Genomic DNA, 55,436 nt, shown 5'->3' with positions numbered 1-55,436 from the left:
GCGGTGAGCGAGCCGACCAGGTTGAACGCCTGGAAGACGAAGCCGAGTCGCTGTCGGCGCAGGACGGTCAGCTGGGTCTCGGTCAGCCCGGCGAGGTCGGTGCCGTCCAGCACGACCCGGCCGCGGTCGGGGCGGTCGAGCCCGGCGCTGCACTGCAGCAGGGTGCTCTTGCCGGAGCCGGAGGGCCCCATGACGGCGGTGAACGTGCCGCGGTCGAAGCCGACGTCCACCCCCCTGAGTGCCCGGACGGCCTCCGGGCCGGTGCCGTAGGTGCGGTGTACGTCTTCGAGGCGCAGTACGGCCCCGTCATCCCCCGTGATCTTCACGGGGGCTACACCTACCATGGCCACGACCGCTCTGACCAGGGGTGATGGGCGAATCGTTACGCCCCGCAGCGGGCCCCGGCCAGTCGCCGGGCCTCGGCGCGGACGTCCTCGTCCAGCTGCTCCCGGGTCAGGCCGTGGTACCCCAGGGTGTCGTAGGAGTCGTCGAGGAGGGCGAGCGCCTCGGCCGGCTCGAAGTCGTGGCCGAAGCGCTCGTGCACCCGGCGTGCGAGGTCCTGCGGCCCGTACTCCCCGGCGAGCATCCGGGCGGCGAGCACCCGCAGCACGGTCTGCTTGCCGAGCATGCCGCCGGGCGGGTGGCAGAGCAGGCCGTACTCGGCGAGGGCGGGCGGTAGCAGGTCCGGCACCAGGGCCGACGCCTCGCCGTTCGGGCAGGCGGCCAAGGCGGTGACGGCCTCGCCGTCGAGTCCGGCGACGAGCGCGTCGCAGGCGGCGTCGACGACCTCCAGGGCAGTCAGCTCGCCGGCGCTCCACAGCACGGCGGCGTCCCGGAGCCGTTCGACGGCCGGGTCGACGGTGACCGCCGGTACGGGGCGGACCAGGAACGCGTCGACCGCGTCCTCGTGCTCCGGCTCGAAGCCGTGCCGCTCGTAGAGGCGGCGGGCGGCGCTGCCCTGGAGGACGTCCAGGCGGACCGGCTCGCCCGCCGAGTCCGCCTCGGCGAGCACGTGCCGCAGGACGGCGCTGCCCAGGCCGCGGCCCTGGTGGCGCGGGCGGAGGTAGAAGTGCTCCAGCCAGCGGCCGCCCTGTTCGGCGGGGCGGACGGCGACGGAGCCGGCGAACTCGCGCCCGACCAGCACGATCGAGGTGTGCTGGGGCGAGAACCCGTCGCGCAGCCGCTGGCGGACCCGGTGGTCGTCGTAGCGGCCGAGGCGTTCCAGGTCGGCACGCATGACCTCGGCCCGAAGCTCGGCGACGGGCTCGACGTCGGCGGTCGTGGCGGGGCGCAGGCTCCAGTCGAGATCCTTGTTCACCCGCCGCAGTGTTGCAGCGGGAAACCGCCCTTGACCAGCGAATATCTCAGGACACGTTCCGGGCGTCCGCCCAGACCCCCTCGAACTCCTCGCGGTAGACCTCCAGCAGCCCCGGCTCGGTGCCGCCCGGCTGCTGGCCGGCGCCGCCGCGCAGGATCAGTGCCGGGGACTCCATGCCTCGCGAGCGGCGCAGGTAGGGCTGGATGACGCCGAGGTCGCGGCCGGCCCGGCGGCCGGCCACCGGGCCGGTGGGGCGGGGGCCCTCGACCAGGTAGGCGGTGAAGCGCGGGGTCTCGTCGAAGACCCTGATCTCGAAGCCGCCCTGGTCCCGCAGCCGGGCCCGGACCCGCCGCACGTGCATGATGTTCATCTCGATGGAGCGGGACAACTCGCCCCGGGAGAGGCCGAGTTCGCGTTCGCGGCGGCGGGTGGCGCTGCTCGCCGGGTTGAGGAACAGCAGCCGCACCCGGCAGCCCTCGCCGGCGAGGCGGACCAGGCGCTTGCCGGTGTAGTTCTGGCAGAGCATGCCGAGGCCGATGCCGAGCGCGTCGAGCCGCCGGGCGCCGTCGAGCAGGTCCTCGACCGGGAGGTCGCGCTGCAGCCGGACCCGGTCGGCGTGCACGGCGACGACGTCGGCGTAGCGTCCGGCGACCAGGGACTCGACCACGTCGGCGGGCACCCCGCCCGCGCCGCCGTCGAGGACGGCGAGCAGCCGGGCGGCGGCGCGCTCGGTCTGGGCCAGCACGGTCTGGGTGAGCACCCGGTTGCGGGAGACCACGTGCCGGGCCACTTCGAGTTCGTCCAGGGCGAGTTCGATCTCGCGCCGGTCGGCGAGGTAGGGCTCGAAGCAGGGCCAGTGCTGGACCATCAGCTCGCGCAGCTGGGGCAGGGTGAGGAAGACCAGCGGGTCGTCGTCGGCCGGGTCGAGGAGGTAGCCCTTGCGGCGGCTGACCTCGCGCACGGCGCCGGCCCGGTGGGCCCACTCCTCGCCGGCCGGGCCGGCCGCGGCGGTGACCCAGTCCTCGCCGTGGGCGGGGGCGTAGATGGGGTGCAGCACCTCGTCGACCAGGGAGCGCAGCCGCTGTTCGACCAGGTTGAGCCAGACGTAGGCGCGGCCGGAGAGCCGGACCCGCTGGTAGGAGTCCTCCCACTCGGCGGCCGACCAGGCGAGCGCGGGGACCTCGACCGGGCCGCCCTGGGCGGGGACGAGGGCGCGGCCGGTCATGGTGGGCCGCATGACCACCGTGGGCGCCTCGCTGCGGACGCCGCCCCGGTCGGGGCCGTCGGGCCCGGAGCCGCGGCCGCCAGCAGGGAACACCATGCGCCACCTCATCTGCGGCTGACCCCCGCGGACGCGGGGGCCGTTGACGGACCGTTGACAAGCACCGGTCGGCCGGAGCGGCCGGACGATCAAGGGTACTGCCCACCGCGAGCCGCCCGCAGCCGGATCGGCCAGGGGCCCTCCGGCGCCTCTCCCGCACCGGTGGCAACAGTTTTCACACGAATGCCCGCCGGACACCCGTTCGGACCAACCCCGGCGGTACCTCCCGGCCGCCGGGGAAGGGCTCGGGGAGTATCTCGGGGAGTGTGCGGGCTGTGCCGTGCGTCACGGACCCCAGGGCCGCACATGCCCGGCCGCCCGGCCGGGAAGAGAGCGTCCGGGCCGGCCGCCCGGCCGGACCGCGTGTCGGACTACACATCAGTTTCCGTATGCCACAAGGAAGTTGAGGACTCATGCAGGTCTGGCCCGGTAAGCCCTACCCCCTCGGCGCCACCTACGACGGGGCCGGCACCAACTTCGCGGTGTTCTCGGAGAGTGCCGACCGGATCGAGCTGTGCCTGATCGACGAGGACGGCTCGGAGACCGCCGTCGAGCTGCGCGAGACGGACGCCTTCGTCCGGCACGCCTACCTCCCGGGCGTCCAGCCCGGCCAGCGCTACGGCTTCCGAGTGCACGGCCCGTACAACCCGGGCCTGGGCCAGCGGCACAACAGCGCCAAACTGCTCCTGGACCCGTACGCCAAGGCGATGAGCGGCCACATCGACTGGGACGAGTCCGTCTACGGCTACCACTTCGGCGCGCCCGAGCGCCGCAACGACCTCGACTCCGCCCCGCACACCATGCACTCGGTGGTCATCAACCCGTACTTCGACTGGGGCACCGACCACCCGCCGCGCACCGACTACCACCGCACCGTCATCTACGAGGCCCACGTCAAGGGCCTCACCCGGCTGCACCCCGGCATCCCCGAGGAGATCCGCGGCAGCTACGCGGGCCTGGCCCACCCGGCGGTGATCGAGCACCTGGCCAAGCTGGGCGTCACCGCGATCGAGCTGATGCCGGTGCACCAGTTCGTCCGCGACCACCGGCTGCGCGACCTCGGGCTGGCCAACTACTGGGGCTACAACACCGTCGGCTTCTTCGCCCCGCACTCCTCCTACTCCTCCACCGGCGACCGCGGCCAGCAGGTGCAGGAGTTCAAGTCGATGGTCAAGGCGCTGCACGCGGCCGGGATCGAGGTGATCCTGGACGTCGTCTACAACCACACCGCCGAGGGCAACCACCTCGGGCCGACGCTGTCGCTGCGCGGCCTGGACAACGTCTCCTACTACCGCCTCGCCCGGGACCAGCGCTTCTACGAGGACACCACCGGCACCGGCAACAGCCTGCTGATGCGCAGCCCGCACGTGCTCCAGCTGATCATGGACTCGCTGCGCTACTGGGTCACCGAGATGCACGTGGACGGCTTCCGCTTCGACCTCGCCGCCACCCTGGCCCGGCAGTTCCACGAGGTCGACCGGCTGTCCTCGTTCTTCGACCTGGTGCAGCAGGACCCGGTGGTCTCCCAGGCCAAGCTGATCGCCGAACCCTGGGACCTCGGCGAGGGCGGCTACCAAGTCGGCAACTTCCCGCCGCTGTGGACGGAGTGGAACGGCATGTACCGGGACACCGTGCGCGACCTGTGGCGCGGCGAGAACGCCGCCCTGGCCGAGTTCGGCTCCCGGCTCACCGGCTCCTCCGACCTCTACCAGGACGACGGCCGCCGCCCGATCGCCTCCATCAACTTCGTCACCTGCCACGACGGCTTCACCCTGCGCGACCTGGTCTCCTACAACGACAAGCACAACGAGGCCAACGGCGAGGACAACCGGGACGGCGAGTCCTTCAACCGCTCCTGGAACTGCGGCACCGAGGGCCCCAGCACCGACCCGGCCGTGGAGGAGCTGCGGGCGCGCCAGCAGCGCAACTTCATCGCCACCCTGATGCTCTCCCAGGGCACCCCGATGCTCTCCCACGGCGACGAGCTCGGCCGCACCCAGGAGGGCAACAACAACGCCTACTGCCAGGACAACGAACTCGCCTGGGTGCACTGGCCCGAGGGCGACGGCCCGGCCGCCCGGCTGCTGGAGTTCACCCAGGGGATGATCTGGCTGCGCCGCGACCACCCGGTGTTCCGGCGGCGACGGTTCTTCCACGGGCGGCCGGTCCCCGGGCGGCACGGCTCGGTCGCCCCCGCCCCGGACGGCTACGACGACCTCACCGACATCGCCTGGTTCACCCCCGCCGGGGAGGAGATGACCAAGCGCAACTGGGGCGCCAGCTACGCCAAGTCGCTGACCGTCTTCCTCAACGGCTACGCCATCTCGGAACCGGACCGGCGCGGCGGGCGGATCGTCGACGACTCCTTCCTGCTGATGTTCAACGCCCACTTCGAGCCGCTGGAGTTCACCGTCCCCGCCGACCACGGGCAGGAGTGGCAGGTCGTGGTCGACACCGCGCAGCCCCGGCTGCCCGCCCCCGGGGCCGGGGCCCGGGTCAAGGCCGGGGACGCCCTGTGGCTCACCGACCGCTCGCTGATGGTGCTGCAACGGCCGGCCTAGCGACCGCGCAGGGGCCCGCCCGGGGATCTCGCCGGGCTCTCATGGGGATCTTGCGCTCACCTGTTCGGGTCAGCAGCGGGTCTTGGCGGCGGGCCCGGCCGGGTACCTATGGAGCTATGACCTCCGCCGCCGAGCCCGCGCAGCCCCGCCCGGCCGCTACCCCTCCCACCCCCGCCCCCACCGCCTCGTACCGCCTCCAGCTCCAGCCCGGCTTCACCCTCCGCGACGCCACCGCCGCCGTCCCCTACCTGGCCGCCCTCGGCGTCTCCCACCTGCACCTCTCCCCGCTGCTGGAGGCCTCCCCCGGCTCCACCCACGGCTACGACACCGTCGACCACACCCGGATCAGCGAACAGCTCGGCGGCGAGAGCGCGCTGCGCGCCCTGGCCGCCGAGGCCCACCGGCACGGCCTGCGGCTGCTCGCCGACGTGGTGCCCAACCACATGGCCGTGCCCGTCCCCGAGCGGCTCAACGAGCCGCTCCGGCAGGTCCTGCGGGACGGACCCGACTCGCCGTACGCCCGCTGGTTCGACATCGACTGGACCGCCCAGCCCGGCCCCGCCGACGCCCCGGAACGCGGCCGGGTGCTGCTGCCGCTGCTCGGCGACCGGCTCGGCGCCGTCCTCGACCAGCTGGTGGTCGACGGCGGGGTGCTGCGCTACCACCGGCACGAGCTGCCGCTGCGCCCCGGCACCGAACGGCTCCCGCTCCCGGAACTGCTGGCCCGGCAGTGGTACCGGCTCGCCTGGTGGCGGCTGGCCCGCACCGAGCTCAACTACCGGCGCTTCTTCACCGTCAACGAGCTGATCGCCGTCCGGGCCGAGGACCCGGAGGTCTTCGCCGCCACCCACGCCGTGCTGCTGCGGCTGCACGCCGACGGCGTCCTGGACGGCTTCCGGATCGACCACCCCGACGGGCTCGCCGACCCGCGCGGCTACCTGCGCCGCCTGGCCGACGCCACCGGCGGCGCCTACGTCGTGGTCGAGAAGATCCTCACCGGCGAGGAGCGGCTGCCCGCGGACTGGCCGGTGGCCGGCACCACCGGCTACGACGCGCTGCGCCGCATCGACGGCGTGCTCACCGACCCCGTCGGCGCCCGCCGGCTCGCCGAGGCGTACGAGACCTTCCTGCGCGGCGGGGCGGCCCCCGACCCCAGCCATGCCCCCCACCCGGCGGTCGCCGCCGCCCGCCGCGGCCGGGCCGAGATGACCGGGCCCGGCGGCGAGCTGACCGCCGAGGTCGAGCGGCTGGTCCGGATCGCGCTGCGGATCGGCGCCGCCGAACCCGCCCACGCCGACCACGCGCCCTGGCAGCTGCGCGCGGCGCTGCGCCGGCTGCTCACCGACTACCCGGTGTACCGGCCGTACGCCCGGCCCGGCGAGCCCGCCGACGACCCCGCACTGCCGGTGGACGGCGCCGCCGACCCGACCGGGCGCCTGGTCGCCGCCCTCGCCCTCGCCCGGCTGGGCCGCAGCGAGGACAAGGACGAGTTCTGCGTGCGCTTCGCCCAGACCGCCGCCGCCGTGGCCGCCAAGGGCGTCGAGGACACCGCCTTCTACCGCTGGAACGCGCTGCCCGCCCTCAACGAGGTCGGCGGCGAGCCCGCCCGGCCCGGGCTGCCCCCGGCCGCCTTCCACGACTGGTGCCGCTACCTGGAGCGCAGCTGGCCGCACAGCATGACGGCGCTCTCCACCCACGACACCAAGCGCAGCGCCGACGCCCGGGCCCGCCTCGCCGTCCTCGCCGAGCAGCCGCGGGCCTGGGCCGCCGAGGCCGCCGCCTGGTCCGCCGCCGCCGAGCTCGCCGCCGGGCCCGCCGCCCCCGGGCTGGACCGGGACGCCGACTGGCTGCTCTGGCACACCCTGGTCGCCGCCTGGCCGATCACCCCGGACCGGCTGGTCGCCGCCCTGCTCAAGGCCGTCCGCGAGGCCAAGCTGCGCACCTCCTGGACCAGCCCCGACGCCGGGTACGAGCAGGCCCTGGAGCAGCGGGCCCGCGCCGTCCTCGGCGACGCCGGGCTGCTCGCCCGGATCGAGGACCGGGTGCGGGATCTCGCCCCGTACGCCCGCGCCAACACCCTGGCCGCCGCCCTGCTGCACCTGACCGTCCCCGGCGTGCCGGACCTCTTCCAGGGCAGCGAGGAGCCGCTGTACACCCTGGTCGACCCGGACAACCGGGGCGTGGTGGACCTCGGCGCGCTCGCCGTACGGCTCACCGACGCGGCCGCCCCGCGCCCCGGCGACCTCGCCCGGGAGAAGCTGCACCTGACCGCCACCGCGCTGCACCTGCGCCGCTCCGGCCCGCTCGGCGCCTACCGGCCGCTGGCCGCCCCCGACCACCTGCTCGCCTTCGCCCGCGGCGAGGACGTGGTCACCGCCGTCACCCGGTTGCCGTACGGGCTGGCGGCGGCGGGCGGCTGGCGCGACGCCGTCCTGGAGCTGCCGCCCGGCGGGCCGTGGACCGACGAGCTGTCGCTGCGCGGCTTCCCCGCCGGTCCGGTGCCGGTGGCGGACCTGCTGGCGACGTACCCGGTGGCGCTGCTGACGAGGAGGGGCCGATGATGTCGCGCTACGAGGTCTGGGCGCCGAACGCGACCCGCCGGGTCGACGTCGAAGTGGACGGCAGTGCATATGAGTTGGCGCGCTGCCCGGAGCGGGACGGCTGGTGGAGCGGCGAGGCCCCGGCGGGCGACTACGCCTTCCGGCTCGACGGCGGCCCACCGCTGCCCGACCCGCGCTCGCCCCGCCAGCCGTACGGCCCCGACGGCCCCAGCCGGGCGGTCGACCACGCCGCCTTCCGCTGGTCGCACACCGGCTGGCGCGGCCGCGCCCTGCCCGGCGCGGTGCTCTACGAGCTGCACGTCGGCACCTTCACCGCCTGCGGCACCTTCGAAGCGGCCGCCGAACAGCTCGACCACCTGGTCGAGTTGGGCGTGGACCTCGTCGAACTGATGCCGGTCTGCCCGTTCCCCGGCAAGCACGGCTGGGGCTACGACGGCGTCGCGCCCTGGGCCGTGCACGAGCCCTACGGCGGCCCGGAGGGGCTCAAGCGCTTCGTGGACGCCGCGCACCGCAAGGGCCTCGGGGTGGTGCTCGACGTGGTGCACAACCACCTCGGCCCGTCCGGCAACCACCTCCCCGCGTACGGCCCGTACTTCACCGACCGGCACCACACCCCGTGGGGCTCGGCGGTCAACCTGGACGCGCCCGGCTCGGACGAGGTGCGCGCCTACCTGATCGGCAGCGCGCTCGCCTGGCTGCGCGACTACCGGATCGACGGCCTGCGGCTGGACGCGGTGCACGCCCTCGTCGACGACCGGGCCGTCCACTTCCTGGAGGAACTCTCCCGGGAGGTCGAGAAGTTGGCGGCCTCGTCCAACCGTCCACTGTTCCTGATCGCCGAATCCGACCTCAACACCCCGCGCACCACCGCCGCCCGCGAGGCCGGCGGCCAGGGCCTCACCGCCCAGTGGAACGACGACTTCCACCACGCCCTGCACTGCGCGCTCACCCGCGAATCCCAGGGCTACTACGCGGACTTCGCGGCCGCGCCGCTCACCGCCCTGGCCAAGACGCTGCGCCACGGCTTCTTCCACGACGGCACCTGGTCCTCCTTCCGGGGGCGCGGCCACGGCCGCCCGTTCGGGGCCGATGCGGCGGGCCACCGGCTGCTCGGCTACCTCCAGACCCACGACCAGGTCGGCAACCGGGCGCTCGGCGACCGGATCTCCACCTCGCTCACCCCCGGCCGACTGGCCTGCGGCGCCGCGCTGGTGCTCACCGCGCCGTTCACCCCGATGCTGTTCATGGGCGAGGAGTGGGGCGCCGCCACCCCCTGGCAGTACTTCACCGACCACACCGACCCGGCCCTGGCCGAGGCCGTCCGGCAGGGCCGGCGGCGGGAGTTCGCCGAGCACGGCTGGGCCGCCGAGGCCGTCCCGGACCCGCAGGAGCCGGCCACCGTACTGCGGTCGGTGCTCGACTGGACCGAGCCCCGGCGCGCCCCGCACACCGAACTCCTCGACTGGCACCGGACGTTGATCCGGCTGCGGCGCGAGCGGCCGGAGCTGGCCGAACCGGACCTCGGCGCGGTGCGGGTCGACTTCGACGAGGCGGCGGGCTGGCTGGTGCTGCACCGGGGGCCGTACCGGATCGCGGTCAACCTGGGTCCGGCCGAGGCCCTGCTGCCGCTGGGCGGCACCGGGCGGGAGGTGGTGGCGGCCTTCGGGGCGGCCCTGCTTGAGGACTCGGGGGTGCGGCTGACGGCGGACGCGGTGGCGGTCGTGCTGACCGGCTGACTCACCACAGGAAGGTGCCGATCCGCTCCCGGAGCGAGGCCACGTCCAGGCCGTAGGCGGCCAGGTGCTCCGGGATCGACCCGTACTGCCGGTGCTCCTCGCGCGGCACGCCCAGGGCCAGCACCCGGTGCGCGCGGTCGGCCAGCGCCGCGTGCACCTCGTTGGCCGAGGTGCCCGCCAGGTACGGCTCCACCAGCACCGCGTCCGCCTTGTCACCCAGTGCGGCGCGCAGTCCGGCGGCGTCGAAGGGGCGCACCGTCGCCGCGTACAGCACGGTGACGTCCAGGCCCTCGGTGGCCGCGAGCACCGCGTCCAGCATCGGGCCGACGGCCAGCACCACGCCGCGGCCGCCGGTGCGGACGGTGGTGAAGCGGCCGGGCTCGACGGCGACCGGCTCGGCGTTCTGGTGCGCGGAGAGCCGGACGTACACGTTGCGGTCACCGTCCGCGTAGGCGTCGCGCAGCAGCTGCTCGGCCTCGTCCGGGTGGCCGGGGACGTGCACCGTCCAGTCCGGCAGGGTGTCCAGCAGGGCGACGTCGCCCGGGGACATGTGGGTACGGCCGCCGGCCGGCCAGTCGTAGGAGCCGGCCGCGCTCACCAGCACCGCGCCGACGCCCTGGTGCACCAGGTCCAACTTGACCTGCTCCCAGGGTCGTTCGATCAGGAAGCTGGCGAAGGTGTGGGCGATCGGGCGCATCCCGGTCAGCGCCAGTCCGCCGGCCGCGCCGATCAGCAGCTGCTCGCGGATGCCGACGTTGACCACCCGGTCGGGGTGGCGCCGTTGGGCCGGCTCGAAGGCGGCGGCGGTGATGTCGGCGAGCACCACGGCCAGTCGGGGGTCCTCGTCCAGCAGTCGGGTGGTGACGTCGACGAAGCGGTCGCGCATGGTGTCCATCGGTGAAGTGCCTTTCGCTGCGCTCTGGTCGGTGCGCTCGGGAGTTCTACGAAGCGGTCGGGAGTTCTACGGAGCGGTCAGGGGGCCTGCGGCGCGGTCAGGAGTCCTTGGGCTCGACCCGGGCGACCACCGCGTGCGGGCGCCCCGGGTGCTCGGCGGTGTACGCCCGGTACAGCGCCTCATGGTCGCGGCCGTCGACGGTCGCGGTGGACCACCCCTCGGCGGCGAAGCGCCGGGCGATGCCGCCCTGCCAACCGTGGGTGGCCGAGGAGTTGTCGATCACCACCACGTGGAGCCGGTCCAGGCCGTACGCGCCGGCGAAGGCCACCGCCTCGTGGTTGGAGCCCTCGTCGAACTCGGCGTCGCCGACCAGCACCCACACCGCCGGGTCCGCCAGTCCCTGGGCCCGCAGCCCGAGCGCGGTGCCCACGCCCAGCGGCAGGCCGTGGCCGAGCGAGCCGGAGGCGATCTCCACGCCGCGCAGCAGGGTGCGGTCCGGGTGGTGGCCGAGCGGCGAGTCGTAGCCGCCGAAGCTCGGCAGCACGGCCGGGTCGAGGAAGCCCTTGGCCGCGAGTACGGCGTAGTAGGCCATCGGGCCGTGGCCCTTGGAGAGCAGGAAACGGTCACGGTCCTGGGCGTCGGCGGTGTCCGGGGAGACCCGCAGCACCCGGTCGTACAGCACCCACAGGGCGTCCAGGGTGGAGGTGGCGGCGGGGCCGTGCTTCTCGTCGCCGGTCATCAGGGCCATCAGGCCCGGCAGGTCCGCGAAGCGGGCCCGGGCCGCGGTTTCCGTGCTGGTCGTCGTCGTCATGCGTCGATCGTGCAACTTAAAGCGAACTTGAGGTCAAGCCGCTACATTGACATCCTCCTCGCCCTAACGGGCGGGGATTCCTCCCGCACCTGCGGCACGGATGCCCGTGGTCCGCTGGTCGCCGAGGTGGGTTCCCCGTTCAACGGGCCGCGCCCGGTGTGGGATCGCCACACCAGGTCTTGCCGGCCCTCCAGGGGCGTTTAGCCTGTCCGCCTGCCCGGCGGCCAGGATGTTACGAGCAGCATTGAGGTCACGGTCATGCAGCGCATCGCACGCCGGGCAGGCCCACTCGCGGACCGCGAGCGGTTTGGGTCCGTCGCGGTGCCCGCACTCCGAGCAGAGCTGGGAGGAGGGGAACGCACGGTGGACAGTGCCGACATGGCGTCCGTACCGGGCTGCTTTCTCTTCGAGGAGGCGCCGGAAGGTGGCCCATCCGGCGTCGTGGACGGACTTGGCCAGGCGGCCTCGGGCCAGGCCGCGCACGTTCAGGTCTTCCAGGTACGCCGCTTGGGTTTCGCGGATGATCCTGGTGGTCTGTTTGTGCAGCCAGTCCATGCGGGTGTCGGCCACTTTGGCGTGCGCCCTGGCGACCTTCCTGCGGGCTTTGGCCCGGTTCCTGCTGCCCTTGGCCTTGCGGGACAATTCCCGCTGCGCGGCCCTGAGCTTCTTCTCGGCCTTGCGGAGGAAGCGGGGGTTGTCGATCACGCTGCCGTCGGAGAGGACGGCGTAGGTGGTCAGCCCGAGGTCGATGCCGACCTCGGCATCGACCTCGGGCAGGTACTCGGGTTCGACGTCCACGACGAAACTGGCGTGGTACCGCCCGGACGGGTCCAGCACAATCGTCACGGACGACGGGCCAGAGGGCAGCTCCCGCGACCACTTCACCCGCACATCGCCAATCTTCGCCAGGTTCAGCTTCCCGTTGCCCCGCACACGGAACCCGTTGCGGGTGAACCGGAGCGACTGCCGGGCATCTCGCTTCGACTTGAACCGGGGCAGACCGACCGATCGCCCCTGCCGCTTGCCGGACACCGAGTCGAAGAAGTTCCGGTAAGCCGTGTCCAGATCCCGCAGGGACTGGATCAGCGGATCCACCCCCACCGAGGCCAGCCACGCGCGTTCGGGAGTCTTCTTCGCCGCCGTGATGACCCGCTTCTGCAAGTCGGCGCTCTTGGGGTAAGGCAGGCCGCCCTTACGGGCTTCCATCCGCACCGCGAGAGCATCGTTGTACACCACCCGAGCACACCCGAACGTCCTCGCCAGCAAAGCACGCTGACTTGCCGTCGGGTAGACGCGATAGGAGTACCGAAGATGCACAACACCAACCTAACGACAGCCACCGACAACGACCCACGCCAGAACGCCCGAAGATCACTGCGCCGCTTCGTGGCTCCGCGAGCCAAGCCCCCATTCCTCCCCGCCCTGAAGGCCGGAACATCCCGGAAGATCAAAGGTGAGTGCCCATGACCGCGATACCCGGCAGCGCCCGCACCGCCGCCCCGCGCCCCGGCGACCTGCTCACCATCGGCCAGCTGGTCGCCCGCAGCGGGCTGGCCCACTCCGCGCTGCGCTACTACGAGAGCCTCGGCCTGATCCACGCCACCCGCACCGCCGGCGGCCAGCGCCGCTACCCGCGCGGCACGCTGCGTCGGGTCGCCTTCGTCCGGGCCGCCCAGCGGGTCGGCCTCTCCCTGGACGAGGCCAGGGTCGCCCTCGACCGGCTGCCCGAACGCCCCGCCCCCAGCGGCACCGAGTGGGACGTCGTCGCCGAGTCCTGGCGGGGCCGGATCGACGAACAGATCGCCGAACTCGAACGGCTCAAGGCCAAGCTCACCGGCTGCATCGGCTGCGGCTGCCTCTCGCTGACCCGCTGCGCCCTGTACAACGCCGACGACCGCGCCGCCGAGGCCGGCCCCGGCGCCCGCTACCTGCTCACCCGCGACCCGGGCAGCGGACCGGAGCCCACCCCGCCGGGCCTCCCGGACGGCTGCGGCCCCCGGGAGCGGCGCACGGAGGGCCCGGGGTGCTGAAAAGCCTTTGCCGGCGGGCCGTTGGCATGCCTACGGTGCGGGCATGCTGCCCCTGGTGGAGACGGACGAGCAGGGGGACGCGGTCCTCCCCGACGAGGCGGTGATGCGCCCGGGCGCCGAGGCGCTGTGCGCGCGACTGGGCGTCCGCGGGGCGGCGCTGGAGCGCTTCGCGGAGGGCTCCGTCCCGGTCTACGCGGTGGGCACCGAGCACGTGCTCAAGCTGTTCCCGGCGCCCTCCGCCCGGGAGGCACTGACCGAGGAGCGCGTCCTGGCCTTCCTGGAAGGCAGGCTCCCCGTCCCCACCCCCGCGCTCCGGGCGGCCGGCGAGTACGTCAACGGCTGGCGCTACGTCCTGATGTCCCGCCTGCACGGCGAGGGCCTGGCCCCGGCCTGGCCGCGCGTCCCGCAGGGCGCACGCGAGCGGATCGCCCGCGACTGCGGCGAGGCGCTCGCCGCCCTGCACGCCCTGGACGCGGAGCCGCTCGCCGACGCCCTCCCGCCCGACGCCCTCCCGCCCGGCGACTGGCCGGCCTTCCTGGCCCGCCAGCGCGCGGGCGCCCTCGCCCGCCAGCGCGGCCACGGCCTGCCGGAGGCCTGGCTGGAGCAGATCCCGGACTTCCTGGCCACCGCCCCGCTCCCGGCAACCCCGCAACGCGCCCTGCTGCACACCGAGTTCATGCGCGAGCACCTGATCACCGCCCCGGCCGACGGCTGGCGGCTCACCGGCCTGATCGACTTCGAGCCCGCGATGGTCGGCGACCCGGCCTACGACCTGGTCGCCGTGGGCCTGTTCACCACCCACGCCGACCCGCAGCTGCTCGGGCGACTGCTCACCGCCTACGGCCGCCCCTTCGAGCCGCGCCTGCTGATGGCGTACACACTGCTGCACGCGTACAGCAACCTGCCGTGGTACCTGAGGGAGTTGAAGCCCTCGGCGCGGACGCTGGACGACCTCGCCGAGGAGTGGTTCGGGACCGCCTAAGGGCGGGGGTCCGTGCGCAGCAGGCTGTAGTAGACCATGTCGCGCCACTCCCCGGCCCGGAAGACCATCGACCGGTGAACACCCTCGCGGGTGAAGCCCAGCTTCTCCAGGACGCGCTGCTCGGCGAGGTTGCCGGCCTCGGTGTCCGCCTCCAGCCGTACCGCCGTGGTGTGCGCGAACAGGTAGTCCACCAGCAGGCGTTGGGCCCGGGTGCCGATGCCCCGGCCCCGCGCCCGCAGCATCAGCTGCGCACCGATGCTCCAGTACGGGGTGGCCGGCCGCGCCGCCTTCCGGGTGGCGGCGACGAAGCCGAGGAACTCGCCCTCGGTGGCGACGGCGAAGATCGACTGCTCCTCGCTCAGCAGCCCGTGCTCGGCCCAGCGGCGGCGGAAACGCTCCGGATCCGCCCAGCCGTACCACTGGAACTCGCCCAGGGCCTCGGGGTCGTTCAGCATCCCGCCCAGGGCGGTGAGGTCGGCTTCGGCTATCGGGCGGAGGAAGATCTTCTCTGGGTCCATGCCGCCACCAACGACGGAGATCGTTTGACTGTTCCTCAGGCCGAGGTGGCCGGGGAAGCGGTGGAGGCGGACCGGGCGAGCCGGAAGCCGACGTCGTCGATCCGCAGGGTCGGGTGGCTGCGGCGGCGGACGGAGGCGCGGCAGCTCCAGTGCTCGTCGAACCAGCCGCCGCCGCGCAGCACGCGGTAACTGCCGTACACCTCGGGGTCGTAGAAGTCCCAGCACCACTCCCACACGTTGCCGAGCAGGTCGTACAGCCCGTAGGCGTTGGGCCGCAGCTCGCCGACCGGGTGCGGGCGTTCGCCGGAGTTGCCGCGGTGCCAGGCGATCTCGTCCAGCGGGCCGTAGCGCGGCCCGTCGGTTCCGGCGCGGCAGGCGTGCTCCCATTCGGCCTCGGTGGGCAGCCGGTGGCCGTCGGCGGTGCGGTCCCAGGCGACGTCCTCGCCGTCGATCCGATAGGCGGGTGCGAGGCCCTCGCGCCGGGACAGCTCGTTGCAGTACCGGACGGCGTCGAGCCAGGAGACGCTGTGCGCGGGGCGGCGGTCGCCGGTGAGGCCCTCGTACTCCTCGCGGGTGACCGGACAGGGCGCCAGCTCGAAGGGGGCCACCTCGACGCTCCAACTCCGCTGGGTGCGGCGGTCGGAGAGCGTGACGCGGCCGGGCGGAACGGCGATCGGTCCGGTACGGGGTTCCATGATCGCCGATCCTACGGCCCCGCCCCGGCCGCCCGACTCGGTCCTATGACCCGACTGCGCCCAGCAGGTCGACGGCGCCGCGCTCGGCCAGTTCCTCCGCGTGCGCGGGCAGCGGGGTGCCCGCGTGCAGATGCGGCCGGACGACGGCGAGCGGCAGGCCGACGACGGCGAGGGTGACCCGGTCGAGGTCCAGCGGCGTCACGGCGCCGAGCCGCTCGGCGAGCCCCTCCACCGCCTGCCGCACCCGCCGCCCGGCCTGCCGTTCGCGCCGCGCCTGCTCCTGCGGCCACTCGGCCCGGCCGAAGGCCTCCGCGCCGTGCAGCAGGACGACGGCCCGCTCCCGGTGCGCCCGGCTCCAGGCGACGACCTGCCGGGCGGCCGCGCCGGCGACGAGCCGCGGCTCGGCCTGCTCGGCCTGCCCGGCCTGCCCGGTGAGGACCGGCAGGTAGGTGTCGTGGAACTCCCCCAGCGTGCGCAGCCACAACTCGGCCAGCAGGGCGGAGCGTTGGGGGAAGCGGTGGTAGACGGAGCCGTTGGGCGCACCGCTCTCGCGGGCCACGGCGGACATGGTGACGGCGGCCGGTCCGCCGACGGCCGCGAGGCGGACGGCGGCGTCGAGGAGGGTGGCTTCGTCATGGCGGGGTGGCCTGGGCATGGAATGGAGAGTACTCTCCAATTCAATTGGAGGGACCCATCCAAAACTAGGAGGATCCACTGTGGCCGTGCTCAACATCCACGAACGCACCATCCCGGCACCGGAGTCGACGGTCGGCGCACTCCTCGACGGCCTCGCCGGCCCGGACGACCGGCTCTGGCCCGGCTCCGACTGGCCCCCGCTGCAGCTCGACGGCCCGCTCGCGGTCGGCGCCGACGGCGGGCACGGACCGGTCCGCTACCGGGTCGTCGGGTACCAGCCGGGCCGGTGGGTGCGGTTCCGGTTCAGCGGGCCCCGCGGGTTCGACGGGTTCCACGAGTTCACCGTCCAGCCCGCGAACGGCGGCGCACTGCTGCGCCACACCATCGCGATGCGGCTGCACGGCCCGAGCCGGCTGGCCTGGCCGCTGGCCTTCCGCTGGCTGCACGACGCCCTGCTGGAGGACTCCCTCGACCGGGCCGTCCGCGCCTGCGGCGGCGCCGTGGACTCCCCGGCACGGTGGAGCGCCCCCGTACGACTGCTGCGCCGACTGGCCCACCGCTGATCACGGCACGCCCTCTGGCGCCCGCAGCCGACGCACCCCCAGGATGGTTCCCTGCCAACGGGAACAGCGGACGAGAGGCGGCGACGGCCATGGCGGGCATGACGGTCAGCACAGTGGTAGAGGCCCCGGCCGAGCGGGTCTGGGACCTGATCGGGGACTTCCACGCCCTCGGCGAGTGGCACCCCCACCTGCCGACGAGCCGGCTCGGCAACGCGCTGACGGGCAACGCGATCGGCGCGGTCCGGGTCTTCGAGTTCGACGGCGTCGTCCTGAACGAGATGCTGGTCGCCTACGACGACGAGGCCCGCGCCTACACCTACAGCTTCCCCGACGGCACCTTCCACTTCGACCGCTACCGCGCCACCCTGCGGGTCACCCCGGTGACCGAGCTGAACACCAGCTTCGTGGAGTGGAGCGTCACGTACGACATCGAGGCGGAGCACCGCAAGGAGTCCACCGAGCGCGTGCACGGCGTCTTCACCGCCGGACTGGCCGCCCTGCGGGAGCGCTTCGCGGGCTGAGCCGGACAGTGGGGGCTGAGCCGGACGGCGGGCGGGCGGTGCACGGCGCACGGCGCACGGCGCACGAGAAGTCGACCTGGCCGACTTCTCGTGCACGGGCCGATCCCCGGGCAGGCCCCCGCCCTACGCCCGCGGTGCGCCCTCACCCGTCACGGTCAGGCGGTGCCGAGCCGCGGCAAGGAGCTCGGCGGACAGGCCCGGATCGTCGCTCGCCCGGGCGAGCATCAGCGCGCCGACCATCGTCGACAGGTCGGCGAGCGCCGCCTCGCGCCCGGCCGGGTCGGGCAGTTGCTGGAAGCCGTCGACCAGGTCGCGCAGTCCGGCCGTGAAGGCGGTGCGCAGCGGGGCGCCGGGTTCGGCGCGGGCCGCGTCGGCGGCCAGGGCGGCGGCGGCGCAGCCCTGGCCGGGGTGGTCGCGGTGGAGGACGGAGAGGTAGCGGGCGAGGAACTCGGCGCGGGGGGTGCGCCGCTCGTCCGAGGGGTCGTCGTCCGCACCAGGGTCCGCCAGCGCGTCCATGGCCTCGCGGCGTTCGGCGAAGGCGGCGGTGAGGGCCTGGGCGACGAGGTCGTCCTTGGAAGAGAAGTGCCGGTAGAAGCCGCCGTGGGTGAGCCCGGCCGCGGCCATCGCCTGGGGGACGCTGACCTGCTCGGAGCCCTTCTCCCGGATCAGCCTGGCGGTGTGGTCGATGACCTCCTGACGGTGGCGTTCGGCCTCGGCGCGTGAGACGCGGGGCATGTCCGCGCTCCCTTCGTCGTCCTGTGGTGGTGTCCCGGCGGCCCCCGGTGGTGCTCCCGGTGGCGGTCCCACTCTCCCATCCGGGCCTCCCTTGCCCATTTTAGATGATGGCCATAATCTAAAACCAGTGGGGAGCCCCGGCGACGGGGCACCACCCTTCCGAGAGCGAGGAACACGCACATGACCGTGATCGAAGGCTCCACCGCCCTGGTCACCGGAGGCCTCCGCGGCCTCGGCCGGGCATTCGTCGGGGAACTGCTGGCCCGCGGCGCGACGAAGGTCTACGCCACCGCCCGCACCCCCGTCCCCAGCGAGGACGCCCGGGTGGAGGTCCTCGCCCTGGACGTCACCGACGACGCCTCGGTGGCCTCCCTCGCCGAGCGGGCCCAGGACGTCGACATCGTCTTCAACAACGCCGGCGTCCTGCACCCCGGCGCCCTGCTGGCGACCGACCTGCGGCACGTCCAGGACACCTTCGACACCAACGTCCTCGGCCCGCTGCGCATCGCCCGCGCCTTCGCCCCCGTCCTGGCCGCCCGCGGCGGCGGGGCACTCGTCGACATCCACTCCGCGCTGTCCTGGGGCGCGGGCGCGGGCGCGTACGGCGCCTCCAAGGCGGCCCTGTGGTCGCTGACCAACTCCCTGCGCCTGGAACTCGCCGCCCAGCACACCCAGGTCATCGGCGTGCACCTGGGCTTCGCCGACACCGAGATGGTGGCGGCTCTGCCCGTCGACAAGCTGCCGGCCGCCGAGGTGGCCCGCATCGTGCTGGACGGCGTCGAGCGCGGCGACCGCGAGGTGCTCGTCGACGACGTCTCCCGGTCATTCAAGGCCGCACTCGCCGGGCCGGTGGAGGGCCTGACCGTCCCCTTCCGCCGCTGACCCCGCCCCGACACCGCTGAGGAGAACACCCATGCCCCTGTGGCACGTCTACCACCCCCGCGGCACCTACAGCCCCGAGCAGAAGCAGCGGATGGCCGCCGACATCACCGGCATCTACACCCGCTTCGGGCTGCCGAAGTTCTACGTGATGACGCTGTTCCACGAGATCGGCGCCGACGACTTCCACGTCGGCGACCAGCCCACCCAGGACGCGGTACGGATCGTGGTCGAGCACATCGCCCGCCACACCGAGGACCCCGACCTGCGCAAGCGCACCCGGGAGGCGCTCGCCGCCGTCCTCGCGCCCCACACCACCGATCGCGGCCTGTACTGCGAGTTCCACGTCGACGAGACGCCCCGCGACCTGTGGATGATGGACGGGATCTCCCCGCCCCCGTCCAACAGCGAGGCCGAACAGCTGTGGGTCCGGGAGAACCGCCCGATCCCGTACTGACCGACCCTAGGAAGTGCCGCCCGGCACCTGCCCAGTGCCGGGCGGCCAGGTGTGACCGGCCTCGTGGAGGTTCGCCAGCGCCAAGTAGTCGTTGCCCAGCATCACCTGAGCCAACCGGGCCGCCGCCGAGACCACGTCGGGCCAGCCGGGGGCGTCGAGGAAGGCCTCGTCCGGGGCCTGGGCTCCGACCGCGTCCTGCACCAGGCCGTACGCGGCGCCGAGCCGGGCCATCAGCGCGACCTCCTCCTCGGTGCGCAGGCTCAGGCCGAGATGGCGCTCGGGTTCGTCCGCGTCGCAGAGGTCGTCGAAAAGCACGTGCACGACGTGGTCAAGGTCCTCGAACTGCCCACGGTCGAGCCACACTTCCCGCTGCCAGGTCGGGCTGGCCAGCGAGACCACGGCGGGCACGACGTGGAGCCGGAAGCGAGGAAGGGCGATTCCATGATCGATCACGGGTCGACGGTACCCATGTCACGCCCGACCGGGCAGTCATTAAAAGGCGCTGCCCGCTAAAGGACCAGAGCGAACCAGCCGGCCACCGAGACCGCTGCGGCGAGCCCGCCGAGGGCGACCGCCGCCTGGCCGTGCTCCAGCCCCCGTGCCCGCTGGAAGGCGGCGATCAGCACGCTGATCGCCGCTACCGGCATGAGCAGGAACGCCAGGAACCAGGCCCAGCCGCCCAGGGCGAGCGCGGCCAGGAGGCCGATGATCAGCAGCGGCACCCACACGGCGGCCACCGTGAATCCGGCCGCCGCGCACGCGACACGGAACCGGTCCTGGCGCCGGTAGAAGACCGGCACGGCACAGACGGCGCCGCTCAGCAGCCCGACGGCGGAGAGGAAGAGCCGCAGGCTGGCCCCACACGTCGGCGCGATGAGCACCAACGGCACCAGGGGCACCGCGCTTGCCACCCCGGCCAACCACCGCGCACTCGTGGGCACCACGGCCATGCCTCCACCCCTCCTTTGAACGCGTTCAAACGTAACACGCGAGAGGCTGGGCCGATCAGGAGGATTCGGCGCCCCCGATCGCCGCGAGCAACTGTCGGCGGACGGCAGCAGCGGCACCGGGCATCCGGCGGGCCAGCTCCACGTCGAGTCGCCGACGTTCAGCCCGGAGGAGTCGGGCGACGGGGGCGCGGGAGCAGTACTGGAACCAGAAGTCGCGGAGCCGGTCGATCACGCGGCCACCTCGCCCCACACGATCTTGCCGATGGGCCGGCGCGGGCAGCAGCCCCAGCGCTTGGCGAGGGAGTCGACGAGCTGGAGGCCTCGCCCGGTCTCGCCGTCGAGACCGGGCGAGGAGAGGGAAGGGACGCGGTCACCCCGGGCGTCGTGGACCTCGATACGGAGGCGGGTGGGGTCGACGTCGACGGCGAAGTAGATGAGGTGGCCGATCGGGGTGCCGTGCAGGACGGCGTTGGTCACGAACTCGGTGGTGATGACGAGCCCGGAGTCGAGGAAGCACTCGCCGTGCGGGGTGGAGGAGAGGAGAGCGGCGAGCCGCTGGCGGGCCATCGCGGGCGAGCGGCGGCTGCGCGGGAGCCAGATGGTGGAGGAGGTTCGAGACATGGCGAAGTCACCTTCCAGGCACATGACATGAGTGGAGAAGGCCGGGCGACCACGACGGCCGCCCGTAGGCGTCCAGCACGAAGCGCCTCACGAGGGTGCGCTACAGCCTTACGCCATGCATGTCACGCACAGGCAGCGCTTCGTCACGCACAGCATGGAGCATCGCCGCGAATGATCGCAAGGCAAGTCGATGAAATATGAAAACTTTCAGATCTGACGGCTAGGTGCGCCCTCTAGGCTGTTGCCGATGGTGGCGAACCGTCACCACTCGCATGCACACTGGTCCTTGAACGTCATGGAGGGGTTACGTAGATGGCAGTCGCAGTGCCAGCAGTGCGGTACCGACGCATCGCCGCCGAGCTGAGAAGGCTTCGCGAGTTGAAGAGCCTCTCCGCCGAAGAGGTCGCCGCCCAGGTCGACGGCATCAACCTGGTGAAGCTCAGCCGGTACGAGAACGCCCGGGTCCAGCTCAAGCCGGATGTCGTCCGCGCCCTGCTCGACTTCTACGAGTGCGACGAGGAGCTCAAGGAGGTCCTCGTCGAGATCCTCCGGGACAAGCGCCGCCCGGGCTGGATGGCGGGCTACGAGCAACTGAACCCGCTCTACACGGACTTGATCCGGCTCGAAGAAACGGCCGTTGGCAACAAGTCGTACCAATCCGCCTACATCCCGGGCCTCCTCCAGACCCGTCAGTACGCCCACGCCATCATCGCCAGCGGCGTGATAAACAAGCCCAGCGTCGAAGAGCGGGTGGAAGTCCGGATCAACCGGCAATCCGTCCTCACGCGGTCCGAGAACCCACTGAAACTGTGGGCCGTGATCCACGAGGCAGCCCTGACCATGGGCGCCGCCCCAGGCGTCATGACAGACCAGTTGGACAAGCTGCTGCAGTTCAGTCAGCTCCCCAACATCAGAATTCAGATCATGCCATCCATGGCTCCGCCGCACCCTGGCATGACCGGCTCGTTCGCACTCCTGGAGTTCCGGCAACGAGATCTTGACCTCGTTCTGCTCAGCGGCATGCTCAGCAGCGATTGGGTTGAAGACCCGGGCCAAGTCGATATCTATCGAGCGGCATTCGACGAGATCATGGCAACCGCCTTGGACCTCGACCAGTCTCGTAGCCTCATCGCACAGAAGAGAGACACGCTCAAGTGACCCATTTCCCTGTCGCCTCCGCGCTCCCCATCCAGTGGAGGAAGGCGAGCGCCAGCAACCCCAACGACGACTGCGTCGAAGTAGCCGATGCCATCACGGACATCGTCCCGGTCCGCGACAGCAAGGACCCCCACGGCCCGGCGCTCGCCTTCTCCCCCGACGGGTGGCAGTCCTTCATCGCCGGCATCCGCTCCGACGACTTCCCCGCCACCCCCTGAATCACCCCGGGCGGGGCCCCGCCGCGGGGGCGGGGCCGCCCCGAAACCCGCGGTGGGCCGGGGCGCGCAGATGGACGTCCCCGAGCATGAAGCCGTGATCGAATTACCCAAGCACATAACGCAGTTCTTCCCGGAGGTGAGCGGTGGCGTCAGCCCCCACGCTTGAGGACCTGCTGCGGAACTGCACCCGCTCGGCGCTCCACCTGGAGATGCGCGACGGATACATGCGCGACGACCCCTTGTTCCTCCGCTGGCTCAGCGGGCAACGGGACGATCCGGCCGACCAGGCGTCCTGGTGGAGCCCTTGGTTGCAGCTGATCGAGGAGACCACCACTCGCGGCATCGACGTACGACGCGCCCGCATCATCTCCGAACCGGCAAGCGAGTACATCCGGTTCGAGCATGAGATCACGTTCCGCAACATCGCTTCCGGCGAGCAGGTCAGATGGCTTCCCCATCGACAGGCGACCGACCTGGCACTCCCCGGCAACGACTTCTGGCTCATCGACGGGCAGCACCTCTTGGTCCACCATTTCAGTGGCGAGGGCGACTTCGTCGACGACGAAGTCACCCTCGCCCCGCAAGCCGTGAGCCTCTGCGCCTCGGCTTTCGAGGCCGTCTGGGCACGTGCCGTCCCCCACCAGGAGTTCCGGCTGACCTGAGGAACCTGCCCGAACGCCTGACATCACCGTCCCTCCCGCGCCACCATGGACACCGACACCGAGCGTGTGCAGCAACTCGCAACTCGTAACCGCGGGAGGGCAATATGTCGCTGCGATTCATCGCCAAGGACCCCAACAGCCCGGACGGTGACTCCCCGACCGTGTGGGTCGACGAGGCGACCTCCGACCTTGTCATCCAGGGCTGGAAGATCGACGAGGACACCGAAATCGAGTGCCTGACAACGGGTAGCATCCCCGACCACGAGGCAGTCGTGCGCGTCCCCGCCCGAATGGTGCGGGCGTTGAGGGAGGCATGTGATGTCGCAGAGCGTTCCGAAGATCGATGAGCTGCTGAGGAACACCCAGCGCTCAGCAGTCCATCTGGAGATGCGCGACGGCTACATGCAGGACGATCCGGCCCTCCACGCGTGGCGGGCCAGCCACCGCCTGGACCCGGACGACCGGGCCTCCTGGTGGAGGCCGTGGTTGGACGTGATCGCCGACACCGTCGCCCGTGGTGTGGAGATCCGCCGGGCACGCATCGTCTCCGAGCCGGTGAGCGAGTACATCAGGTACGAGTACGACGTCACATTCCCGAACCTCCGCGCTGGTGAGCAGGTGCGCTGGCTACCGAGGCGCAAGGCCTCGACCATCGCGCTCCCGGGCAATGACTTCTGGCTGTTCGACGACCGGATCGTCCGATGGGGGCACTTCTCCGGCGACGGCGACTCGTTGGGGGGCGAGATCACCGAGGACGAGGCGGCAGTGAAGCTTTGCTCGGACGCCTTCGAGGCGGTGTGGACCCGGGCCGTCCCGCACGAGAAGTACACCGTCTGACCTCCACAGGGGCTCCCCCGGATCTCGCCGCCGAATGTCCTACTCACCGTCGTCCAGCGTCGTCGCGGCTCGGAAGGTCTTCGCCGCCCGGCTCCAGGAGATCCGCAAGAACGCCGGTCTCACTGGCGCCGAACTTTCCGAACGCTGCGGCTGGCACAAGTCCAAGACCTCGCGACTCCAGGCCGGGCTGGCCGCTCCTTCCGAGAGCGACATCCGTTCCTGGTGCGCGGCGTGCGGCGCCGAGGACGAAGCAGAGGCTCTCATCATGTCCGCCCGCGCGGTGGACACCATGTATGTGGACTGGCGTCGGATGGAGCGCTCCGGGCTGCGTCAGGCACAGGAGTCCGTCCACGACCTCTACCAGCGCACCCGCGCCTTCCGCGTCTACGCGAGCCGGGTTGTCCCGGGCATGGTCCAGACCCGCGAGTACACCACTGCAGTCCTACGAGCCGTCCAACGATCCCGGGTGTCGATCGACGATGTCGCCGAGGCGGTGGAAGCCCGCATGAAACGCCAGCGGATGCTGTTCTCCGGCAGTCAGACCTTCGCCCTGCTCCTCGAGGAGTCGGTGCTCCACAGCAGCGTCTGTGATGCGGAGACCATGCGGGCTCAACTCCGACACCTCATCGCCGTGAGCGGCCTGGCCCGCGTGAGCATCGGCGTACTCCCCTTCCGGCAGGGCCGACTCCGTTCACCGGCCGAAGACTTCTACATGTTCGACGACCTCCAGACCTCGGTCGAACTCGTCTCGGGCCATCTGCGCCTCACCCAGCCACACGAGGTCGCGATGTACGACCAAGTGTTCAACGAGCTGTCCCAGATGGCCGTGTACGGCGCCAAAGCCCGCACGCTCATCGCCTCCACCCTTGAGTCCATCGGCTGATCGGGTCGCAACTCCTCGCAACTGCTTTGTGTCAGTCTGTCATCGGTCCTTAGCGTCATTGGTGTTCCGCCTCTCGGAGCACCGACGACCGCAAGGAGACCTCCATGTCCCGTGCCCTCCAGTCCCCCACGCACCCCACCACCGAACTCGCGGAGTTGGGCAAGTTCTTCGCCATCGCCGGCCGGCTCCTCGGCGCCGGGCGGGCTGCTCCTCAGATGTTCTCCACCGCGATCGACGCAGTGTGGCACCAGCTACTGGAGGACCCGGCGGGGCACGCGGCCTTCGCCGCCCACCACGCCGGTCGCGTTCTGGGGCACTCCCCGGTCAAGGGCCAGGGCTTCATCTCCTGGACCACCGCCTACGAGGAGGCGTACGGGCCCCTGCCGCAGATCTGGTTCACCGACGCCACGGGCACGGTCGACGTAGAGGCCCTGGCCAGCTACCGCGAGACCGGGCAGGTCTGGGCTGAGTGGGACTGTTCCCCTGCGCCCGGTGACGACGACGCAGCCCCGGAGGCGACTGCTTCGTGATCCCGATGCGGATCGGTGGAGCGGCCCCCCCCCCCCCCCCCGGGCGGCCCGGGGGGGGGGCCCGGGGCCCGCCGGCCATCGCACCACCGACGGAAGGAGCCGGAGAACCGTGCGCAGGACCTCGAAGCTGCTGCTCGCCGCCGCCGTGCTGGCGACGTCGGTCTCCGCCGCCTCGGCCGTGGCGGACCCGGGAGGGCCGACGCTGCCGGCCGCACGTGACCTGGTCGGAGTGGGGGACGCCACCTCGCAGGTGGTGCTGAACCAGTTCTCGGCCGACTACAACGCGACCCTGCCGAGTTCGGACACGACCACACCGCGTCTGTACAGCTACGACGCGGCCGGTCCCTCGCCGTTCGTCCCGAAGACCGGAGGTACGCCGATCCAGCGTCCGGTGGGTTCGGACGACGGCATCCGGGCGTTGAACGCCGACACCAGCGCCACCGTGGACTTCGCCCGTTCCTCGCGGGACCCGCAGTCCTCAGCCTGCGGCAGCGCTCGCCACTCCTGACCACCTGTCACAACAGCACCACTCCACCTCTCCCAGGGAGTTCAACATGGCAAGAATCGGCGCCCGCATCGCAGCCACCGGAGCAGCCGTGGTCCTCGGGGTCACCGGCTTCGCCGGCGTGGCCGTGGCCGACGGCACCGTCGCCACGACCACCGCGCCCACCGGCAGTGCGGTGATCACCGTCGATCAGCAGTTCCTGGCCAACACCGCGCTCAACGGCATCATCGTCATCCCGCTGCCGTCGGCCACGGCGGACGACACCAACAACGTCCTCACCACGACCCTCCCGGTCACCGGTGGTGTCGCGAACATCCCGGCGTTCAACGGTCACGTGCAGTTCGGCGGCGGACTGCTGTTCGTGAACCTCAACAACGGCAAGAACGTGGCCTTCAAGCAGCTCGACTTCGGCGTCCGGGCCTGGAACATCTCGGGTGTCCCGGTCGGTGGCACCGCGCCGGTTCCGCTGCTGGACCCGCGTGGCTTCACCCAGCGGGGCGTCACGGGCACGACCCAGACCCTGTCGGCCTCCAGCCTCCAGGTGGACGCCGCCGCGGCGCAGTACCTCGACACCGCGCTGAACACCACGTACTTCACGGGCGGCCAGTCGGTGGGCTCGCTCGCGCTGTCCTACACCCCCGGCAGCTGATCCCGGCGCTCCGTACGGACATCGGGTGATCGGCGGGCCCGCGCTCAGGCGCGGGCCCGTTCGCGTGCAAGGGGAGTGGCCAACTCCGTTCCAGGGGCGCCGCGTTGTGTTCTCGTACATCCTGTCGACCGGATCCGGACACGTCCGGCTGGCCGAATGGTGGGTACTGGGGGTGCCCGGCCGTCGGCATGCCCGATTCCCTTTGCGCCGTGTCTTGGGCGGCGCGGATTCGCACGGAGGTGCCCGCCATGAGAGTCCGACTGCCCGACCGGAGGGATCCGGGGTGGTGGCGCCGCCGCCTTCCGGCGGCTGCGCTGGTGTGGTCGGTGGTGGTGGCCCTCGGGGTGGTGCCGATCGGCCTGGGCATCGGGCCGCAGGCGGTGGCGGAGTCCTCCACCAAGACCGTCCCGGGGCCGAACCTGTTCGACCCGAAGAACCCCGCAACGCCCGGCAAGCCCGGGAGCATCACCGTCTCGCAGACGAAGGACCTCACCAACCAGGTGGTCCAGGTCTCCTGGAGCGGCTTCACCCCGACCGTGGACGGCGTCGGGAACCCGAGGCCGACCGCGCACCGCTCGGACGCCACCACCTATTACGCCGTCCGCATCTACGAGTGCCGCGGTGAGAAGCCGAGCATCACCGACTGCTACGACAGCTCGCTGTACGGAGGGGATGCGACGGCCGGCTTCCAGCAGGTGGCCCCCAAGGTGACGGCACCCGACTTCCCGAGCAACATGGTGATCGCACCGACCGGCCCGGACGGCTCCGGAGCCGCGGACGTCCAGCTGTACACCTCGGACCAGAGCCCGACCCTGGGCTGCGACGCCACCCACGCGTGCTCCCTGGTGGTGGAGGCCAACTACGGCGGGGACAGCCTCGGGGCAAGCAACGCGGCCCGCGCGGTCGACTGCACGAACCACACCATCGACAAGCAGCGGTCCCGGACCACCGCGGCCGACGCGGTGTTCAACCGCGTCGCCATGAACGGCATGTCGAGCGGCGAGCAGTGCGCCTGGCAGAACGCCAAGGTGATCCCGCTCTCGTTCGCGCCGACGCCCGCCGCCTGTGACTCGCAGGCGCCCGCGTTCGTGTCCGAGGGGCTGGAGATGGCCAACCGGGCGGTGCAGAAGTGGCGGGCCGGCCTGTGCATCGGGAACTCGCCGCTCTCGTTCCAGTACCTCTCCGCCAGCGGTGAGCCGCAGGCCCGCAGCCGTTTCCTCGCCGGGACGACGGACGTGGCCCTGACGGCGCGTCCGGACACGGCGACCCCGGCCCGGCCGTACGTCTACGCGCCGCTGGCGACCTCGGGCGTCTCGGTGGTGTTCCTGGTCGACGACCAGACCACCGGGCGGCAGATCAGGGACATGAAGCTCAACGCCCGACTGGTGGCGAAGCTGCTCACCCAGTCCTACTCGCCGAAGGGTCTCGTCGACTCGGTGAAGGGCAATCCGACGTGCATCTTCGCGGACCCGGAGTTCCTGGCGCTGAACCCGCTGCCCGACTCCTCCGGACTCAAGTGGCCGAAGTTCTGCAACGTCAACGAGTTCGCCCCGACCGTCGTGGGCGGGACAACGGACCTCGTCTACCAGCTGACCTCGTGGATCGCCGCCGACCCGGACGCCGCACGGTTCCTGGACGGCGAGCCCGACCCGTGGGGGATGCACGTCGACACCTACTACCTGCGGCCGGCGTTCTCCGGGTACCCGGTCGACACCTTCATCCGGCAGGACTCCTCCGGGATCGACAAGCCCGAACCCACGAACGAGGAGAAGCACTGGCGCGAGTTCGAGTGGAACCCGGTCACCTCGGGGCTCGGTGACGTGGTCCGCAAGACCCTGCAGAACAAGCCCAGTTGCATCCAGGCCAGCCTCAACGGGTCGGGTGGACACGACGCGTGCGTGCCGATGGAGCCGGGCACCCGGACGCTCTTCTCGATCATGGACACCGGCCAGGCCAAGGCCTACTCCCTCCCCGAGGCCCAGCTGCTCAACCCGGCCGGCGCCTTCGTCTCCCCGGGGACCACCGGCTTCCAGGCCTCCGTCGCCGACATGACCGTCGACGCCTCGACGGGCGTGCAGTCGCTGCCGTACGGGACCGCCGACACGGCGTACTCGCGCGACCAGCGGGCCTACCCGCTGACCACCGTGCAGTACGCGATGGTGCCCACCCAGGGCGTCCCGGCCGACAAGGCCGCCGCGATCACCACGTTCCTGCGGACCACCACGAGCAGCGGCCAGGTCTACGGCAACGAGCCGGGCCACCTGGCGCCGGGCTTCCTGGCGCTCACCAGCGCGCAGCGGGCCCAGGCGGCCGACGCCGCCACCCACGTGGAGGCCCAGGACGCCAAGCTGCCCGGCAACCAGGCCGCGCCGCCGAACCCGCCGGCCGTCACCCCCGGCGACGGGGGGACCAGTGGGGGGACCCCGGCGGAGGGCTCGGGCTCGGCGGGCGGCACCACGCCGGTCAGCGCCGGGACCGACAACGGCACGAGCGGTGGCGGCCTCGGCGGGGCCTCGACCGGCGGCCTCGGGGAGGGCGCCGCGACCACCGGGGGCGCCGCCGCGGCCGCAGCGGCCACCGCCGGGGGCAAGACCCCGGGCGCCGCGCCGAGCACGCCCGGCAAGTCCCTGAGCGCCGCGCCCGTCGCGGCCGGGACACCGGCCGCGGACCGCTCCGGCGCCGCCCGCCTGCTGCTCCCGATCGCGCTGATCGGCGGCCTGGTGCTGCTGGTCGGCGGGCCGGCGGCGCTGGTCCTGGGCGGGACGCCGGCCGGGGAGCGGACGCTGGCGGGGCTGCGCAACGGCTGGTCGCGGTTGCGCCGTCGCCCCTGACGGCTGACGGCTGACGGCTGACGGCTGACGGCTCGGCGAGGCCGCCGTCCCGGCCCGCCGAGCCGTCCGGCACCTGGCCCAACCCGCTTGAAAGAAAGCCGAGTTGATCGTCGCCGCACCGGTGGCCGGAAAGGATCCGGCCATCGGTGGCGGCCAACTCCAGCACCGAACTGGCTCGTTGGGGCCCCGTACACGCGTGCGACCCAGGGCGGACACCTCCGGATGGCCGAATGGGTACGCACCGGAACCGCGGCCCCGTGCCAACCGGCCGTTCCCACAACGATTTCGCGCCGCCGAGCGCGACCAGCGCCACGTCGCGCCACCGTCCGGTCCGGGCGCCGCCCGGCCATCCGCACCCGAGCACGGAGAGCAGAGCATGACAGCCGCCGCCGAGCCTGCGGCCTCGTCCGCCGGGGCCCCGGGCAGACCCGACCGCGGAGCCGACCGCGGAGCCGACACCGACGTCCCGCGCGCCATCACCTCCCCCGCGACCCCCGGCGACCGGGTGTTCCGCGGGGTGCTGCGGGTGGCCGGGCTCTCGGTGTTCGCGATCATGGGCCTGATCGCGTTCTTCCTGCTGCTGCGCGGCTCGGACGCGCTGCGCGCCGTGGGCTGGTCCTTCCTGACCGAGCAGAAGTGGCAGACCGCCGCGCACACCTTCGGCATCGCCGCCGTCCTGCCGAACGGTCTGCTGATCGCCGTGATCGCGCTGGTCATCGCCGTCCCGGTGGCGCTCTCCACGGCGGTCTTCATCTCCGAGTACGCGCCGGTCCGGCTGCGCGCCTCGCTGGTCTCGCTGGTCGACCTGATGGCGGCGATCCCGAGCATCATCTACGGCCTGTGGGGGTTGTTCTTCCTCCAGCCGAGGATCATCGGTTTCAGCCGCTGGCTCTCCAACCACCTCGGGGACACGATCCCCTTCCTCAAGGTGCGCACCGGCGACATCGGGACCTCCTACACCTCCTCCACGTTCATCGCGGGCGTCGTCGTCTCGCTGATGATCATCCCGATCGTCACCTCGCTCAGCCGGGAGGTCTTCTCCCAGGCCCCGCAGGGCGAGCGGGAGGGCGCCTACGCGCTCGGCTCGACCCGGTGGGGGATGGTGCGCACGGTGGTGCTGCCGTTCGGCCGCGGCGGTGTGATCGGCGCGGTCATGCTGGGCTTCGGCCGGGCGATGGGCGAGACGATCGCGGTCGCGCTGATCATCTCCCCGAACTTCAAGGCCATCAGCCACATCCTGGAGAACGGCGCCAACTCGATCTCGGCGCTCATCGCGCTGCGCTTCGGCGAGTCGGACGCGCTCTCGCTCTCCGCGCTGATGGCGGCCGGCCTGGTGCTGTTCGCGCTGACCCTGCTGGTCAACGTGGCGGCCGGCTTCGTGATCAACCGGTCCCGCTCCGGGGCCTCGACCGCCGACTGAGGCGGCGCACGGACATGACCGGTCCCGCTGAGACCCCCGCCGCACCCCCGGCGGCCCCGCCGGCCGCACTCCCGCCGGCCACCCCCGCCGGGCCCCCGGCCGAGACCCTGTCGAAGGGAACGACCCGATGACCACGCTCGACCTGCCTCCGGCCGCCGCCGTCCCGGGGCCCGCCGCCCAGGGGCCCGCCGCGCCCCCGGCCGGCCCGGCGGAGCCGCGCCCGGAGAAGCGGGTGAAGCTCGGCGGCGTCACCCGCGAGGACGTGTTCACCGTGGCCGGCTCGTCGATCGGCTCGCTGGCCCTGAACTGGACGCTGTACGAGCGGGTGCTGCCGTTCAGCGGCGCCTTCGGCTTCCTGGTCTGCTGGTACCTGCTGTTCCTGGCCGCCTACTTCACGCTCGGCCGGCTCCAGTGGGGCCCGCTGCTGGTGCGCGAGCGCCTGGTCTCCGTCGTGGCGTGGAGCGCCGGCCTGCTGGTGCTGGCGCTCATCGTCGACCAGGTCGGCTACCTGGCGGTGCGCGGCTACGAGGCCGCCCAGCACCTCAACTTCTTCACCGAGTCGATGGAGCGCACCGCCGCGCTCTCCCCGATCACCTCCGGCGGCGCGCTGAACGCGATCGTCGGCTCGCTCGAACAGGTCGGCCTGGCCACCCTGTTCGCCGTGCCGCTGGGCATCGCCGCGGCGATCTTCATGTCCGAGGTCGGCGGCCGGATGGCCAAGCCGGTGCGGACCCTGGTGGAGGCGATGACGGCACTGCCGTCGATCGTCGCCGGGCTGTTCGTGCTCGGCATCGTGATCCTGACGCTCGGCTTCGACAAGAGCGGCTTCGCGGCCTCGCTCGCCCTCACGGTGATGATGATGCCGATCGTCACCCGGGCCTCCGAGGTGGTCATCCGCCTGGTGCCCGGCACCCTGCGCGAGGCCTCGTACGCGCTGGGCGGCAGCCAGTGGCGGACGGTGTGGAACGTCGTCCTGCCGACCGCCCGGCCCGGCCTCGTCACGGCGGTCGTGCTCGGGGTGGCGCGCGGCATCGGGGAGACCTCGCCGGTGCTGCTGACCTCGGGCTTCACCCCGCAGTTCAACGCCGACCCGTTCCACGAGCACCAGGTGTCGCTGCCCCTGTACGTCTGGAACTACGTCAAGCAGCCCTACCCCGAGATGGTCGCCCGCGCCTTCGCGGCGGGGCTGACCCTGATGGCGCTGGTGCTGGTCCTCTTCGTCACCGCGCGGGTGCTCGGCGGCCGCCGCCCGGGCGAGCTGACGCGCGGTCAGCGGCGCCGGATCGACCGGGAGGCGCGGCGGGCCGAGAGCGCCGCCCGGGCCGCCCGAGCCGGTGCCCACGCGCCCGTCGCCCATCCGCCTGTTGCCCACGCGCCCGTCGCCCATCCGCCCGTCGCACTGCCCGGGAACAGCTGATGAAACGTCCAACCACCCTCCGTACCAGAGGAGTTCTCATGTCATGGGAGGCCGCAAGGCGCTCCGTGGCCCGTGTCCTGGCGTGCCTGTCCGCGTTGCTGCTCGCCGCGGGCACCCTGCTGTTCGGGCAGGCCGCTCCGGCCTTCGCCGCCTCGGTCGCGCTCAGCGCCGACGGCTCCAGCTGGGCCGGCCCGGCCATCGACCAGTGGCGCCAGGACGTCGGGCCGCAGGGCATCCAGATCAGCTTCAACCCGGTGGGCTCGGCGGCCGGCCGGACCGCCTGGAGCAACGGGCAGGACGACTTCACCGCCTCGGACGTGCCGTTCCGCAGCGCCGAGGACACCGGCCTCAACTCCGGTGCCCGCACCAGCGGTCAGGGCACCAGGGAGAACCCGGTCTACGGCTTCTCCTACGTGCCGATCACCGCGGGCGGCACGACCTTCATGTACAACCTGGTGGTCGGCGGCAAGCAGGTCCGCGACCTGCGGCTGTCCCCGCAGACCGTCGTGGACATCTTCACCAACAAGATCACCAACTGGAACGACCAGAAGATCACCGCCGACTACGGCAAGCAGCTGCCCAACCTGCCGATCACCCCGGTGGTCCGCTCGGACGGCTCCGGCGCCACCGCGCAGTTCACCCGCTGGATGGAGCACACCCACAAGGACCAGTGGGACGCCTACTGCTCCTCGGTCAACGGCACCACCTGCGGTGACTACACCGAGTTCTTCCCGCCGTCCGGCCGGATGGTCGCCCAGAACGGCTCCGACGTCGTCGCCGGCTACATCAAGGCCGCGGCCGGCCTGGGCACCATCGGCTACGACGAGTACGCCTTCGCCAAGCGCAGCAACTGGCCGGTCGTGAAGGTGCTCAACCAGGCCGGCTACTACTCGCTGCCGACCGCCTCCAACGTGGCCATCGCGCTCACCGCCGCCAAGATCCGCGGTGTGGACGACGACACCCCGGCGTCCGACCCGAACTACCTCCAGCAGAACCTCGACGGCGTCTACACCATGGACGACCCGCGCTCGTACCCGATCTCCAGCTACAGCTACGTGATCGTGCCGCGGGCCGGCGCCGCGCTGCCCCCGCCGGGCCGGTTCAACAACGACAAGGGTGCCGCGCTCAGCCGCTTCCTCGCCTACGTGCTCTGCGAGGGCCAGGGCGAGGCCGACGGCCTCGGCTACTCGCCGATCCCGCGCGGCCTGGTCAAGGGCGGGCTGCTGCAGACCAAGTCGATCCCCGGCAACGCCAGCCCGGTCAACCCGGACACCCTGGCCAACTGCGCCAACCCGACCTTCAACTCGGCCGGTGAGCTGACCGTCCTCAAGAACGCCCCGCAGCCGAGCCCCTGCGACAAGCAGGGCTCCCCGCTGGACTGCACCGTTCAGAACGGCCAGGCGGTCAAGACCGGTTCGGGCGGCTCCGGCGGTTCCGGTGGCACCGGCGGCGCGGCCGCCGGCTCCGGCGGAACGGGCGGCACCGGCCACGGCAACGGCGGGAACGGCGGCTCCGGCGGCAGCGCCGACGCGGCCGGCACCGGCGGCGCCGCGGCCGGCGGCGGTGACCCGAACGCCGCCGCGGCCGGCGACCCCGCCGCGGGCGACGGCTCCGGCGACGGCTCCGGCGACGTGGTCGACCCGCAGACCGGCCAGGTGGTCGCGCGCGGCCGGGGCGGCGCCACCGAGGTCGCGGCCAACGTGGTCGAGGTGAGCGGCAGGCCCGAGGACTGGACGCTCTCCACGCTGACCGCCGTCGAGCTGCTCGCCGTCGTCCTCGTCCCGCCGCTGCTCGGCCGCCGGCTGCTGCGCCGGCGCAAGGGCTCGGGCGGTGCCTCGTGACGGCACCGGTCCTGGAGAAGCCGCCGGTCCGGCCGGCGCCCGCGGCCGAGGCGCCCCCGGCCCGGCCCGCCGCCGTCACCCCCGCCCGGCGCCGCTTCCTCCAGGGCGCCTGGGCGGCCAGCCTGGCGGCCGCGCTGGTGCTGGGCTTCGTGGGCTTCCTGTTCACGCTCTCGCACGTCCAGGAGCGGCACTACCAGTCGACGGCGTACAAGACCTTCCGGGACCAGCTGGCCCGGGCCGTCGCCCCGACCGGCGCGGCCGCCGACGGCGACCCGGTGGCGCTGGTGGACATCCCGGCGATCGGCCTGCACCAGGCCGTGGTGGTCGAGGGCACCACCGGCCGGGACCTCATGCGCGGCCCCGGCCACCGCCGGGACACCGCACTGCCCGGCCAGAGCGGGGTGGCGGTGCTGTTCGGCCGCGGTGCGACCTTCGGCGCGCCGTTCGCCCGGCTGTCCGGGCTGCGGGTCGGCGACCGGATCGAGACCACCACCGGGCAGGGCACGTTCACCTACGTGGTCAACGTGTACGGCGACGGCGACCACCCGATCACCGACCCGGCCCGCAACCGGCTGGTCCTGGTCACCGGTGACTCCGACTGGATCCCCGGCTCCACCGTGCTGGTCGGCGCCCGACTGGAGGGCGACCCGCAGCAGAACCCCGGCGGCCGCCCCGCCACCGTCCCCTACGACAAGGCGCTGGCCGCCGACAAGGGCGCGCTGGCCACGCTCCAGCTCTGGTCGCTCGCCCTGCTCTGCGCGGTGGCCGGGGCGCTGCTGCTGGCCCGGTACTGGCGCCGCTCGCCCGCCTACCTGAGCGCCGCGCCGGTGGTCGGCGCCCTGCTCTGGGCGGTCTACGAGAACGCCGCCGCCCTGCTGCCCAACCTCTACTGAAGCGCGCCCGGAGGACGTACCGATGACCGACACCGCCGACACCACGCACCAGCCGCACGACGCGGCGGTCGACCCGGCCGCCGACACCCTCACCCTCCCGCCGGTCCCGCCGGCCCCCGCCCCGCCGGTCGTCCCGGCCCAGGGCCCCGACGGGGTGCTCGCCGGGCTGGAGACCCGGGACGTCTCCGCCTGGTTCGGCAGCCGCAAGGTGCTGGAGCGGGTCTCCCTGGCGATGCCGGCCGGCGAGGTCACCGCGCTGATCGGCCCGTCCGGCTGCGGAAAGTCCACCTACCTGCGGATCCTCAACCGGATGCACGAGATGGTGCGCGGCGCCGCCCTGGCCGGCGAGGTGCTGCTGGACGGGGACGACGTCTACCGGCCCGGCCGGCGCCCCGCCGAGGTGCGGCGCCGGATCGGCATGGTGTTCCAGCGGCCCAACCCGTTCCCGGCGATGTCCATCCAGGACAACGTCTCCAGCGGGCTCAAGCTGGCCGGGATCAAGGTCTCCAAGGAGGAGCGCCAGCACCTGGTGGAGACCAGCCTGCGCCGCGCCGGGCTGTGGGACGAGGTGGCCACCCGGCTGCACGCCCCCGGCGGCTCCCTCTCCGGTGGGCAGCAGCAACGCCTGTGCATCGCACGGTCGTTGGCCGTCTCACCGGACATCCTGCTGATGGACGAGCCGTGCTCCGCGCTCGACCCGACCTCCACCCGCCGGGTCGAGGAGACCATCGCCGAACTGCGCGGGCGGCTCACCATCGTGATCGTCACCCACAACATGCAACAGGCCCAGCGGGTCTCCCAGCGCTGCGCGTTCTTCCTCGCCACCCACGACACCCCGGGCCGGATCGTCGAGGCCGGGCCGACCGAGCGGCTCTTCGGCAGCCCGCGCGACCAGCGGACCTCCGACTACGTCAACGGCCGCTTCGGGTAGGAGCGTTACCGGCCGGAGTCGGTGATCAGCCGCTCCAGCACCGCCGCGACGCCGTCCTCCTCGTTGCTCACCGTGTGCAGCGGCACCGCCGCCAGCACCTGCGGGTGCGCGTTGGCGACGGCGTACGCGGTGCCGGCCCAGGCCAGCATCTCCAGGTCGTTCGGCATGTCGCCGAAGGCCACCACCTCGGCCCGGTCGATCCCGTGCTCGGCGCACCAACGGGCCAGCGTGCTGGCCTTGGTGACGCCGGGCGCGCTGATCTCCAGCAGGGCGATCGGCGAGGAGCGGGTGATCTCCGCCAGGTGCCCGGCGGCCGTCCGGGCCTCGGCCAGGAAGGTGTCCGGGTCGAGGTCCGGGTGCTTGGCCAGCAGCTTGAACAGGCCCCGCACCGGGCCGCCGTCCGCCAGCAGCTCCTCGGCCGGGCCGACCGCCCGCACCTCGGTGTCGCCCCACATCAGCACCTCGTACCCGGGCTCCCGGGCCCAGCCGTCCGCGTACTCGAAGGCGAAGGAGGTGCCGGGCAGCTCGGCCCGCAGCGCCTCGACCACGGCCAGCGAGGTCGGTGCCGGCATCGGGAAGTACTCGATCAGCTCGCCGCCGCGCCGCACGTCCACGATCGCGCCGCCGTTGGAGCAGATCGCCACCCCGTGACCGCCGATGTGCGGGCTCACCTGCTGCATCCAGCGCGGCGGCCGGCCGGTCACGAACACCACCTGCACCCCGGCCGCCTCGGCCGCCGCCAGGGCCGCGGCGGTGCGATCGCTGACGGTGCCGCCGGAGCACAGCAGGGTGCCGTCCAGGTCGGTGGCGATGAGGCGGGGAGCGGTGCGGGGTTCGGTCACCGGTCCATCTTCGCCCATCGCCGCCGCCCGGTCACCGCCGCGGCGGCCCGCGGCGGCCCGGTGGCGGGCCCGGTGGCGGGCCCGGTGGCGGTGCCCGCGGCCGACCGACCGTGAGGACGGGTTCCGGCCCTTCCTGCGCCGCTTTCCGGCCGATCCGCCCCCGCCCGGGGTGTCGCGGCGGGCCGACGGGCAGGAACCCCCTGGTCACCCCGTCGGCAGGAAGAGCCATGCCCACTCGCCAGCTCCGTGACGAGCCGCCCCCGACCCTCCCTTCCCCGGATCCGCCCGCCGCCTCCCGCGAGCCGGTGCTGCTCGGCGAGGTGCTGTTCCACACCCTCGCCGAGCTCGCCCGCCGCACCCCGGACCAGGCCCCGGCCCCGGCCTTCCCGGCCCAACGCACCCGCCCGCACCCCTGACGGCCTCCTACCGGCGCAGGGGCAGCCCGTCCGGCTAGGGTCGGTGGCATGCGTCTGAGCACCGTGATCCTCCCCATCCACCGGTGGGCCGAAGGACAGAAGATCTGGCGGCGGGCCGAGGACCTCGGATTCCACGCCGCGTACACCTACGACCACCTCTCCTGGCGGTCCTTCCGCGACGAGCCCTGGTTCGGGTCGGTCCCGACGCTGACGGCCGCCGCGACGGCGACCGAGCGCCTCCGGCTGGGGACGCTGGTGACCTCGCCGAACTTCCGCCACCCGGTGACGCTGGCGAAGGAGCTGATCACGCTGGACGACGTGTCCGGCGGGCGGCTCACGCTGGGCATCGGTGCGGGCGGGACGGGCTTCGACGCGACGGCGATGGGCCAGGAGGCGTGGTCGCCCAAGGAGCGGGCGGCCCGGTTCGGCGAGTTCCTGCCGCTGCTGGACAAGTTGCTGCGCGAGGACGCGACGACGCAGGAGGGCACGTACTACTCGGCGGTCGAGGCGCGGAACATCCCGGGCTGCGTGCAGACCCCGCGGGTGCCGTTCTACGTGGCCGCCGCCGGCCCGCGCGGGATGCGGCTGGCCGCCGAGTACGGGCAGGGCTGGGTGACGTACGGGGACCCGAAGGGCCCGGCGGACGTGCCGGTCGAGCAGGCGCCCGGCGTGATCGCCGCGCAGATCGGGAAGCTGACGGCGGCCTGCGAGGCGCAGGGCCGGGACGTGGCGACGCTGGAGAAGATGCTGCTCCAGGGTTCCACGGCGGAGAAGCCGCTCCAGTCGCTGGACGCCTTCGTGGACTTCGCCGGCACCTACCGGGAGCTGGGCATCACCGAGTTGGTGATCCACTGGCCGGTGCCGGACTCGATCTTCGCCAACGACCTCGCCGTGTTCGAGCGGATCGCCACCGAGGGCCTGGCCCAGCTGGGTTGAGCGGTACGGCCCGCCGCGGACGCCGTCAGGACGGGTGCGGTCGGGGGGAGGCGCTAATCTGTCCGCCGCACCTTTATCTGATCATGCGTTAAACGGGGGGTTCATTCATCATGTCCGCATCCAGGAGACTGCTCGTCGCCACTCTGGTCGCCACGGCCGCGTTCGGCCTCGCCGCCTGCGGCCCGGACGACCCGTCGACCCAGGGGGCCGGCGCCTCCACCACGACCGCCGCCCCGGCCACCGGCGGGGCGGCCTCGCCCACCGCGGCCCCGGCCACCGGGACGGGCAAGCCCGCCCCGGCCGGCAAGCCCACCGACGGCGGACCGGAGGGCTTCTGCACCCACGAGCCGCTGCCCGCCGGGCAGAAGTGGATCGAGCCGGTGAAGGGCACCAGCGCGACGGCGCTGGTCTACAAGGAGACCAAGGACGCCTGCGGCGTCAACGACGTCGCCCTCGAACCGACGGGTGCCGACAAGAGCGCGACCTTCGCCCCCGGCGCCAAGGGCCACCTCAAGTCGGTCGTGGCCGCCCCGAAGGACGTCGCCGTCGCCGAGCTGGTGAAGCACATCAACGAGTGCATCGCCACGCCCGGCAACCAGAAGGGCTCGTACCCCTGCAACAGCGGCACCTACAAGGTCGCCCTCGACGCCTCCGGCAAGGTCGTCGAGATGTGGGAGCGCCCCAGCTCCTGAGCCGACGCCGGACCCGGCGCCGGGCCGCCCACCTCAACGGTGGGCGCTCCGGCGCCCCGGGCGCGCCCCGGCTCCGCAACCCTTAGGGGAGATCGGTCCCGACGTCATACCGCAGCAGCAGACGGCCCCGGGAAGCCTCGTCATTCCAGCTCATGGCCCCTGCGGCGCGGGACCGTTACGTTGAGGGCGTGTCCACTGCTGTCATCAAGACCGAGGGCCTCACCAAGAGCTTCCCCCGGGTCACCGCGCTCGACCAGCTGACCGTCGAGGTCCAGCCCGGGGTCGTCGGGCTGGTCGGGGCCAACGGGGCGGGCAAGTCCACCCTGATCAAGATCCTGCTCGGGCTCGCCCCGGCGACGTCCGGCCGCGGCGAGGTGCTCGGCCTGGACATCGCCACCCGGGGCTCGGAGATCCGCGAACAGGTCGGCTACATGCCCGAACACGACTGCCTGCCACCGGACGTCTCGGCGACGGAGTTCGTGGTGCACATGGCGCGGATGGCGGGGCTGCCCGCGACCGCCGCGCGGGAGCGCACCGCAGACACGCTGCGGCACGTGGGCCTGTACGAGGAGCGGTACCGCCCGATGGGCGGCTACTCGACCGGCATGAAGCAGCGGGTGAAGCTGGCCCAGGCGCTGGTGCACGACCCGAAGCTGGTGCTGCTGGACGAGCCGACCAACGGCCTGGACCCGGCCGGCCGGGACGAGATGCTCGCCCTGATCCGCCGGGTGCACACCGACTTCGGCATCTCGGTGCTGGTCACCACCCACCTGCTCGGCGAGCTGGAGCGGACCTGCGACCACCTGGTGGTGATCGACGGCGGCAAGCTGCTGCGCTCCTCCTCCACGGCCTCCTTCACCGAGGCGACCGCCGTCCTCGCGGTGGAGGTCACCGACTTCCCGCAGGACACCGCCGCCGAGCCCGGCGCCACCGTCCGGGAGCGCCTCGCCGCCACCGGGCTGGACGTCCGGGCGGAGGGCTCGCACCTGCTGCTGGTCCGGCTGGACGGCGAGGACACCTACGACACCATCCGCGACACGGTCGCCGAACTCGGCCTCGGCCTGGTCCGGTTGGAGCAGCGCCGGCACCGGGTCGCGGAACTCTTCACCGACCACGAGGAAGCCGACGCCATGGCGTACGACGCGCACCACGGCGACGACCAGAGCAGCAGGGGAGGGACGGACGATGCCGCAGCCTCCTGACACCAGGCCCGCCGACACCGGTGTCATCCACGACATCGGCTACCGCGGCTACACCGGTCCGCGCCTCGGCCGCGCCTACGCCACCCGCTCGCTCTTCACCCAGAGCCTGCGCGCCGCCTACGGCCTGGGCCGCTCCGGCAAGTCCAAGGTGCTGCCGATGCTGCTGCTGGGCGTGGTCACCGTCCCGGCGATGATCTTCGTCGCGGGCGCGGTCTACCTCAAGCGGGACGAACTCCCGGTCGAGTACGCCGGCTACCTCTCCAGCCTCGGCCTGGTGGTGTCGATCTTCCTCGCCGCCCAGGCGCCGGTGCTGCTCTCCCGGGACCTCCGCTACCACACCGTCCCGCTGTACTTCTCCCGTCCGATCACCCGCGCCGACTACGTCCGGGCCAAGTTCGGCGCCATGGCCTGCGCCCAGTTCCTGCTGATGGCAGCCCCGTTGCTGGTGCTGTACGCGGGTGCGCTGCTCGCCGGGATGGACTTCGGGCACAACACCGGCCAGTTCCTCTACGGTCTGGTGGCGGCCGTGCTCTACGCCCTGGTGCCGACCTCGGTGGCCCTGGTGATCGCCGCGAGCACCCCGCGCCGGGGTTTCGGGGTGGCCGCCATCATGGGCTACCTGGTGGTGAGTTCGACCCTCGCCGCGGTCGTGGTCGGCATCAGCAGCCCCGGCCCGGGCGGCTCGGACGCGGCCCAGTGGACGTCGCTGATCTCGCCGAACGGCCTGGTGGAGGCGCTGGTCAACCAGGTGTTCGACCTCGGGTCCGGGATCGACCGCCGGCACGCCCCGGGGGCGCTCGGCACGCTGGTGTTCGCACTCGTCGCCGCGGCGATGGTGGCGGGCTCCTACCGCCTCCTGCTGCGCCGCTACGAGAAGGTCTGAGAGGGCGGCATGGCCACCATCACCATCGACAAGGTCTCCCGCTGGTTCGGGAACGTGGTCGCGGTCAACGACATCTCCATGTCGATCGGCCCCGGCATCACCGGGCTGCTCGGGCCGAACGGCGCGGGCAAGTCCACCCTCATCCACATGATGAGCGGCTTCCTCGCCCCCTCCAGCGGCGCGGTCACCCTGGACGGCGCGCAGATCTGGCGCAACCAGCAGGTGTACCGGCAGATCGGCCTGGTGCCCGAGCGGGAGTCGATGTACGACTACCTGACCGGCTGGGAGTTCGTGCTCGCCAACGCCGAACTGCACGGCCTGCCCCAGCCCGGCGCCGCCGCCCGGCGCGCCCTCGACCTGGTCGAGATGGCGCCCGCCAAGGACCGCCGCACCGGGACGTACTCCAAGGGCATGAAGCAGCGGGTCAAGATGGCCTCGGCGCTGGTCCACGACCCGGCCGTGCTGCTGCTGGACGAGCCCTTCAACGGCATGGACCCGCGCCAGCGGCTCCAGCTGATGGAGCTGCTGCGCCGCTTCGGCGCGGACGGCCGGACGGTGCTGTTCTCCTCCCACATCCTGGAGGAGGTCGAGCAACTGGCCCGGCACATCGAGGTGGTGGTGGCCGGACGGCACGCCGCCTCGGGCGACTTCCGGCGGATCCGGCGGCTGATGACCGACCGGCCGCACCGCTACCTGGTCCGCTCCAGCGACGACCGCCGGCTCGCCGCCGCCCTGATCGCCGACGGCTCGACCACCGGCATCGAGGTGGACGAGCGGGAACGGGCACTGCGGATCGAGGCGGTGAACTTCCAGGGCTTCACCACCCTGCTGCCCAGGGTCGCCCGGGAGGCCGGCATCCGGCTGTACACCGTGTCCCCGGCGGACGAGTCGCTGGAGAGCGTCTTCTCCTACCTGGTCTCGGCATGACCCCCGGCCCCACCCGCGCCACCCACCGGACCCAGGAAGGGGTCGACCGACCATGAACCCGACCGTCGCCAGGCTGACCCTGCGCGGCCTGCTCGGCCGCCGCCGCGGCGCGCTGCTGCTGGTGGCCCCGGCCCTGCTGCTGATCGTCGCGGCGATCGCCGCCGGGTCGAGCGGCGACGCCCACAGCCTGACCGTCAAGATCCTCGGCCAGCTGGACCTCGGCACCCTGCTGCCGATCCTCGGCCTGGTGATCGGCACCGGGGTGATCGCCACCGAGATCGACGACGGCTCGATCGTCTACCTGCTGGCCAAGCCGCTGCCGCGCTGGCAGATCATCACCACCAAGCTGGCCGTCGCGATCGGCACCACCTGGGTGTTCGCCGCCGTCCCGACGCTGCTCGCCGGGCTGCTGCTGTACGGGACGAAGGACGGCGTGGCGCTCGGTTACACCGTCGCGGTGCTGGTCGCCGGGGCCGTGTACAGCGCGCTGTTCCTGCTGCTCGGCGTGGTCACCCGGCACGCGGTGGTGGCCGGGCTGGCGTACGCGCTGATCTGGGAGTCGCTGATCGGCAACTTCGTCGAGGGCGCCCGCACGCTGAGCGTCCAGCAGTGGGGCCGGGCGGTCGCCGAGGCGGTCGCGGGGGACAACGCGATCGGCGCCGACGTGTCGCTCGGGGCGGCCGTCCCGCTGCTGCTGGTGGTCGCCGTCGGGGCGACCGTGCTGGCCTCGGTGAAGCTGGCCGGGCTGACCCTGGCCGCCGAGGAGTAGGCCGCGCCTCGCGCGACCGGGCCCGGACTCCGTGGGAGTCCGGGCCCGGTCGGTGTTGCGGGGGAGTCCTACAGCGTCCGGTTCCGTCCGGCGCCGAGGCCGGCCGCGCCGACCACCAGGACCAGCACCAGCATCAGCACCAGGGTGGCGTCCCAGCCGCCGGTGAGCTGGTGCAGCGCCCCGGCGCCGACCGGGCCGGCCGCCGCGACCAGGTAGCCGATCGCCTGGGACATGCCGCCCAGCTGGGCGGCGCCGGCCGCGGTGCCGGTGCGCAGCACGATGAACGCCAGGCCGAGGCCGAGCGAGCCGCCCTGGGCCAGGCCGAGGATGGTCGCCGACACCCAGGCGCCGGAGACCGGGGCGACCAGCAGCAGGGCGATGCCGAGCCCGTTCAGGACGGCCATGGTGACGGCGAGGGCGCGCTGGCTCGTCATCCGGCCGGCCATCAGCGGCACCAGGAAGGCGCCGGCCACCTGCACCAGGTTGGAGTAGGCGAAGACCAGGCTGGCCCGGCCGCGGTCCATGCCGTGGTCGGCCAGGATGGTCGGCATCCACGCGACCAGGGTGTAGACCAGCAGCGAGGAGATGCCCATGAACAGGCTGATCTGCCAGGCCAGCGGGGACTTCCAGATGCCCTCGATCGGCTTGCCGGCCCTGGCGGCCCCTCCGGGCCGGTCGTCCCGGGCGGGGACGGCCGCCCCGGCCTTCGCCTGCCGGGAGCGCAGCACCTGCGGCAGCCAGGCCACCGCGGCGATCAGCGCGAGCAGCGACCAGGCGCCGAGCGAGGCCCGCCAGCCGCCGCCGAGCGCGTGCTCCAGCGGGACGGAGGTGCCGGCCGCGAGGGTGGCGCCGACCAGCATGGTGGTCGAGTAGACGCCGGTCATGGTGGCCGCGCGGTCCGGGAACTCCCGCTTGACCAGGCCCGGCATCGACACGTTCAGCACGGCGATGGCCACGCCGATCACCACGCAGCCCGCGTACAGCGCGAACACCGAGGGCAGCACCCGCAGCAGCACGCCGGCGCCGAGCACCAGCACCGCGCCGAGCACCACCCGTTCGGTGCCGAACCGGCGGGTCAGCCGGGGGGTGAGCGGGGCGCCGACGCCCTGGAACAGCACCGGGATGGTGGTGATCAGCCCGCCCGCGGTGGCGGACAGCCCGAAGGTGCGCTGGATCTCGCCGACCATCGGGGAGATCGCGGCCAGACAGGCGCGCATGTTCAGGGCGACCAGCAGGATGCCGGTCAGCAGCAGCGCGGGGTGGGCCAGCCGGCTGCGGACGGGGAGCGGGGCGGCAGTGGTGACAACCGGCTGCGGGGCGCGGGTGACGGCCATGGGTGTGCTGTTCTTTCCGGGGCTCGGGGGTGGCGCGGGCACGGCGGGAGGAGGCCTCCACCGGCCGCGGGCAGGACGGGCGGGCAGGACGGGCGGTGGGCAGGCAGCGGGGCTGCGTGCGGAAGCGGGGAGCAGGCAGCGGGGCTGCGTGCGGAAGCGGGGCTTGCGCCGTCCTACTTCCGGGCCGCGATGGCCGCGAGGAGCTGCTCGACGGCCGCGGTGGGCTCGGCGAGCAGCGCCCGACACGCCGTCTCGGCGCGGTCCGGGTCGCCGCTCTCGATGGCGTCCACCAGCGCCTCGTGGGTGGCCACGACGGCCTCGGGCATCTCGTGGTCGCCGAAGGCGGAGGTCATCGCCTCGCGCACGGAGGCGCCGAAGTAGCGGTACACCTCGGCCAGCGCCGGGTTGTGCGCGGCCTCGACGATGGCGGTGTGGAACTCCAGGTCGTGCTCGACGGTGGCCTGGCGGCCGGCCCGCTCGGAGTGCTGGGCGAAGACCTCGGCCTCACGGGCCAGCGCGGCCCGCATCCGCCGGACGTCCTCGGGGGTGTGCCGCAGCGCGGCCAGTCGGGCGGCCTCGGTCTCCAGCGCGGCGCGGACCTCCAGGACGTCCCGGATGCCCGAGCGCTGGACGCCGCGGAGCACCGCCGCCGGGTCGCTGGTGGACCGTACGAAGGTGCCCTCGCCCTGCCGGGAGACCAGCATCCCGGCGTGCACCAGCACCCGGAGGGCCTCCCGCACGGTGTTGCGTCCGACCTGCAGCTGCTCGGCCAGCTCGTGCTCGGTGGGGATCTGGGACCCCACCGGCCAGGCTCCGCCGGCCAGCTGCTCGCGCAGCCGGTCGATCGCGGTGTCCACCAGGGAACGCCGCCCGGCCGCCTGCAGGCCGTTTCCGTCGCCGCTCATGCCGGGCCTCCCTTCGCACACCGCTCATCGGTCGTCGGTCATCCTACAACCGCTTGCCCGGTCATCCTACAACTGGGGGTGAACCGTCCGTGAACGTGTCCCGGGGGGCGATCAGCGCGCCGGGTAGAGGCGCTCCAGGACGACCGCGACGCCGTCCTCGTCGTTGCCCGCGGTGACCTCGTCGGCGACGGCGAGCAGTTCCTCGTGGGCGTTGGCCATGGCCACGCCGTGCGCCGCCCAGCCGAACATCGGCACGTCGTTGGGCATGTCGCCGAAGGCGATGGTGTCGGCGGCGCGCACGCCCAGGCGGCGGGCGGCGACGGCCAGGCCGGTGGCCTTGGACAGGCCCAGCGGCAGCAGTTCGACCACGCCGGGGCCGGCCATCACCACGCCGACCAGGTCGCCGGCGGCGCGCCGGGCGGCCTCGGCGAGGCCGTCGTCGGTCAGCCCGGGGTGCTGGACGTAGAGCTTGCTGAGCGGGGAGGCGAAGAGTTCGCCGCGCTCGGCCCGGACGACCGGGAGGTCGGAGCCGATCAGCAGCTCGTAGCCGGGGCCGGCCAGCACCTGGCCGTCCAGGCCGTCCTGGTTGGCGGCGACGGCCAGCGGGCCGGTCTCGGCCTCGATCTTCTCGATCGCGACCGCGGCGAGCCGGCGGTCCAGGGTGAGCGAGGTGAGCAGCTTGTGGGCGCCGGCGTCGTAGACCTGGGCGCCCTGGCCGCAGACCGCTATCCCGGTGTAGCCGATCTCGTCGAAGACCGGACGGGCCCAGACGGCCGAGCGGCCGGTCACCACGATGTGCAGAGCGCCCGCGCCGGTGGCCGCGGCCAGCGCGGCGCGGGTGCGCTCGGAGACGGTTTCCGCGCTGGTGAGCAGGGTGCCGTCGAGGTCGGTGGCGACCAGCCGGTAGGGCAGGTCGCCACCGATCAGGTGGGTGGAGGAGGTCACTTGACCGGCTCGAGGACGGTCCGCCCGCCGAGGTACGGACGCAGCGCCTCGGGCACGACGACCGAGCCGTCGGCCTGCTGGTGGTTCTCCAGGATCGCGACGATGGTGCGCGGCACGGCGACCAGGGTGCCGTTCAGGGTGGCGAGCGGGCGGGTCTTGCCGTCCTCGCGCATCCGGATCGACAGCCGGCGGGCCTGGTACTCGGTGGTGTTGGAGGTCGAGGTGACCTCGCGATACTTGCCCTGGGTCGGGATCCAGGCCTCGATGTCGAACTTGCGCACGGCCGAGGAGCCGAGGTCACCGGAGGCGACGTCGATCACCCGGTACGGCAGCTCCAGCGCGTTGAGGAAGTCCTTCTCCCACTGGAGCAGGCGGCGGTGCTCGTTCTCCGCGTCCTCGGGCGTGGTGAAGACGAACATCTCCACCTTCTCGAACTGGTGGACCCGGATGATGCCGCGGGTGTCCTTGCCGTAGGTGCCGGCCTCGCGGCGGAAGCAGGACGAGTAGCCGGCGTAGCGCAGCGGCAGCTTGTCGGCCTCGATGATCTCGTCCATGTGGTACGCCGCCAGCGGGACCTCGCTGGTGCCGACCAGGTACTTGTCCTCCTCGGGGAGGTGGTACACGTTCTCGGCGGCCTGGCCGAGGAAGCCGGTGCCGTCCATGGCGGCCGGGCGGACCAGGGCCGGGGTGATCATCGGGATGAAGCCGGCCGCGGTGGCCTGGGCGATCGCCATGTTGACCAGGGCGAGCTCCAGCAGCGCGCCGGGACCGGTCAGGTAGTAGGAGCGGGCACCGGCGACCTTGGCGCCGCGCTCGGTGTCGATCGCGCCCAGCAGCTGGCCCAGCTCGACGTGGTCGCGGGGCTCGAAGCCCTCGGCGGCGAAGTCGCGCGGGGTGCCGATCTCCTCCAGGGTGACGAAGTCCTCCTCGCCGCCGACCGGGGCGGCCGGGTCGATGAGGTTCGCCAGGGAGCGGAGCAGGCGGTCCGCCTCCTCCTTGGCCGCGCCCTGCTCGGCGTCCGCGGCCTTGACCTCGGCGGCCAGCTCCTTGGTGCGCTGCAGCAGGGCGGTCTTCTCGTCGCCCTTGGCCTGGGCGACCTGCTTGCCGAGCACCCGCTGCTCGTTGCGCAGTTCGTCGAAGCGGCTGCCCGAGGACCGGCGCCGTTCGTCGGCGGAGAGGAGGGCGTCGACGATGTCGACGTCCTCGCCACGGACGCGCTGCGAGGCGCGCACTCGGTCAGGGTCCTCACGAAGCAGGCGAAGGTCAATCACAGGCCCAAGCGTACCGGGCGGCCGTTCCTCCACCGGTACGGGTTTTCCCCTGGGGATAACCCACCGGTTCCTGTGGATAACTCCGGTGGAGAACCGTCCGCCCCCAGGCCGGGGGCGGGTTATCCACAGGCCCGACCCCGGGCCTGTGGATGAGGGAGGGGGATCGGGATCCGCTGATCGAAACCGGGGAATTGAGGTTTCAAACCTCGATGAACCTTCTCGGGTGAGGGAATTGAAGCACTCGCACGGGTGATTTGCAGGCAAGCGGGTGACTCTGGTCCGATAAGTCATCTCTGCGACGCAAACCGATGGTCCGACCAGTTCTGGGCAATGGCTATACCGGTTTGTCGACTCATCCCCAGGCCTGTGGATAACTTCCGGCTGTGGACAGCGGGGACGCCTGTGGACAGTGGCCCCCGGAGCGCGGTGTTCCTGTGGATGACGGTACGGTCACCCGCCGCGTTCGGTCGGGCCGGTCGATAACGGTCGGAAAAGGTCGGAAAGACACGAGATGGCGCTCAGCCGTCGGGCCGGCTCCGGCTCGGGACCACTCGGAATCACCGGGGATCACCCGGGAATCAGATGTCCCCGCGCCCGTCGAGTGCCCGGGAGAGCCAGTCCGCCGCCGCGGTGAAATCCTCGTCCGACGTGCCCGGCCGCCGGTGCTTGGACACCTGCCGGTCCGCGCGCGGATAGGAGCCGAGGAACCGGACCTGCGGGCTGATCCGCTTGAGCCCCATCATCGCCTCGGCCACCCGCCGCTCCGACAGGTGCCCCTCGCAGTCGATCAGGAAGCAGTAGCTGCCCAGCCCCTCACCGGTCGGCCGGGACTCGATCCGCATCAGGTTCACCCCGCGCACCGCGAACTCCTGCAGCAGCTCCAGCAGCGCACCCGGGTGGTCGTCCGGCAGCCAGACCACCATCGAGGTCTTGTCCGCCCCGGTCGGCGAGGAGACCCGCCCCGGACGGCCGACCAGCACGAACCGGGTGGTCGCGCTCTGGGCGTCCGCGATCTCCTTGACCAGCGGGTCCAGCCCGTAGATCGGCGCCGCGAACTCGCCCGCGAACGCCCCGTCGTACCGGCCCTCGGCGACCAGCCGGGCGCCGTCCGCGTTGGAGGCGGCCGACTCCCAGACCGCGTCCGGCAGGTTGGCCGCCAGCCACTTGCGCACCTGCGGCTGGGCCACCGGGTGGCTGGTCACCGTCTTGACCCCGGACAGCTCGGTGCCCGGCCGTACCAGCAGCGCGAAGGTGATCGGCAGCAGCACCTCGCGGTAGATCATCAGCGGTGCGCCGGCGGCCAGTTCGTCGTTGGTCGCGGTGACCGCGCCCTCCACCGAGTTCTCGATCGGCACGAACGCCCCGGCGGCCTCCCCGACGCGCACCGCCTCCAGCGCCAGCGCCACCGAGGACCGCGGCACCAGCTCCCGGGTCGCCGCCTCGGGCAGGGTGTGCAGCGCCGCCTCGGTGAAGGTGCCGGCCGGGCCGAGGTAGGTGTAGCGGGTGGCCGACATGACGCCTCCGTTGCCAGGGGGGTGGTGCCCGAGCCGGGTGCTGCCCGAGCGGGGTGGTGCCGAAGCAGTCACCATAACGAGTCCGCGGCCCCGGCATGACCGCGTTCCGGTGGCCGGGACCGCTCCTCGCGTGCGGGCGCTACCCGTCCAGGAGTTGCTGCCCCAGGTAGCCCCCGGCCGGCACCCCCGGGGGGACGGCGTACAGCCCGCTCGCCTCGTGCCGGAGGAAGCGGGACAGCCCGTCGCCCCGGGAGAGCTTGCGCTGCACCGGGGTGAAGCCCCTGCGCGGGTCGGCCTGGAAGGCGAGGAAGAGCAGGCCGGCGTCCGGCGAGCCGTCCGGCAGTGCCCCGTCGTGGTACGAGAAACCGCGCCGCAGCATCGCCGCCCCGCCGTTGCCCGCCGGGGCGGCGACCCGGACGTGGGCGTCGGCGGGGACGGCGAGAGCGCCGTCCGGGCCCTGGGCGGCGAGGTCCACCGGGGTGCCCTCGCCCGAGCCGGCCGGCGCGCTCAGCGGCGAACCGTCCGACTTGCGCCGGCCGATCACCCGTTCCTGGCGGTCCACCGGCAGCTCCTCCCAGTGGTCCAGCAGCATCCGGATCCGCCGGAACACCAGGTACGAGCCCCCGGCCAGCCAGGCCGGCTGGTCCCCGCCCGGGGCGCAGAACACCTTGGCGGCGAAGCCGTCCTCGCCGGGCCTGGGGTTGTTGGTGCCGTCGATCTGGCCCATCAGGTTGCGCCCGGTCACCGGGCGGGCGGCGGCGCCGGGGGTGCGGGCGAAGCCGGCCGACTGCCAGCGCAGGGCGGCCGTGCCGGCCGCCAGCTTCTGCAGGGTCCGCAGGGCGTGCAGCGTCACCAGCGCGTCGTCGGCGCCGATCTGGACGAACAGGTCGCCGTCGCCGCGCGCCGGGTCCAACGCGTCGCCGGTGAAGGCGGGCAGCGGTTCGAGGGCGGCCGGGCGGCGGTCGGCCAGCCCGGCCTTGTCGAACAGCGCGGCGCCGAAGCCGAGCGTGACGGTGAGCGAGCAGGGCCCGGCGTCCAGGGCGACCTGGTTGTCGAACTCCGCGGCCGGCTCCCCGGCGGTCAGCCGCTCGACCGCCCCGGTCCAGCGCCGCAACAGGGCGCGCAGCCCGTCCCGGCCGGCCCCGTCGACCAGGTCGAAGGCGGCCAACTGGACGCGGGCCTGGGCGGGTTCGAGGATGCCGGCCTGGTGCTCGGCGCGGAACGGCACCCGGCCCGCGCCGAGCCCGCCGGCCCCGCCGCCGGACGCCCCCGCCCCGGCGCCCGGCCGGTCGTCGTAGGCGACCGCCCCGGCCGCGCCCGCCCCGGCGCCGACCAGCAGTCCGGCGCCGGCCGTGCCGAGCAGGGCCCGCCGGGTGAAGCCCGCCGGGCCCGTCGTCTCGTCGTGCTCCACCGCGCTCATCCGATCTTGAACTGCTGGGTGGGGGTGGTCTGGTCGATGTCCGAGGAGCGGATCTGCACCGAGACCACCCAGGTGCCGGCCAGCGGGAGCTGGGTGGTGCCGCTCCAGCGGCCGGTGCCCTCCGCGGTGAGCGCGACCGGCAGCGGGCCGAGGTCGCGGTCCGGCAGGGTGAAGGCCAGCTGCACCTCGGGGACGTCCACCGGCTTGCCGTCGGCGCCGTCCAGCGCGAGCTTGACCTCGTTCGGGCCGGTCCGGGCCGGGTTGAGGGTGACGGTCGCGGTGCCCTTGGCGTTCGGCGTCCGGCCCTTGGTGTCGTACGGCAGCTTGAGCTCCACCGTGCGGCCGGGCTCGGTCTGCGGGGCGGCCGCCGATGCGCCCGCCGCCGGGGCGGCGTTGCCGGCCGCCTTGACCTCGCCCGCGACCCGCCCGGGCGGGGAGTTGGTGAGCATCGTGGTGACCACCAGCACCGCCACCGCGACCAGCGCCTCCACCAGCACCGAGCGGCGCAGCCCGGCCCGGGTCGGGGTCAGCCCGCGCTCGCGGCCGGCGGTGCGCGCGGCGGCCCGCTGCCGTTCCAACTGGGCCCGCCGGACCGGGTCCTCGCCGTGCGCGACGGCGCCGACCGGCTCGGGCACCTCGGCCCGTTCGACCTCCGCCGCCTCGGCCGGGGCCGAGCGCAGCCGGGCCAGCCAGCTGCGGGAGATCCAGGCGACGCCCAGCATCACGACCACGCAGCCGGTCTTCACCAGCAGCAGCTTCCCGTACTCGGTGCCGGTCAGCGCGCTCCAACTGCCCAGGCCCCGCCAGGACTGGTAGACCCCGGTGACGGCCAGCACGGCCACCGAGCCGAAGGCGATCCGGGAGAAGCGGTCCACCACCTCGGCGCCGACGCCCTCGCGCAGCGCGACCAGCAGCGAGGCCAGCCCGCCCAGCCAGAGCGCCATCGCGATCAGGTGCAGGATGCCGAACGGCAGGGCCAGCCAGACCTGGATGCCCACCGAGGCGTGGTCGGCGCCGACCCAGGTCGCGGAGAGCGCCACCGCGAGCACCAGTCCGGCCACGCCCAGGCCGATCCGGGCCTCGCGCTGCGGCCGTGCGGCGGCCCGCTGCTCCAGCTCGTGCAGCTCGGCGGCCTCGGTGTCGTCGTCGTGCGGTTCCGCGTCCGCGTCCGCGTCCGCGTCCGAGGCTGAGCCCGAGCCCGAGCCCGAGGCCGAGCCCGGGCCCGAGGCTGAGCCCGAGCCCGGGCCCGCGGGCGCGACCGGCTTGGGCGGCTGCCCCAACTGCCCGACCAGCAGCGACAGGAAGATCCCGGCCGCGGCGAGCAGCAGCAGCCGGGCCGCCAGGGCGGTGCCGATCCGCTCGTCCAGGGTGGCGCGCACCAGCGACAGGTCGAGGGCCTGGCCGACCCCGGAGCCGCGCTCGTACGGGCCGCGCAGCATCAGCACCGCGACGGTCGAGGCCAGCAGCGCCGTCCAGCCGGTCATCAGCAGCCGCTGCACCGGGCGCCGGGCGGCGCCGGCCGGCCAGCAGACCAGCACGAAGGCGGCGACCCCGGCGAGCAGCGCGAAGGCGGCGTACGCGACGGTGCGGCCCGTGCCGTACAGGGCGGCGACCAGGCCGTCGGCCTTGGCGCCCTGCAGCGCGGTGGTGGACACCGAGGTGTCCGAGGGTGCGCCGATGGAGAAGGTGAACGCCCCGCCGACCGGGTGGGAGTCCTCCGAGACGGCCCGCCAGGCGACGGTGTACGTGCCGTTGGCGAGGCCGCTGCTGAGGCCGACCCGGGCGGTGTTGCCCTTGCCGTCGGCGTGCGCCGGGTTGCCGGTGTCCACGGCCTTTCCGGCCGGGTCGAGCACCCGGACGGAGTCGCTCGACAGCGACACCGCCTCGCTGAAGGTCAGGGTCACCGCCGGCGGGGCGGTGGCGACCACCGAGTTCTGCGACGGGGCGGTGGAGTCCAGGGTGGCGTGCGCGGACGCCGGGGCGGCCCCGGCGAGCATCAGCGCGAGCAGCGTGCCGAGCGTTCCCAGCGCCGCGGCGATGCGCAGCGGGACGCTCCGGCGGCGCGCGGCCGGGGGCCGTGACGCGCTGCGGGGGTGGGCGGCCTTCTCCATGCTGGCGGGTCCCCTAACTCTGGCCGGGGCGGTAGGTGAGCTCCTTGACCGGCACCTTGACGGAGATGGTGCCGGACTTGGCGAAGGTCAGGTCGAGCTCCAGCTCGTCACCCAGGGCGGGGGCCTTCTGCCAGTCCATGATCATCAGGTGGGTGCCGCCGCGGGCGAGCTGCAGCGCGCCGTGCGCGGGCACGTCCAGGCTGTTCACCTGCTCCATGGTCGAGGCGGTCGAGCGGTGCATGGTGACCGACCCGGCGGCGGGGCTGGTCACCTTGAGCAGCTGGTCCGGCCCGCCGTCGTTGCGGACGGTCAGGTAGCCGGCGCCCATCCCGCCCGCCGGGGGCAGCGGGATGTAGGAGTCGGCCACGCTCAGCTTCGCCGGACCGGCGTCCGACGGGCCGCCGTCCGGGCCGCCCGTCCCGCAGGCGGCGAGTATCGCGCCGCCGCCGAGGACCGTCGCCAGCACCGCCCCGGCCAGGGCCGAGCGGCGGAACCGTCGGTTCGCCGCCATCACGCCGCGACCCCCTTGGCGAGCAGCGGCAGGTCGTGCTCGTAGGTCTTCTCCTCCGTGCCGCTCATGTAGAGCACGTGCGCCTTGTCGTCCGAGGGGAGGAAGGCCAGCACCTGCGCGCCGTGGGTGGAGGTGACGGTGCCGTCCGCGTTGACCACCGGGTCCTCGATCATGATGCCGAGCGACTTGGCGGCGGTCTTCACCTTCGCCAGGTCGCCGGTGAGGCCTATGAAGTCGGTGCCCATCGAGTCCAGCCAGGTGCGCAGCACCTTGGGGGTGTCGCGCTGCGGGTCGGTGGAGACGAAGACGACGTCGACCTTCTTCCGGGCCTCCGCCGGGAGGGCCTTCATCGCGACCCCGATGTCGCCCATGGTGGTCGGGCAGACGTCCGGGCAGCTGGTGTAGCCGAAGAACAGCAGGGTGGCCTTGCCGTTGGTCTGCTGCCGCAGGTCGTACGGCCGGCCGGAGGTGTCGGTCAGCTGGAGGTCCGGCTTCTCGAAGTTCCTGGCCAGCTTGGTGCCCTGGTACGGGGTGTCCTCCTTCTGCTGGGTCACCTTGGCGGCGGTCGAACCGCCGCCGCCGGAGGAGCCGCAGGCGGACAGGGTCAGCGCGGCGGCCAGGGCGAGGGCGGCGGCGCCGGCCAGTCGGGTGGAGCGGGCGGTGCGGGGCATGGTGGTTCCGATCGGACGCGGTGGGCCGCCGGCGGGGCCGTACCGGGAGGGGTACGGCCCCGCCGGCGAGGGGTCAGGAGGCGGAGCCGCTGTTCCTGCGGCGCAGGCCGAGCACGCCGACGGCGGTGCCGATCACGCCGACGACGATGCCGACCACGCCGAGGGTGCGGGCGGTGCCGTCGCTGGACTTGGCGTCGCCGGCGGAGGCGGCGTGGTCGGAGCTGTCGCCGTGGGCGCCGGCCGCCGGGGAGGCGGTGGAGGTGGCGGAGGCGCCGTGGTGGTCGTCACCGGCGGCCTTGGTGAGCTTGAGGGCCGGGGCCGGGTGGGCCGGCTCGGGCTGGCCGGCCGCGGCCTCGTCGATCCAGCGGACCACGTCGCCGTTGTCGTAGGTCTGCAGGGCCTTGAAGACCATGCTGTCGGCGTCGGTCGGCAGCGGGCCGAGCGAGACCCGGAACTCCTGGAACTGGCCGGGGGCGATCTTGGTGCCCGGGTCGGCGGTCCAGGTGATCTTGGAGACGGCCTCGTTGACGTCGCTGCCGTGCACCTTGATCGGCTTGTCGAGCTTGGCCTTCTCGACGGCGGCGGTCCAGCCCGGCAGCGGCAGGGTCCGGACCGAGGCCAGCGGGTGGTCCAGCGGCAGGTTGACCTCCAGCTTCACCGTGCTCGCCGTGTCGCTCTCGTTCGGCACCCGGAAGTCGACGGCCGTGTAGCCGCCCTGCGCGGCCGAACCCGGGTTCACGGTGACGTGCGCGAAGGCGGGGCCGGCCAGCGCCACCACCGAGGCGGCGGCGGTCAGGGCGACGGCGGCGAGACGGCGGGTGGGAAGGGAACGCATGATGGGGGTCTCCGATCGGAGCTCGGCACGTGACCGCCGCTCTCGGCGGCGGGCTGCACGCGCGGACGTGGGGGCAGGACCAGGGGCCGCCGTCGCCGTGGACGGACGGAACGGCCCGGACACCGCGCACCGCACCCGGTCGGCCGACACCCCTCCTCGGGGTGCGCGCGAACGCCGGATCAGTACGCGAAGGCCCCGCACGGCGGCCCGCGCCGCACCACGCTGTGCCGCAGCACCGCGCCCGCGGGCAGCCGGCTCCCGCCGCCCCCCGCACCGAACCGGCGGACCGGACCGGCCACGCCGAACAGACCGCGCAGCAACGCGGCCACCAGCACCAGCGCCGAGCGCAGCGGCTCCGCCCAGTGCTCCCGGGCCGCCGACGCCGCCACCCGCAGCAGCCGCCACAGCGCCGCCTCGCCGCGCCGCAGCCACCAGCCCGCCACCAGCGCGGCGACCAGGTGCCCGGCCAGCATCGACGGCGTCATCCCCAGCACGCCGCCCTGCTGCCACCAGGGCACAGCGGCGTACGCGTGCGGGTCCAGACCCGCCGAGGAGACCAGCTGCTCCGGCGAGGTGCCGGCGGGCAGGCCCACCAGGGTGCCCGGCCGGGCCTCGTTGCAGATCAGCCGGCCGGCCGCCTGCGGCACGCTCATCGGCACGCCGTCGTGCATCCCGTGGCCGCCCAGGCCGTGGAAGAGACAGTGCAGCCCCAGCTGACCCGCGCCCAGCGCACCGGAGATGGCCACCAGCGAACGCTCCCGCCCGCCGCACGCCACCGCGAGCACCAGCACCGCGGCGAAGCCCGTCGCCAGCGCGACCGGCGGCACGTTCCCGCCACCCGCCAGCGCGTGCCCGGCGGCCGCTATCAGCGTGCACACCAGCGCGAACGGGACCGCCCGGGCAAGCCGCAGGTCCCAGGCGGCCCCCACCGGCCGAGCCGGCTGCGCTCGCTCGAAGACAGGGGTGCCCTGGAACGGGGCGGCGGGGAGGGCAGTCATGGCCGGGCCATCATCTCATCGCGTACACCGCCGACACGGGCAGGGTGGGAAATCCCTACGAATGCCCCGTTCGGCCGCGGCGTGCACCCCACCGCATGCGCCCTTCGGCACAGACCCCGTCCCCAGTCCATCCGCCGAACGGGCGGTAGCCGCCCCCGGGCACGGTTCACCGCCGAATCGCCCGGAGATACCTAGTTGTATGTGGAGCCGCAGCCAGGAGGGACCTCCCGTGGACATCTGGTGGACTCTGCACCTCAAGCGCGACCCGGCCAGCGTTCCGCTGGCCCGGCGCATCCTGCTCGGTGCCATGGCGACCGCGGGCGTCGACCCCCAGATCGCCGACGACCTCGGCGTCGCCCTCACCGAGGCCTGCGCCAACGCCGTCGAACACGGCGCCACCGGCCGGCCCGACGACGGCTTCCAGGTCACCGCCGCCATCAACGGCGACCGGCTGCGGATCGAGGTCACCGACTCAGGCCCGGGCCTGCCCGCCCCCAGCGCTCCGCCCGCCCGCCGCCCGGCCGCCCCCGCCCCGGCCGGCCACGCGCCCCGCCGCCCCCGCCGCGGCCGCGCCACCGTCCCCGCCCGCGGCCACCCCCCCCCCCCCCCCCCCCCCCCCCGCCGCCCCCCCCCCCCCCCCCACCACCCCCCCCCCCCCCCCCCCCCCCCCCCCCCCCCCCGCGGGCCCC

The 55,436-nt window shown here is 73.2% G+C and carries 57 protein-coding genes and 1 pseudogene (1 of these 58 running past the window's edge); 32 read left to right on the top strand and 26 right to left on the bottom strand.

Features of this window, described 5'->3' with window-relative positions; all coding sequences use genetic code 11:
* The 3 genes in view from ACFV8H_RS10440 to ACFV8H_RS10430 are tightly spaced (at most 46 nt apart) and all read right to left on the bottom strand, a layout consistent with a single transcriptional unit that may run on beyond the window.
* Positions 1-344: the beginning of an ABC transporter ATP-binding protein gene (locus ACFV8H_RS10440; protein WP_380398256.1), read on the bottom strand. The gene continues 433 nt to the left of window position 1, outside the view; only the first 344 of its 777 coding nucleotides appear in the window; its start codon is at positions 342-344; its stop codon lies off the left edge, out of view.
* 38 nt (positions 345-382) lie between these two features.
* Positions 383-1,318, bottom strand: a complete 936-nt coding sequence (locus tag ACFV8H_RS10435) for a GNAT family N-acetyltransferase (RefSeq protein ID WP_380398254.1) — start codon at positions 1,316-1,318, stop codon at positions 383-385.
* Between the two features lie 46 nt (positions 1,319-1,364).
* Positions 1,365-2,639 (bottom strand): SAV2148 family HEPN domain-containing protein, encoded by a 1,275-nt coding sequence (locus tag ACFV8H_RS10430; RefSeq protein WP_375890110.1) that lies wholly within the window; start codon positions 2,637-2,639, stop codon positions 1,365-1,367.
* A 413-nt stretch (positions 2,640-3,052) separates the two neighbouring features.
* On the opposite strand from ACFV8H_RS10430, the gene glgX reads away from it, so the two are divergent.
* The 3 genes from glgX to treZ all read left to right on the top strand — a co-directional run bounded on the left by glgX (position 3,053) and on the right by treZ (position 9,497).
* A complete protein-coding gene (glgX, locus tag ACFV8H_RS10425; protein ID WP_380398252.1) occupies positions 3,053-5,200 on the top strand; it encodes a glycogen debranching protein GlgX in 2,148 nt (715 codons plus the stop codon).
* A gap of 116 nt (positions 5,201-5,316) precedes the next feature.
* Positions 5,317-7,761 carry a malto-oligosyltrehalose synthase gene (treY, locus tag ACFV8H_RS10420; RefSeq protein ID WP_380398250.1) on the top strand — a complete coding sequence of 815 codons (2,445 nt, stop codon included), beginning with the start codon at positions 5,317-5,319 and terminating at the stop codon, positions 7,759-7,761.
* Entirely contained in the window at positions 7,761-9,497 is a 1,737-nt protein-coding gene (gene treZ, locus ACFV8H_RS10415) for a malto-oligosyltrehalose trehalohydrolase (protein ID WP_380398421.1), read from the top strand. The genes treY and treZ overlap by 1 nt, the downstream gene beginning before the upstream one ends.
* A 1-nt stretch (position 9,498) precedes the next feature.
* Here treZ and ACFV8H_RS10410 read toward each other — a convergent pair whose 3' ends face one another.
* From ACFV8H_RS10410 to ACFV8H_RS10400, 3 genes are all read right to left on the bottom strand, one after another.
* Positions 9,499-10,392, bottom strand: a complete 894-nt coding sequence (locus tag ACFV8H_RS10410) for a transketolase family protein (protein WP_380398248.1) — start codon at positions 10,390-10,392, stop codon at positions 9,499-9,501.
* Positions 10,393-10,489: 97 nt separating this feature from the next.
* Positions 10,490-11,203 (bottom strand): transketolase, encoded by a 714-nt coding sequence (locus ACFV8H_RS10405; RefSeq protein WP_380398246.1) that lies wholly within the window; start codon positions 11,201-11,203, stop codon positions 10,490-10,492.
* A gap of 63 nt (positions 11,204-11,266) precedes the next feature.
* Complete coding sequence (locus ACFV8H_RS10400) at positions 11,267-12,520, bottom strand: RNA-guided endonuclease InsQ/TnpB family protein (RefSeq protein ID WP_380398244.1); 1,254 nt, start codon at positions 12,518-12,520, stop codon at positions 11,267-11,269.
* Between the two features lie 146 nt (positions 12,521-12,666).
* Between ACFV8H_RS10400 and soxR the strand changes: the two genes are divergently transcribed.
* Both soxR and ACFV8H_RS10390 read left to right on the top strand, forming a co-directional pair.
* Positions 12,667-13,233, top strand: coding sequence for a redox-sensitive transcriptional activator SoxR (soxR, locus tag ACFV8H_RS10395; RefSeq protein WP_380398242.1), 567 nt, complete (start codon positions 12,667-12,669; stop codon positions 13,231-13,233).
* 43 nt (positions 13,234-13,276) lie between these two features.
* On the top strand, positions 13,277-14,215 hold the full coding sequence (locus ACFV8H_RS10390) for an aminoglycoside phosphotransferase family protein (protein WP_380398240.1): 939 nt from the start codon (positions 13,277-13,279) through the stop codon (positions 14,213-14,215).
* On the opposite strand, the gene ACFV8H_RS10385 is transcribed toward ACFV8H_RS10390, so the two are convergent.
* From ACFV8H_RS10385 to ACFV8H_RS10375, 3 genes are read right to left on the bottom strand one after another with little or no spacing between them, the layout of a single operon-like run.
* The gene (locus tag ACFV8H_RS10385; protein ID WP_380398238.1) at positions 14,212-14,733 is read right to left on the bottom strand and encodes a GNAT family N-acetyltransferase; all 522 of its coding nucleotides are present in this window, start codon (positions 14,731-14,733) and stop codon (positions 14,212-14,214) included. The two genes, ACFV8H_RS10390 and ACFV8H_RS10385, sit on opposite strands and share 4 nt — an antisense overlap.
* Positions 14,734-14,768: 35 nt before the next feature.
* A complete protein-coding gene (locus ACFV8H_RS10380) occupies positions 14,769-15,428 on the bottom strand; it encodes a formylglycine-generating enzyme family protein (protein WP_380398236.1) in 660 nt (219 codons plus the stop codon).
* A gap of 43 nt (positions 15,429-15,471) precedes the next feature.
* A complete protein-coding gene (locus ACFV8H_RS10375; protein WP_380398234.1) occupies positions 15,472-16,083 on the bottom strand; it encodes a TetR/AcrR family transcriptional regulator in 612 nt (203 codons plus the stop codon).
* A gap of 61 nt (positions 16,084-16,144) precedes the next feature.
* On the opposite strand from ACFV8H_RS10375, the gene ACFV8H_RS10370 reads away from it, so the two are divergent.
* Together ACFV8H_RS10370 and ACFV8H_RS10365 are read left to right on the top strand one after the other, a co-directional pair.
* Positions 16,145-16,627 (top strand): SRPBCC family protein, encoded by a 483-nt coding sequence (locus ACFV8H_RS10370; RefSeq protein ID WP_380398232.1) that lies wholly within the window; start codon positions 16,145-16,147, stop codon positions 16,625-16,627.
* Positions 16,628-16,725: 98 nt separating this feature from the next.
* Positions 16,726-17,148 carry an SRPBCC family protein gene (locus ACFV8H_RS10365; RefSeq protein WP_380398230.1) on the top strand — a complete coding sequence of 141 codons (423 nt, stop codon included), beginning with the start codon at positions 16,726-16,728 and terminating at the stop codon, positions 17,146-17,148.
* A gap of 123 nt (positions 17,149-17,271) precedes the next feature.
* Here ACFV8H_RS10365 and ACFV8H_RS10360 read toward each other — a convergent pair whose 3' ends face one another.
* Positions 17,272-17,883, bottom strand: coding sequence for a TetR/AcrR family transcriptional regulator (locus ACFV8H_RS10360; RefSeq protein WP_380398228.1), 612 nt, complete (start codon positions 17,881-17,883; stop codon positions 17,272-17,274).
* 180 nt (positions 17,884-18,063) lie between these two features.
* On the opposite strand from ACFV8H_RS10360, the gene ACFV8H_RS10355 reads away from it, so the two are divergent.
* The gene (locus tag ACFV8H_RS10355) at positions 18,064-18,765 is read left to right on the top strand and encodes an SDR family oxidoreductase (RefSeq protein ID WP_380398226.1); all 702 of its coding nucleotides are present in this window, start codon (positions 18,064-18,066) and stop codon (positions 18,763-18,765) included.
* Between the two features lie 31 nt (positions 18,766-18,796).
* Positions 18,797-19,219, top strand: coding sequence for a tautomerase family protein (locus ACFV8H_RS10350; RefSeq protein ID WP_375890089.1), 423 nt, complete (start codon positions 18,797-18,799; stop codon positions 19,217-19,219).
* A 6-nt stretch (positions 19,220-19,225) separates the two neighbouring features.
* Here ACFV8H_RS10350 and ACFV8H_RS10345 read toward each other — a convergent pair whose 3' ends face one another.
* Genes ACFV8H_RS10345 through ACFV8H_RS10330 form a run of 4 tightly spaced genes read right to left on the bottom strand, consistent with a single transcriptional unit; the run spans position 19,226 to position 20,790 of the window.
* Complete coding sequence (locus ACFV8H_RS10345; protein ID WP_380398224.1) at positions 19,226-19,672, bottom strand: hypothetical protein; 447 nt, start codon at positions 19,670-19,672, stop codon at positions 19,226-19,228.
* Between the two features lie 56 nt (positions 19,673-19,728).
* Positions 19,729-20,169: a hypothetical protein gene (locus ACFV8H_RS10340; RefSeq protein ID WP_380398222.1), complete on the bottom strand. Its 441-nt coding sequence runs from the start codon at positions 20,167-20,169 to the stop codon at positions 19,729-19,731.
* A gap of 55 nt (positions 20,170-20,224) precedes the next feature.
* On the bottom strand, positions 20,225-20,401 hold the full coding sequence (locus tag ACFV8H_RS10335) for a hypothetical protein (RefSeq protein WP_380398220.1): 177 nt from the start codon (positions 20,399-20,401) through the stop codon (positions 20,225-20,227).
* On the bottom strand, positions 20,398-20,790 hold the full coding sequence (locus ACFV8H_RS10330; protein WP_380398218.1) for an ATP-binding protein: 393 nt from the start codon (positions 20,788-20,790) through the stop codon (positions 20,398-20,400). Before ACFV8H_RS10330 ends, ACFV8H_RS10335 begins: the two co-directional genes overlap by 4 nt.
* A 312-nt stretch (positions 20,791-21,102) precedes the next feature.
* Between ACFV8H_RS10330 and ACFV8H_RS10325 the strand changes: the two genes are divergently transcribed.
* From ACFV8H_RS10325 to ACFV8H_RS10255, 15 genes are all read left to right on the top strand, one after another.
* Positions 21,103-21,948 (top strand): helix-turn-helix domain-containing protein, encoded by an 846-nt coding sequence (locus ACFV8H_RS10325; RefSeq protein WP_380398216.1) that lies wholly within the window; start codon positions 21,103-21,105, stop codon positions 21,946-21,948.
* A complete protein-coding gene (locus tag ACFV8H_RS10320) occupies positions 21,945-22,166 on the top strand; it encodes a DUF397 domain-containing protein (RefSeq protein ID WP_380398214.1) in 222 nt (73 codons plus the stop codon). The genes ACFV8H_RS10325 and ACFV8H_RS10320 overlap by 4 nt, the downstream gene beginning before the upstream one ends.
* A 143-nt stretch (positions 22,167-22,309) precedes the next feature.
* A complete protein-coding gene (locus tag ACFV8H_RS10315; RefSeq protein WP_380398212.1) occupies positions 22,310-22,828 on the top strand; it encodes a DUF6879 family protein in 519 nt (172 codons plus the stop codon).
* 104 nt (positions 22,829-22,932) lie between these two features.
* Entirely contained in the window at positions 22,933-23,175 is a 243-nt protein-coding gene (locus ACFV8H_RS10310; RefSeq protein ID WP_380398210.1) for a hypothetical protein, read from the top strand.
* On the top strand, positions 23,147-23,665 hold the full coding sequence (locus tag ACFV8H_RS10305; protein WP_380398208.1) for a DUF6879 family protein: 519 nt from the start codon (positions 23,147-23,149) through the stop codon (positions 23,663-23,665). The genes ACFV8H_RS10310 and ACFV8H_RS10305 overlap by 29 nt, the downstream gene beginning before the upstream one ends.
* 34 nt (positions 23,666-23,699) lie before the next feature.
* Complete coding sequence (locus ACFV8H_RS10300; RefSeq protein WP_380398206.1) at positions 23,700-24,548, top strand: helix-turn-helix domain-containing protein; 849 nt, start codon at positions 23,700-23,702, stop codon at positions 24,546-24,548.
* A 104-nt stretch (positions 24,549-24,652) separates the two neighbouring features.
* Positions 24,653-25,078, top strand: a complete 426-nt coding sequence (locus ACFV8H_RS10295) for a hypothetical protein (RefSeq protein WP_380398204.1) — start codon at positions 24,653-24,655, stop codon at positions 25,076-25,078.
* A 109-nt stretch (positions 25,079-25,187) separates the two neighbouring features.
* Complete coding sequence (locus ACFV8H_RS10290) at positions 25,188-25,586, top strand: hypothetical protein (protein WP_380398202.1); 399 nt, start codon at positions 25,188-25,190, stop codon at positions 25,584-25,586.
* A 46-nt stretch (positions 25,587-25,632) separates the two neighbouring features.
* On the top strand, positions 25,633-26,232 hold the full coding sequence (locus ACFV8H_RS10285) for a hypothetical protein (RefSeq protein ID WP_380398200.1): 600 nt from the start codon (positions 25,633-25,635) through the stop codon (positions 26,230-26,232).
* Positions 26,233-26,480: 248 nt separating this feature from the next.
* Positions 26,481-29,063: a hypothetical protein gene (locus tag ACFV8H_RS10280; protein WP_380398198.1), complete on the top strand. Its 2,583-nt coding sequence runs from the start codon at positions 26,481-26,483 to the stop codon at positions 29,061-29,063.
* A gap of 376 nt (positions 29,064-29,439) precedes the next feature.
* Positions 29,440-30,483: a phosphate ABC transporter permease subunit PstC gene (gene pstC, locus ACFV8H_RS10275; RefSeq protein WP_375895301.1), complete on the top strand. Its 1,044-nt coding sequence runs from the start codon at positions 29,440-29,442 to the stop codon at positions 30,481-30,483.
* Between the two features lie 127 nt (positions 30,484-30,610).
* Entirely contained in the window at positions 30,611-31,900 is a 1,290-nt protein-coding gene (gene pstA / locus ACFV8H_RS10270; RefSeq protein ID WP_380398196.1) for a phosphate ABC transporter permease PstA, read from the top strand.
* A 65-nt stretch (positions 31,901-31,965) separates the two neighbouring features.
* Positions 31,966-33,741, top strand: coding sequence for a substrate-binding domain-containing protein (locus ACFV8H_RS10265; RefSeq protein ID WP_380398194.1), 1,776 nt, complete (start codon positions 31,966-31,968; stop codon positions 33,739-33,741).
* Positions 33,738-34,634 carry a sortase gene (locus ACFV8H_RS10260; RefSeq protein WP_380398192.1) on the top strand — a complete coding sequence of 299 codons (897 nt, stop codon included), beginning with the start codon at positions 33,738-33,740 and terminating at the stop codon, positions 34,632-34,634. The genes ACFV8H_RS10265 and ACFV8H_RS10260 overlap by 4 nt, the downstream gene beginning before the upstream one ends.
* A gap of 154 nt (positions 34,635-34,788) precedes the next feature.
* Complete coding sequence (locus ACFV8H_RS10255; protein ID WP_375895339.1) at positions 34,789-35,565, top strand: phosphate ABC transporter ATP-binding protein; 777 nt, start codon at positions 34,789-34,791, stop codon at positions 35,563-35,565.
* A 5-nt stretch (positions 35,566-35,570) separates the two neighbouring features.
* Here the strand turns inward: ACFV8H_RS10255 and ACFV8H_RS10250 are convergent, their stop codons facing one another.
* Positions 35,571-36,425, bottom strand: coding sequence for an HAD family hydrolase (locus ACFV8H_RS10250; protein ID WP_380398191.1), 855 nt, complete (start codon positions 36,423-36,425; stop codon positions 35,571-35,573).
* A 209-nt stretch (positions 36,426-36,634) separates the two neighbouring features.
* On the opposite strand from ACFV8H_RS10250, the gene ACFV8H_RS10245 reads away from it, so the two are divergent.
* The 7 genes and pseudogenes from ACFV8H_RS10245 (at position 36,635) to ACFV8H_RS10215 (ending at position 42,232) form a co-directional block, all read left to right on the top strand.
* Positions 36,635-36,823: a hypothetical protein gene (locus ACFV8H_RS10245; RefSeq protein WP_375895290.1), complete on the top strand. Its 189-nt coding sequence runs from the start codon at positions 36,635-36,637 to the stop codon at positions 36,821-36,823.
* A 45-nt stretch (positions 36,824-36,868) separates the two neighbouring features.
* Positions 36,869-37,759 (top strand): annotated as a pseudogene (locus ACFV8H_RS10240) (LLM class flavin-dependent oxidoreductase); the annotation flags it as partial.
* A gap of 110 nt (positions 37,760-37,869) precedes the next feature.
* Positions 37,870-38,451 (top strand): hypothetical protein, encoded by a 582-nt coding sequence (locus ACFV8H_RS10235; RefSeq protein ID WP_380398189.1) that lies wholly within the window; start codon positions 37,870-37,872, stop codon positions 38,449-38,451.
* A gap of 188 nt (positions 38,452-38,639) precedes the next feature.
* Positions 38,640-39,653, top strand: coding sequence for an ABC transporter ATP-binding protein (locus ACFV8H_RS10230; RefSeq protein WP_380398187.1), 1,014 nt, complete (start codon positions 38,640-38,642; stop codon positions 39,651-39,653).
* Positions 39,637-40,536: an ABC transporter permease gene (locus tag ACFV8H_RS10225; protein ID WP_380398185.1), complete on the top strand. Its 900-nt coding sequence runs from the start codon at positions 39,637-39,639 to the stop codon at positions 40,534-40,536. The genes ACFV8H_RS10230 and ACFV8H_RS10225 overlap by 17 nt, the downstream gene beginning before the upstream one ends.
* 9 nt (positions 40,537-40,545) lie before the next feature.
* Positions 40,546-41,463: an ABC transporter ATP-binding protein gene (locus ACFV8H_RS10220; RefSeq protein WP_375895278.1), complete on the top strand. Its 918-nt coding sequence runs from the start codon at positions 40,546-40,548 to the stop codon at positions 41,461-41,463.
* Positions 41,464-41,515: 52 nt separating this feature from the next.
* A complete protein-coding gene (locus ACFV8H_RS10215) occupies positions 41,516-42,232 on the top strand; it encodes an ABC transporter permease (RefSeq protein WP_375895275.1) in 717 nt (238 codons plus the stop codon).
* A gap of 68 nt (positions 42,233-42,300) precedes the next feature.
* Here the strand turns inward: ACFV8H_RS10215 and ACFV8H_RS10210 are convergent, their stop codons facing one another.
* The 11 genes from ACFV8H_RS10210 to ACFV8H_RS10160 form a co-directional block, all read right to left on the bottom strand.
* A complete protein-coding gene (locus ACFV8H_RS10210; protein WP_380398183.1) occupies positions 42,301-43,566 on the bottom strand; it encodes a CynX/NimT family MFS transporter in 1,266 nt (421 codons plus the stop codon).
* 173 nt (positions 43,567-43,739) lie between these two features.
* Positions 43,740-44,471: a FadR/GntR family transcriptional regulator gene (locus tag ACFV8H_RS10205; protein WP_380398182.1), complete on the bottom strand. Its 732-nt coding sequence runs from the start codon at positions 44,469-44,471 to the stop codon at positions 43,740-43,742.
* Positions 44,472-44,582: 111 nt separating this feature from the next.
* On the bottom strand, positions 44,583-45,416 hold the full coding sequence (locus ACFV8H_RS10200) for an HAD family hydrolase (protein WP_380398180.1): 834 nt from the start codon (positions 45,414-45,416) through the stop codon (positions 44,583-44,585).
* The gene (gene serS, locus ACFV8H_RS10195; RefSeq protein WP_380398178.1) at positions 45,413-46,687 is read right to left on the bottom strand and encodes a serine--tRNA ligase; all 1,275 of its coding nucleotides are present in this window, start codon (positions 46,685-46,687) and stop codon (positions 45,413-45,415) included. Before serS ends, ACFV8H_RS10200 begins: the two co-directional genes overlap by 4 nt.
* A gap of 578 nt (positions 46,688-47,265) precedes the next feature.
* On the bottom strand, positions 47,266-48,201 hold the full coding sequence (pheA, locus tag ACFV8H_RS10190; RefSeq protein WP_380398176.1) for a prephenate dehydratase: 936 nt from the start codon (positions 48,199-48,201) through the stop codon (positions 47,266-47,268).
* Positions 48,202-48,340: 139 nt separating this feature from the next.
* The gene (gene efeB, locus ACFV8H_RS10185; protein WP_380398174.1) at positions 48,341-49,621 is read right to left on the bottom strand and encodes an iron uptake transporter deferrochelatase/peroxidase subunit; all 1,281 of its coding nucleotides are present in this window, start codon (positions 49,619-49,621) and stop codon (positions 48,341-48,343) included.
* Positions 49,618-51,732, bottom strand: coding sequence for a FixH family protein (locus ACFV8H_RS10180; protein ID WP_380398172.1), 2,115 nt, complete (start codon positions 51,730-51,732; stop codon positions 49,618-49,620). Before ACFV8H_RS10180 ends, efeB begins: the two co-directional genes overlap by 4 nt.
* 13 nt (positions 51,733-51,745) lie before the next feature.
* Entirely contained in the window at positions 51,746-52,243 is a 498-nt protein-coding gene (locus ACFV8H_RS10175; RefSeq protein ID WP_375895254.1) for a copper chaperone PCu(A)C, read from the bottom strand.
* Positions 52,243-52,914, bottom strand: coding sequence for an SCO family protein (locus ACFV8H_RS10170; protein ID WP_380398170.1), 672 nt, complete (start codon positions 52,912-52,914; stop codon positions 52,243-52,245). Before ACFV8H_RS10170 ends, ACFV8H_RS10175 begins: the two co-directional genes overlap by 1 nt.
* A gap of 73 nt (positions 52,915-52,987) precedes the next feature.
* Positions 52,988-53,749: a YcnI family protein gene (locus ACFV8H_RS10165; RefSeq protein WP_380398168.1), complete on the bottom strand. Its 762-nt coding sequence runs from the start codon at positions 53,747-53,749 to the stop codon at positions 52,988-52,990.
* A 179-nt stretch (positions 53,750-53,928) separates the two neighbouring features.
* Entirely contained in the window at positions 53,929-54,747 is an 819-nt protein-coding gene (locus ACFV8H_RS10160) for a hypothetical protein (protein WP_380398166.1), read from the bottom strand.
* A 229-nt stretch (positions 54,748-54,976) separates the two neighbouring features.
* On the opposite strand from ACFV8H_RS10160, the gene ACFV8H_RS10155 reads away from it, so the two are divergent.
* Positions 54,977-55,436, top strand: a 460-nt coding sequence (locus tag ACFV8H_RS10155; RefSeq protein WP_380398164.1) for an ATP-binding protein, incomplete at its 3' end; no start/stop codon positions are given.

This window comes from Kitasatospora sp. NPDC059827, assembly GCF_042731675.1.
In the GTDB taxonomy this organism is placed as follows: domain Bacteria; phylum Actinomycetota; class Actinomycetes; order Streptomycetales; family Streptomycetaceae; genus Kitasatospora.
The sequence above is the reverse complement of the archived record's forward strand: the minus strand, read 5'-3'. Positions and strand labels throughout refer to the sequence as shown.

Bases quoted from the DNA above. Each gene is read 5' to 3' on its own strand.
- pstC (WP_375895301.1), top strand. From the start codon at position 29,440: ATGACAGCCGCCGCCGAGCCTGCGGCCTCGTCCGCCGGGGCCCCGGGC.
- ACFV8H_RS10235 (WP_380398189.1), top strand. From the start codon at position 37,870: ATGTCCGCATCCAGGAGACTGCTCGTCGCCACTCTGGTCGCCACGGCC.
- ACFV8H_RS10245 (WP_375895290.1), top strand. From the start codon at position 36,635: ATGCCCACTCGCCAGCTCCGTGACGAGCCGCCCCCGACCCTCCCTTCC.
- ACFV8H_RS10380 (WP_380398236.1), bottom strand. From the start codon at position 15,428: ATGGAACCCCGTACCGGACCGATCGCCGTTCCGCCCGGCCGCGTCACG.
- ACFV8H_RS10180 (WP_380398172.1), bottom strand. From the start codon at position 51,732: ATGGAGAAGGCCGCCCACCCCCGCAGCGCGTCACGGCCCCCGGCCGCG.
- ACFV8H_RS10160 (WP_380398166.1), bottom strand. From the start codon at position 54,747: ATGACTGCCCTCCCCGCCGCCCCGTTCCAGGGCACCCCTGTCTTCGAG.
- ACFV8H_RS10350 (WP_375890089.1), top strand. From the start codon at position 18,797: ATGCCCCTGTGGCACGTCTACCACCCCCGCGGCACCTACAGCCCCGAG.
- ACFV8H_RS10165 (WP_380398168.1), bottom strand. From the start codon at position 53,749: ATGCGTTCCCTTCCCACCCGCCGTCTCGCCGCCGTCGCCCTGACCGCC.
- ACFV8H_RS10310 (WP_380398210.1), top strand. From the start codon at position 22,933: ATGTCGCTGCGATTCATCGCCAAGGACCCCAACAGCCCGGACGGTGAC.
- ACFV8H_RS10295 (WP_380398204.1), top strand. From the start codon at position 24,653: ATGTCCCGTGCCCTCCAGTCCCCCACGCACCCCACCACCGAACTCGCG.
- ACFV8H_RS10330 (WP_380398218.1), bottom strand. From the start codon at position 20,790: ATGTCTCGAACCTCCTCCACCATCTGGCTCCCGCGCAGCCGCCGCTCG.
- ACFV8H_RS10220 (WP_375895278.1), top strand. From the start codon at position 40,546: ATGGCCACCATCACCATCGACAAGGTCTCCCGCTGGTTCGGGAACGTG.
- ACFV8H_RS10175 (WP_375895254.1), bottom strand. From the start codon at position 52,243: ATGGCGGCGAACCGACGGTTCCGCCGCTCGGCCCTGGCCGGGGCGGTG.
- pheA (WP_380398176.1), bottom strand. From the start codon at position 48,201: ATGTCGGCCACCCGCTACACCTACCTCGGCCCGGCCGGCACCTTCACC.
- ACFV8H_RS10215 (WP_375895275.1), top strand. From the start codon at position 41,516: ATGAACCCGACCGTCGCCAGGCTGACCCTGCGCGGCCTGCTCGGCCGC.
- ACFV8H_RS10170 (WP_380398170.1), bottom strand. From the start codon at position 52,914: ATGCCCCGCACCGCCCGCTCCACCCGACTGGCCGGCGCCGCCGCCCTC.
- treZ (WP_380398421.1), top strand. From the start codon at position 7,761: ATGTCGCGCTACGAGGTCTGGGCGCCGAACGCGACCCGCCGGGTCGAC.
- ACFV8H_RS10305 (WP_380398208.1), top strand. From the start codon at position 23,147: ATGTCGCAGAGCGTTCCGAAGATCGATGAGCTGCTGAGGAACACCCAG.
- glgX (WP_380398252.1), top strand. From the start codon at position 3,053: ATGCAGGTCTGGCCCGGTAAGCCCTACCCCCTCGGCGCCACCTACGAC.
- efeB (WP_380398174.1), bottom strand. From the start codon at position 49,621: ATGAGCGCGGTGGAGCACGACGAGACGACGGGCCCGGCGGGCTTCACC.
- ACFV8H_RS10405 (WP_380398246.1), bottom strand. From the start codon at position 11,203: ATGACGACGACGACCAGCACGGAAACCGCGGCCCGGGCCCGCTTCGCG.
- ACFV8H_RS10285 (WP_380398200.1), top strand. From the start codon at position 25,633: ATGGCAAGAATCGGCGCCCGCATCGCAGCCACCGGAGCAGCCGTGGTC.
- treY (WP_380398250.1), top strand. From the start codon at position 5,317: ATGACCTCCGCCGCCGAGCCCGCGCAGCCCCGCCCGGCCGCTACCCCT.
- ACFV8H_RS10390 (WP_380398240.1), top strand. From the start codon at position 13,277: ATGCTGCCCCTGGTGGAGACGGACGAGCAGGGGGACGCGGTCCTCCCC.
- ACFV8H_RS10355 (WP_380398226.1), top strand. From the start codon at position 18,064: ATGACCGTGATCGAAGGCTCCACCGCCCTGGTCACCGGAGGCCTCCGC.
- ACFV8H_RS10375 (WP_380398234.1), bottom strand. From the start codon at position 16,083: ATGCCCAGGCCACCCCGCCATGACGAAGCCACCCTCCTCGACGCCGCC.
- ACFV8H_RS10385 (WP_380398238.1), bottom strand. From the start codon at position 14,733: ATGGACCCAGAGAAGATCTTCCTCCGCCCGATAGCCGAAGCCGACCTC.
- ACFV8H_RS10205 (WP_380398182.1), bottom strand. From the start codon at position 44,471: ATGAGCGGCGACGGAAACGGCCTGCAGGCGGCCGGGCGGCGTTCCCTG.
- ACFV8H_RS10325 (WP_380398216.1), top strand. From the start codon at position 21,103: ATGGCAGTCGCAGTGCCAGCAGTGCGGTACCGACGCATCGCCGCCGAG.
- soxR (WP_380398242.1), top strand. From the start codon at position 12,667: ATGACCGCGATACCCGGCAGCGCCCGCACCGCCGCCCCGCGCCCCGGC.
- ACFV8H_RS10280 (WP_380398198.1), top strand. From the start codon at position 26,481: ATGAGAGTCCGACTGCCCGACCGGAGGGATCCGGGGTGGTGGCGCCGC.
- ACFV8H_RS10210 (WP_380398183.1), bottom strand. From the start codon at position 43,566: ATGGCCGTCACCCGCGCCCCGCAGCCGGTTGTCACCACTGCCGCCCCG.
- pstA (WP_380398196.1), top strand. From the start codon at position 30,611: ATGACCACGCTCGACCTGCCTCCGGCCGCCGCCGTCCCGGGGCCCGCC.
- ACFV8H_RS10300 (WP_380398206.1), top strand. From the start codon at position 23,700: ATGTCCTACTCACCGTCGTCCAGCGTCGTCGCGGCTCGGAAGGTCTTC.
- ACFV8H_RS10250 (WP_380398191.1), bottom strand. From the start codon at position 36,425: ATGGGCGAAGATGGACCGGTGACCGAACCCCGCACCGCTCCCCGCCTC.
- ACFV8H_RS10340 (WP_380398222.1), bottom strand. From the start codon at position 20,169: ATGGCCGTGGTGCCCACGAGTGCGCGGTGGTTGGCCGGGGTGGCAAGC.
- ACFV8H_RS10365 (WP_380398230.1), top strand. From the start codon at position 16,726: ATGACGGTCAGCACAGTGGTAGAGGCCCCGGCCGAGCGGGTCTGGGAC.
- ACFV8H_RS10410 (WP_380398248.1), bottom strand. From the start codon at position 10,392: ATGGACACCATGCGCGACCGCTTCGTCGACGTCACCACCCGACTGCTG.
- ACFV8H_RS10225 (WP_380398185.1), top strand. From the start codon at position 39,637: ATGCCGCAGCCTCCTGACACCAGGCCCGCCGACACCGGTGTCATCCAC.
- ACFV8H_RS10360 (WP_380398228.1), bottom strand. From the start codon at position 17,883: ATGCCCCGCGTCTCACGCGCCGAGGCCGAACGCCACCGTCAGGAGGTC.
- ACFV8H_RS10430 (WP_375890110.1), bottom strand. From the start codon at position 2,639: ATGGTGTTCCCTGCTGGCGGCCGCGGCTCCGGGCCCGACGGCCCCGAC.